General features: G+C 35.3%; 59 protein-coding genes, 1 other RNA gene and 1 pseudogene (2 of these 61 cut by a window edge). 27 read left to right on the top strand and 34 right to left on the bottom strand.

All coding sequences use genetic code 11. The features are described from left to right. From ACFTQ7_RS16235 to ACFTQ7_RS16225, 3 genes are all read right to left on the bottom strand, one after another. Positions 1-499, bottom strand: the 5' portion of a protein-coding gene (locus ACFTQ7_RS16235) for an ABC-2 transporter permease (protein WP_386829942.1). It extends 146 nt beyond the left edge of the window; the window shows 499 of its 645 coding nt (coding positions 1-499); its start codon is at positions 497-499; the stop codon falls past the left edge of the window. After that, positions 500-1351 carry an ABC transporter ATP-binding protein gene (locus ACFTQ7_RS16230; protein ID WP_386829941.1) on the bottom strand — a complete coding sequence of 284 codons (852 nt, stop codon included), beginning with the start codon at positions 1349-1351 and terminating at the stop codon, positions 500-502. It lies immediately after the preceding gene. Positions 1352-1860: 509 nt separating this feature from the next. Next, positions 1861-2124, bottom strand: a complete 264-nt coding sequence (locus ACFTQ7_RS16225) for a hypothetical protein (protein WP_386829940.1) — start codon at positions 2122-2124, stop codon at positions 1861-1863. A 153-nt stretch (positions 2125-2277) separates the two neighbouring features. Here ACFTQ7_RS16225 and ACFTQ7_RS16220 point away from each other — a divergent pair, with 153 nt between their 5' ends. The 4 genes from ACFTQ7_RS16220 to ACFTQ7_RS16205 all read left to right on the top strand — a co-directional run bounded on the left by ACFTQ7_RS16220 (position 2278) and on the right by ACFTQ7_RS16205 (position 7711). Next, on the top strand, positions 2278-3564 hold the full coding sequence (locus ACFTQ7_RS16220; protein ID WP_386829939.1) for a tetratricopeptide repeat protein: 1287 nt from the start codon (positions 2278-2280) through the stop codon (positions 3562-3564). Between the two features lie 789 nt (positions 3565-4353). Further along, positions 4354-5637: an EF-P 5-aminopentanol modification-associated protein YfmF gene (gene yfmF / locus ACFTQ7_RS16215; protein ID WP_386829938.1), complete on the top strand. Its 1284-nt coding sequence runs from the start codon at positions 4354-4356 to the stop codon at positions 5635-5637. Next, entirely contained in the window at positions 5634-6917 is a 1284-nt protein-coding gene (yfmH, locus tag ACFTQ7_RS16210) for an EF-P 5-aminopentanol modification-associated protein YfmH (protein WP_386829937.1), read from the top strand. The genes yfmF and yfmH overlap by 4 nt, the downstream gene beginning before the upstream one ends. A 422-nt stretch (positions 6918-7339) precedes the next feature. Continuing rightward, positions 7340-7711, top strand: a complete 372-nt coding sequence (locus ACFTQ7_RS16205; protein WP_386829936.1) for a GntR family transcriptional regulator — start codon at positions 7340-7342, stop codon at positions 7709-7711. A 443-nt stretch (positions 7712-8154) separates the two neighbouring features. Here the strand turns inward: ACFTQ7_RS16205 and ACFTQ7_RS16200 are convergent, their stop codons facing one another. Both ACFTQ7_RS16200 and ACFTQ7_RS16195 read right to left on the bottom strand, forming a co-directional pair. Then, positions 8155-8835, bottom strand: coding sequence for a GNAT family N-acetyltransferase (locus ACFTQ7_RS16200; protein ID WP_386829935.1), 681 nt, complete (start codon positions 8833-8835; stop codon positions 8155-8157). Positions 8836-8847: 12 nt separating this feature from the next. Further along, complete coding sequence (locus ACFTQ7_RS16195) at positions 8848-9960, bottom strand: mandelate racemase/muconate lactonizing enzyme family protein (protein ID WP_386829934.1); 1113 nt, start codon at positions 9958-9960, stop codon at positions 8848-8850. A gap of 276 nt (positions 9961-10236) precedes the next feature. On the opposite strand from ACFTQ7_RS16195, the gene ACFTQ7_RS16190 reads away from it, so the two are divergent. Beyond that, a complete protein-coding gene (locus ACFTQ7_RS16190; RefSeq protein ID WP_386829933.1) occupies positions 10237-11478 on the top strand; it encodes a hypothetical protein in 1242 nt (413 codons plus the stop codon). Positions 11479-11556: 78 nt separating this feature from the next. Here the strand turns inward: ACFTQ7_RS16190 and nhaC are convergent, their stop codons facing one another. From nhaC to ACFTQ7_RS16160, 6 genes and pseudogenes are all read right to left on the bottom strand, one after another. Beyond that, positions 11557-13002, bottom strand: a complete 1446-nt coding sequence (nhaC, locus tag ACFTQ7_RS16185) for a Na+/H+ antiporter NhaC (protein WP_386829932.1) — start codon at positions 13000-13002, stop codon at positions 11557-11559. 265 nt (positions 13003-13267) lie between these two features. Further along, the gene (locus ACFTQ7_RS16180) at positions 13268-14380 is read right to left on the bottom strand and encodes an amidohydrolase (protein WP_386829931.1); all 1113 of its coding nucleotides are present in this window, start codon (positions 14378-14380) and stop codon (positions 13268-13270) included. Between the two features lie 489 nt (positions 14381-14869). Next, on the bottom strand, positions 14870-15013 hold the full coding sequence (locus ACFTQ7_RS16175; protein ID WP_349661810.1) for a hypothetical protein: 144 nt from the start codon (positions 15011-15013) through the stop codon (positions 14870-14872). Positions 15014-15254: 241 nt separating this feature from the next. After that, positions 15255-16193 (bottom strand): annotated as a pseudogene (locus ACFTQ7_RS16170) (TRAP transporter permease); the annotation flags it as partial. A gap of 490 nt (positions 16194-16683) precedes the next feature. Beyond that, positions 16684-17235, bottom strand: a complete 552-nt coding sequence (locus tag ACFTQ7_RS16165) for a superoxide dismutase family protein (protein ID WP_386829930.1) — start codon at positions 17233-17235, stop codon at positions 16684-16686. A 156-nt stretch (positions 17236-17391) separates the two neighbouring features. Further along, positions 17392-18201, bottom strand: coding sequence for a 3D domain-containing protein (locus ACFTQ7_RS16160; protein WP_386829929.1), 810 nt, complete (start codon positions 18199-18201; stop codon positions 17392-17394). 269 nt (positions 18202-18470) lie between these two features. Here ACFTQ7_RS16160 and ACFTQ7_RS16155 point away from each other — a divergent pair, with 269 nt between their 5' ends. From ACFTQ7_RS16155 to ACFTQ7_RS16125, 7 genes are all read left to right on the top strand, one after another. Then, positions 18471-18593 carry a hypothetical protein gene (locus ACFTQ7_RS16155; protein WP_386829928.1) on the top strand — a complete coding sequence of 41 codons (123 nt, stop codon included), beginning with the start codon at positions 18471-18473 and terminating at the stop codon, positions 18591-18593. Between the two features lie 89 nt (positions 18594-18682). Then, a complete protein-coding gene (locus ACFTQ7_RS16150) occupies positions 18683-19810 on the top strand; it encodes a response regulator (RefSeq protein ID WP_386829927.1) in 1128 nt (375 codons plus the stop codon). A gap of 371 nt (positions 19811-20181) precedes the next feature. Then, entirely contained in the window at positions 20182-23223 is a 3042-nt protein-coding gene (locus tag ACFTQ7_RS16145) for a hybrid sensor histidine kinase/response regulator (RefSeq protein WP_386829926.1), read from the top strand. Between the two features lie 347 nt (positions 23224-23570). Continuing rightward, complete coding sequence (locus tag ACFTQ7_RS16140) at positions 23571-24260, top strand: response regulator (protein WP_386829925.1); 690 nt, start codon at positions 23571-23573, stop codon at positions 24258-24260. Then, a complete protein-coding gene (locus tag ACFTQ7_RS16135; RefSeq protein ID WP_386829924.1) occupies positions 24257-25237 on the top strand; it encodes a sensor histidine kinase in 981 nt (326 codons plus the stop codon). Before ACFTQ7_RS16140 ends, ACFTQ7_RS16135 begins: the two co-directional genes overlap by 4 nt. Before the next feature lie 113 nt (positions 25238-25350). Next, positions 25351-26112, top strand: coding sequence for an ABC transporter ATP-binding protein (locus ACFTQ7_RS16130; RefSeq protein ID WP_386829923.1), 762 nt, complete (start codon positions 25351-25353; stop codon positions 26110-26112). Then, complete coding sequence (locus ACFTQ7_RS16125; RefSeq protein ID WP_386829922.1) at positions 26102-27946, top strand: FtsX-like permease family protein; 1845 nt, start codon at positions 26102-26104, stop codon at positions 27944-27946. The genes ACFTQ7_RS16130 and ACFTQ7_RS16125 overlap by 11 nt, the downstream gene beginning before the upstream one ends. Positions 27947-28133: 187 nt before the next feature. On the opposite strand, the gene ACFTQ7_RS16120 is transcribed toward ACFTQ7_RS16125, so the two are convergent. Further along, entirely contained in the window at positions 28134-28574 is a 441-nt protein-coding gene (locus tag ACFTQ7_RS16120) for a hypothetical protein (protein WP_386829921.1), read from the bottom strand. 245 nt (positions 28575-28819) lie between these two features. Here ACFTQ7_RS16120 and ACFTQ7_RS16115 point away from each other — a divergent pair, with 245 nt between their 5' ends. Next, a complete protein-coding gene (locus ACFTQ7_RS16115; RefSeq protein ID WP_386829920.1) occupies positions 28820-29458 on the top strand; it encodes a YfbR-like 5'-deoxynucleotidase in 639 nt (212 codons plus the stop codon). A gap of 103 nt (positions 29459-29561) precedes the next feature. Continuing rightward, a complete protein-coding gene (locus ACFTQ7_RS16110; RefSeq protein WP_386829919.1) occupies positions 29562-30074 on the top strand; it encodes a zf-HC2 domain-containing protein in 513 nt (170 codons plus the stop codon). Positions 30075-30127: 53 nt separating this feature from the next. On the opposite strand, the gene ACFTQ7_RS16105 is transcribed toward ACFTQ7_RS16110, so the two are convergent. The 3 genes from ACFTQ7_RS16105 to ACFTQ7_RS16095 form a co-directional block, all read right to left on the bottom strand. Next, complete coding sequence (locus ACFTQ7_RS16105; protein ID WP_386829918.1) at positions 30128-30346, bottom strand: anti sigma factor C-terminal domain-containing protein; 219 nt, start codon at positions 30344-30346, stop codon at positions 30128-30130. 34 nt (positions 30347-30380) lie between these two features. Next, positions 30381-30713 carry a sigma-70 family RNA polymerase sigma factor gene (locus ACFTQ7_RS16100; protein ID WP_386829917.1) on the bottom strand — a complete coding sequence of 111 codons (333 nt, stop codon included), beginning with the start codon at positions 30711-30713 and terminating at the stop codon, positions 30381-30383. Positions 30714-30951: 238 nt separating this feature from the next. Next, positions 30952-31290 (bottom strand): zinc ribbon domain-containing protein YjdM, encoded by a 339-nt coding sequence (locus ACFTQ7_RS16095; protein WP_079563050.1) that lies wholly within the window; start codon positions 31288-31290, stop codon positions 30952-30954. 246 nt (positions 31291-31536) lie between these two features. On the opposite strand from ACFTQ7_RS16095, the gene ssrS reads away from it, so the two are divergent. Together ssrS and ACFTQ7_RS16085 are read left to right on the top strand one after the other, a co-directional pair. Then, a non-coding RNA gene (gene ssrS, locus ACFTQ7_RS16090) (6S RNA) lies at positions 31537-31729 on the top strand. 407 nt (positions 31730-32136) lie between these two features. Then, positions 32137-32475 carry a hypothetical protein gene (locus ACFTQ7_RS16085; RefSeq protein ID WP_386829916.1) on the top strand — a complete coding sequence of 113 codons (339 nt, stop codon included), beginning with the start codon at positions 32137-32139 and terminating at the stop codon, positions 32473-32475. A gap of 367 nt (positions 32476-32842) precedes the next feature. Here the strand turns inward: ACFTQ7_RS16085 and ACFTQ7_RS16080 are convergent, their stop codons facing one another. Next, on the bottom strand, positions 32843-34024 hold the full coding sequence (locus tag ACFTQ7_RS16080; RefSeq protein WP_349661828.1) for a NupC/NupG family nucleoside CNT transporter: 1182 nt from the start codon (positions 34022-34024) through the stop codon (positions 32843-32845). 399 nt (positions 34025-34423) lie between these two features. Continuing rightward, positions 34424-34987, bottom strand: a complete 564-nt coding sequence (locus ACFTQ7_RS16075; RefSeq protein WP_386829915.1) for a hypothetical protein — start codon at positions 34985-34987, stop codon at positions 34424-34426. Between the two features lie 156 nt (positions 34988-35143). On the opposite strand from ACFTQ7_RS16075, the gene ACFTQ7_RS16070 reads away from it, so the two are divergent. Continuing rightward, positions 35144-35605, top strand: coding sequence for a hypothetical protein (locus tag ACFTQ7_RS16070; RefSeq protein WP_349661830.1), 462 nt, complete (start codon positions 35144-35146; stop codon positions 35603-35605). Between the two features lie 214 nt (positions 35606-35819). On the opposite strand, the gene ACFTQ7_RS16065 is transcribed toward ACFTQ7_RS16070, so the two are convergent. The 5 genes from ACFTQ7_RS16065 to ACFTQ7_RS16045 form a co-directional block, all read right to left on the bottom strand. Next, a complete protein-coding gene (locus tag ACFTQ7_RS16065; RefSeq protein WP_386829914.1) occupies positions 35820-36233 on the bottom strand; it encodes a VOC family protein in 414 nt (137 codons plus the stop codon). A 204-nt stretch (positions 36234-36437) separates the two neighbouring features. Next, on the bottom strand, positions 36438-37064 hold the full coding sequence (locus ACFTQ7_RS16060) for a nucleoside/nucleotide kinase family protein (RefSeq protein WP_386829913.1): 627 nt from the start codon (positions 37062-37064) through the stop codon (positions 36438-36440). 346 nt (positions 37065-37410) lie between these two features. Beyond that, on the bottom strand, positions 37411-38076 hold the full coding sequence (locus ACFTQ7_RS16055) for a 3-oxoacid CoA-transferase subunit B (RefSeq protein WP_386829912.1): 666 nt from the start codon (positions 38074-38076) through the stop codon (positions 37411-37413). Continuing rightward, complete coding sequence (locus ACFTQ7_RS16050) at positions 38076-38783, bottom strand: CoA transferase subunit A (RefSeq protein WP_386829911.1); 708 nt, start codon at positions 38781-38783, stop codon at positions 38076-38078. The genes ACFTQ7_RS16055 and ACFTQ7_RS16050 overlap by 1 nt, the downstream gene beginning before the upstream one ends. A gap of 107 nt (positions 38784-38890) precedes the next feature. Further along, positions 38891-39769, bottom strand: coding sequence for a LysR family transcriptional regulator (locus ACFTQ7_RS16045; protein ID WP_386829910.1), 879 nt, complete (start codon positions 39767-39769; stop codon positions 38891-38893). A 316-nt stretch (positions 39770-40085) separates the two neighbouring features. Between ACFTQ7_RS16045 and ACFTQ7_RS16040 the strand changes: the two genes are divergently transcribed. Further along, the gene (locus ACFTQ7_RS16040) at positions 40086-40298 is read left to right on the top strand and encodes a transcription initiation factor TFIIIB (protein WP_386829909.1); all 213 of its coding nucleotides are present in this window, start codon (positions 40086-40088) and stop codon (positions 40296-40298) included. Positions 40299-40434: 136 nt separating this feature from the next. On the opposite strand, the gene ACFTQ7_RS16035 is transcribed toward ACFTQ7_RS16040, so the two are convergent. Continuing rightward, complete coding sequence (locus ACFTQ7_RS16035; RefSeq protein ID WP_386829908.1) at positions 40435-41073, bottom strand: LysE family translocator; 639 nt, start codon at positions 41071-41073, stop codon at positions 40435-40437. Positions 41074-41253: 180 nt separating this feature from the next. On the opposite strand from ACFTQ7_RS16035, the gene ACFTQ7_RS16030 reads away from it, so the two are divergent. Continuing rightward, complete coding sequence (locus ACFTQ7_RS16030) at positions 41254-41679, top strand: SRPBCC family protein (protein ID WP_079563037.1); 426 nt, start codon at positions 41254-41256, stop codon at positions 41677-41679. Then, the gene (locus ACFTQ7_RS16025; protein WP_386829907.1) at positions 41676-41996 is read left to right on the top strand and encodes an ArsR/SmtB family transcription factor; all 321 of its coding nucleotides are present in this window, start codon (positions 41676-41678) and stop codon (positions 41994-41996) included. The genes ACFTQ7_RS16030 and ACFTQ7_RS16025 overlap by 4 nt, the downstream gene beginning before the upstream one ends. Positions 41997-42036: 40 nt before the next feature. On the opposite strand, the gene ACFTQ7_RS16020 is transcribed toward ACFTQ7_RS16025, so the two are convergent. Both ACFTQ7_RS16020 and ACFTQ7_RS16015 read right to left on the bottom strand, forming a co-directional pair. Continuing rightward, positions 42037-42816, bottom strand: a complete 780-nt coding sequence (locus ACFTQ7_RS16020; RefSeq protein WP_386829906.1) for a YqhG family protein — start codon at positions 42814-42816, stop codon at positions 42037-42039. Positions 42817-42833: 17 nt separating this feature from the next. Then, a complete protein-coding gene (locus ACFTQ7_RS16015) occupies positions 42834-44348 on the bottom strand; it encodes a DEAD/DEAH box helicase (RefSeq protein WP_386829905.1) in 1515 nt (504 codons plus the stop codon). An 804-nt stretch (positions 44349-45152) separates the two neighbouring features. On the opposite strand from ACFTQ7_RS16015, the gene ACFTQ7_RS16010 reads away from it, so the two are divergent. The 5 genes from ACFTQ7_RS16010 to ACFTQ7_RS15990 all read left to right on the top strand — a co-directional run bounded on the left by ACFTQ7_RS16010 (position 45153) and on the right by ACFTQ7_RS15990 (position 49429). Next, entirely contained in the window at positions 45153-45977 is an 825-nt protein-coding gene (locus ACFTQ7_RS16010; protein WP_386829904.1) for a methyl-accepting chemotaxis protein, read from the top strand. Between the two features lie 166 nt (positions 45978-46143). Beyond that, on the top strand, positions 46144-46782 hold the full coding sequence (locus ACFTQ7_RS16005; protein WP_386829903.1) for a dienelactone hydrolase family protein: 639 nt from the start codon (positions 46144-46146) through the stop codon (positions 46780-46782). After that, positions 46769-47725: a LytTR family transcriptional regulator DNA-binding domain-containing protein gene (locus ACFTQ7_RS16000; RefSeq protein ID WP_386829902.1), complete on the top strand. Its 957-nt coding sequence runs from the start codon at positions 46769-46771 to the stop codon at positions 47723-47725. Before ACFTQ7_RS16005 ends, ACFTQ7_RS16000 begins: the two co-directional genes overlap by 14 nt. 151 nt (positions 47726-47876) lie before the next feature. Then, positions 47877-48725, top strand: coding sequence for an ABC transporter ATP-binding protein (locus ACFTQ7_RS15995; protein ID WP_386829901.1), 849 nt, complete (start codon positions 47877-47879; stop codon positions 48723-48725). Then, positions 48722-49429, top strand: coding sequence for an ABC transporter permease (locus ACFTQ7_RS15990; protein ID WP_386829900.1), 708 nt, complete (start codon positions 48722-48724; stop codon positions 49427-49429). The genes ACFTQ7_RS15995 and ACFTQ7_RS15990 overlap by 4 nt, the downstream gene beginning before the upstream one ends. Positions 49430-49464: 35 nt before the next feature. Here ACFTQ7_RS15990 and ACFTQ7_RS15985 read toward each other — a convergent pair whose 3' ends face one another. Then, on the bottom strand, positions 49465-50058 hold the full coding sequence (locus ACFTQ7_RS15985; RefSeq protein ID WP_386829899.1) for a GNAT family N-acetyltransferase: 594 nt from the start codon (positions 50056-50058) through the stop codon (positions 49465-49467). A gap of 93 nt (positions 50059-50151) precedes the next feature. Here ACFTQ7_RS15985 and pdxR point away from each other — a divergent pair, with 93 nt between their 5' ends. After that, on the top strand, positions 50152-51528 hold the full coding sequence (pdxR, locus tag ACFTQ7_RS15980; protein WP_386829898.1) for a MocR-like pyridoxine biosynthesis transcription factor PdxR: 1377 nt from the start codon (positions 50152-50154) through the stop codon (positions 51526-51528). A 128-nt stretch (positions 51529-51656) separates the two neighbouring features. On the opposite strand, the gene ACFTQ7_RS15975 is transcribed toward pdxR, so the two are convergent. From ACFTQ7_RS15975 to ACFTQ7_RS15945, 7 genes are all read right to left on the bottom strand, one after another. Then, positions 51657-51899: a helix-turn-helix domain-containing protein gene (locus ACFTQ7_RS15975; protein ID WP_386829897.1), complete on the bottom strand. Its 243-nt coding sequence runs from the start codon at positions 51897-51899 to the stop codon at positions 51657-51659. Then, positions 51900-52067 (bottom strand): YvrJ family protein, encoded by a 168-nt coding sequence (locus ACFTQ7_RS15970; RefSeq protein ID WP_386829896.1) that lies wholly within the window; start codon positions 52065-52067, stop codon positions 51900-51902. 26 nt (positions 52068-52093) lie between these two features. Further along, positions 52094-52708 (bottom strand): sigma factor-like helix-turn-helix DNA-binding protein, encoded by a 615-nt coding sequence (locus ACFTQ7_RS15965; protein WP_386829895.1) that lies wholly within the window; start codon positions 52706-52708, stop codon positions 52094-52096. Between the two features lie 121 nt (positions 52709-52829). After that, positions 52830-53984, bottom strand: coding sequence for a S8 family peptidase (locus ACFTQ7_RS15960; RefSeq protein WP_386829894.1), 1155 nt, complete (start codon positions 53982-53984; stop codon positions 52830-52832). Between the two features lie 511 nt (positions 53985-54495). Continuing rightward, positions 54496-55323 carry a hypothetical protein gene (locus tag ACFTQ7_RS15955; RefSeq protein WP_386829893.1) on the bottom strand — a complete coding sequence of 276 codons (828 nt, stop codon included), beginning with the start codon at positions 55321-55323 and terminating at the stop codon, positions 54496-54498. Between the two features lie 87 nt (positions 55324-55410). Then, on the bottom strand, positions 55411-55809 hold the full coding sequence (locus tag ACFTQ7_RS15950) for a hypothetical protein (protein WP_386829892.1): 399 nt from the start codon (positions 55807-55809) through the stop codon (positions 55411-55413). A 21-nt stretch (positions 55810-55830) separates the two neighbouring features. After that, complete coding sequence (locus tag ACFTQ7_RS15945; protein ID WP_386829891.1) at positions 55831-56043, bottom strand: helix-turn-helix transcriptional regulator; 213 nt, start codon at positions 56041-56043, stop codon at positions 55831-55833. Positions 56044-56287: 244 nt separating this feature from the next. Here ACFTQ7_RS15945 and ACFTQ7_RS15940 point away from each other — a divergent pair, with 244 nt between their 5' ends. Beyond that, complete coding sequence (locus tag ACFTQ7_RS15940; protein WP_386829890.1) at positions 56288-57097, top strand: EcsC family protein; 810 nt, start codon at positions 56288-56290, stop codon at positions 57095-57097. A 79-nt stretch (positions 57098-57176) separates the two neighbouring features. Here the strand turns inward: ACFTQ7_RS15940 and ACFTQ7_RS15935 are convergent, their stop codons facing one another. Then, a protein-coding gene (locus ACFTQ7_RS15935; RefSeq protein WP_386829889.1) for a quinone oxidoreductase family protein crosses the window boundary here: on the bottom strand, positions 57177-57671 show its 3' portion. It continues 474 nt past the right edge of the window; only the last 495 of its 969 coding nucleotides appear in the window; the start codon falls outside the window, past its right edge — the gene reads right to left on this strand; the stop codon is at positions 57177-57179.

Genomic DNA, 57671 nt, shown 5'->3' with positions numbered 1-57671 from the left:
TACTTTGTATTCCTAAAGTAGCTATATATCCCCCAATTGCACCTCCGACTGTTATAACATCAGATTTTTCTGACCCTAAAACATATAGTAGTGGAAAAGCAATCGCTCCAGCAAAGAGGACTATGAAAGTACCAAAAGAAACGGTATTATATATGCCATCAATTGGTGTATCAGAAACTAGGCCGTATATATAAAATATGCCACACGATAATAAAGTACCGATTACTACAGTTATGAAATGGAAAAAGTAGTGACTTTGTACAATATTAGTTCTAGTCACCGGTAAAGTAAGTACATACTTATCATAACCAGATTTACCCTCATGTTTTATAACTTCAAGTGCAGGCATCGCCACAAACATAGTTAAGAAAGCAACATAACGGTGTATTGATGTATCACCAAAATAAAAAATTAATCCAGCGCCCAAAAGTGCTACCCCTATGTACACAAAAAGGCTTCGAAAAACTAGGTAATAGTTTGTCAATAATAAACCTCTCACTTATTTATCACTCCTTGTTAAAAAGACACTAAGTTCTTCCATTGAGATGGTTTTAGCAGCAATTTCATCTGGCAATTTCTGTTTATCTGATACAAGTACACTGAAATAAGAGCCATAGTTCCTTTTGGCCACAACTATATCTTTGTTTAGTAACGTTAGTTGTTCCTCGTCAAGATCTACAACAGTATAACTTTCTAAAAGCTTATCCTTCACTTCATTTAATAAAATTTTACCATCTTTTATAAAGACAACATGGCTAGCTATTTTCTCAATATCACTCATAATATGAGATGAAAGTAATATACCGCCGTTACTTTTACTCACAAAGCTTGTTAATTCATCTAACAAATCTTCTCTTGATGAGGGATCAAGTCCTCCAGTCGCCTCATCTAGTATTAATAATTTTGCATTATGCGACAATGCTACAGATAAAGACAGTTTCATTGACATCCCACGTGAGAGATTTTTTACTTTTTTATCTATAGGTAATAAGAAAGTATTAACTAATCGATAAAAATTTTCTTGATCCCAAAATTCATAAAGGTTTTTAAAAACTTTATTTAGCTGTTTTATTGTAAGATTAGCCGGTAGATTCATAGCATCAAACACGACTCCGATTTTTTCCTTAATATTGGCATGTTTATTTATATTTTCTTCACCAAATATTTTTGTTGTACCGCCATCTTTAGAAATTAATCCTAGTGCTGTTTTAAATGTTGTTGATTTACCTGCCCCGTTATCACCAATGAACCCAACAATTGATCCAGCCGGCACATTGAACGTAACATCTTTTAAGACAACTTTATTACCAAATGATTTGCTTATATTTTTAATCTCTAAAAGGTTTGACATCATTTCACTCCTATATTAATAGTTATAAGTTTTCCCAGAAGAAATTCGAGGTAATCCGGATCCTCTATAATCCCCCTCTACTAAATTATCAAGGTTAGCATTTTGACCTCCTCATCTATAAATACGATTGTTCCATTCCTATTTTAACTGTTTATATAAGGAAGTCGAGGTAAAATTTACGAAAACCGATTTGTAAATTTATCTATTGTTCATATTGTCTGGGGCGAGGTCTTCTTAAGGCAACACCGAAACGACAAGATCGTATCAGAACTTTTGAAAGGTCTAACCAACTGATGCAAAGCTAAATGGAAAACTTAAGCACTGAACCATTAATGAAATATGTAAATTGAGATCTCTACTTTAGCTACAAAGTGAAATTGTACTAATTATAACGATTTCCAAGTTATTGATTTTATTTTTTCATAGAGGATTAATTCTAATATTAATGATTTGGTTTATGCTTTTGTATTTTTCAGAAGTTCTACAGAAGCTGTAGGGAAAATCAAATCTTATACTAACGAATCATTACCCGGAGCCGGCCATACTAAATCTTTTGCTAACGAATCATTACCTATAGCTGGCCATACTAAATCTTTTGCTAACGAATCATTACCTATAGCTGGCCATACTAAATCTTTTGCTAACGAATCATACGCTGGGGCTGGCCATACTAAATCTCTTGCTAACATATTAGTATCAACAGCACCTGAAACTCCAAAACTATTTGACGTTAGATAACCAAACAAAGATAATGATAGTAACATCTTTTTCATTTTACGATACCTCCTAAATGATAATTTTATTAACTTTTCGCTAATTACTAACATTATCTATTTATTTTTTGGGGATGTCAACGGATTTTTGGTTTTTTTATGGATACTATTGAATAATTTTACATTTTTAACACGATTTTTAGGAGGATAACTATGGATATTGGTCATAAAATTAAACTTCGTAGAAAGGAATTAGGCTTAAGGCAGTCTGATTTAGCCGAACCTGAATTTACACGAGGGTTTATTAGTCAAATTGAGAATGGTATTACAAAGCCGCCGCTTAAAACATTAGAAATTATTGCGACAAAGCTTGCTGTCTCAATCAACTATCTTATTGAGGAAGAAAGTAAAGACTCTGTAGATTTTACTACGCCGCATAAAGTATCAGAAAAGATTAAGATTGCAAAAAGGCTCATTAACCTCAAAAAATATGAAGATGCTTCTTCAATCATCGAAACAATCGAGAAAATGAGCAATCCAGATTTTATGGGAGATGTTTTAGCATTAAAGGGCGAGATTTTCTATGAACAACAACAATACCAGGATGCGATTACCTTACTGGAACAGTCGTTAATTTATCTTCATCCAAAGGACCCAATCGCTAACATCGACATTTATGTAAAGCTTGCTGACAGTTATATGAATGGCCAAAAATATGATAAAGCGATCGACCATGGCTTTTATGGCCTATCGATTATTCAAAGCAATCATTATGAGAATCAATTATTCGAATTAAAGCTTCTCTATATACTAGGCTATTGTCATTGTCGAAGAAGTGAGTATAAGCAAGGAATCCGTTATGTAGAGGAAGCACTTTCTCTTTCAGATGTACTCCAAATTCATTACAATTACGGTTCACTAAAAATGTTACGTGGCATTGCGCATACGTATTTGAAGGATTATGAGAAAGGGATTCGCTATACAAAAGAAGCACTTCTTTTTTTCAAAAGTATAAACGCTATCCCAGAAGTTGTCGGTTGCTTAACTAATTTAGGCATCCTTTATAGATTTACGTATGATTACGAGCAAGCGATCCATTTCTTAAAAGAAAGTTTAACCGTAGCAGAAGAAGCACAATTACACTACCATAAGCAAAATAGCTTATATGAACTTGCCGAAACACATCTAGTAGCTCATCAATATAAAGAAGCCCTTTATCTTGCAGAAGAGAGTCTACAGCTTATTCGAGAGAAAAGGTTACGCGGTAAGATTTTCTATATTTTAGCTTCCACGCATGCTTCATTAACAAATTGGGCGGAAGCGATAACTTATACGAAACAAGCGCTTAAATTATTCGAAGAGCAAAACATGAAGCGTTGGCAAGCAAAATCGTTAACGAAATTAGCGGAGATTTATTATTCACAAGGTGAACACCAAGCGTCTCATATTCATTACCAAAAATCCCATGAGGTTTATGAGTCACTGATGGAAGCTGAATAATTCGGTTCTGAGTAAATTTAAAGCAATCGTATAGAAAACAATCACACGGAAACAAAAAACAAAAGCACCCTCCTTTTTTAGAATAATGGTATCAGTATTTAAAGCTTTAAAGGTTAAATGCAATTGTTTTTATGTTTTTGCACCAAAACCTAACTTGTGAAGACTACGATTAAACAAATTTGTGCTTGTAATTTTTTAGAAAGTGGTAGAAGTCATATTGAGACTTCTACCACTTTTTTTTCGTTTATAATAGATATTTTTTAAATTTATTTAGAAAATAGAAGCTTTATTCAGGACTATGCACTACAGTTCCTTTTTTAGATTCATATTTGACTTATCTGAACAATCTAAGTTATCCTAGTTTTGCATAATCGTTACAAATTAATACAAAATTACCCAAATTTATTGTGTAATCTACTTTTATTTTGTTTAATATACCATTCACAGCAGAGAGTATTACATGGATACACTCTATCACTATCTTACTGGATTAACATTTTAATCATTCTCCTTATATTTCCAGAATTTTAAAGGGTTTTATTAGATCGTTTATAAAAGTTATTTAAATACAAATACCTTTTAAAGTTAAATATGTTTCCTAATAAGATTGTATATTGAAACGCAATGAATATACCGAAAATTTAGATTACTACTAATGTATATTTCTTGTTTCAAGAGGAGTATGTAAACAATAAAAGCAGAAATTAGCTTACTATTTTAAGGTTCAACAGAATGGTAGGAAGAATTACCAAAATAGCGTAATTACATCTAAGGAAAGGGAGATAGTAGATGGAAGACATATGTATAAGTTCCAGTGAAAAAAACGGGTTACAGCTTCACCTATGTAATACAGATAAATTTAAGACAATTAGTATAATGTTGACAATGAAGGTACCTCTGCAAGAGGATGGAATTACTGCAAGAGCAATAATTCCCCATATTTTGAATGGAGGAACAACAAATTACCCGAATCGTAAGTTATTAAAGCAAAAACTTGATGAGATGTATGGAGCAAATCTCTCCGCAGATGCACTGAAAAAGGGCGAAGATCATATTATTACTTTTAGAATGGAGATCCCTGCAGATCGATATCTTAATGTATCTAATTCATTACTGAAATCATCTCTTGATTTATTGCACGAAGTTGTTTACAGTCCAATACTTGAAAATGGAGTATTTAATACTACAATTGTCGAACAAGAAAAACGCGCCTTAAAGCAACGACTTACTGCAATATATAATGATAAAATGCTATACGCTCATGTTCGTTTGATAGAAGAGATGTATAAAGGTGAACCGTATCAGCTTTCTGCATTCGGGAGAGAGGAAGATCTCACTTCTATTAATGCTGCATCTATTTATCAAGTATATGAAGAACTACTTCAAAACGCTCGCTTTGATTTATTCATCGTTGGTGCCTTTGATCAGAGTGAGGTTGAATCAATGGTACAAGATGTATTTTCTGAACAACATAACAACAAACCTATAAAGATGATTTCTTCAGATAGAAAAGATGTAAATAGTGTTAAGGTTATTCAAGATAAAATGGATGTAAAGCAAGGAAAGCTTTTTTTAGGCTATAAAACTTTCTCAACAATACAAGATGAGGATTATGAAGCTACAAGGGTGGCAAATGCGATTTTCGGGAGGTTCCCCTCTTCTAAATTATTTATTAATGTACGTGAAAAGGAAAGCCTAGCTTATTTTGCTCTTTCGCATTTAGAAAGCAATATAGGATTGTTAATGACAATGGCCGGAATTGAATTTGCTAACTACGAACGTGCAGTCGAAATTATAAGAGAACAAGAGTATGCAATGAAAGTTGGTGACTTTACTGAGACCGAAATTGAACAAAGTAAAGCAATGTTAATTAATCAATTAATAGAAGCATATGATACTCCTCTAGGAATTATGGATATATCTATTCAAGCTGTTGATAGTGGATTATCTAACAATATAAATGATCAGATTAAAAGAATTAGTATGGTATCAAAAAGCGATGTCATTCGTGCTGCTAATAAGTGGGAGCTCGATACAATCTACTTCTTAAATAGAAAGGAGGAAATAAAATGAAGTCAGTAGTTTATAAAAAGTTGGGAGAGACAATATATTATGAAAAGCTTGCCAATGGTCTTGAAGTTTTCGTACTTCCTAAGAATGGATTTCAAAAAACAATTGCGACATTCACAACAAAATACGGTTCAGTAGATAACAACTTCTCACCTCTTGGAAAAGATTGTTCTACTCAATTTCCAAATGGGATAGCTCATTTTTTAGAACATAAAATGTTTGAATGTGAAAAGGGTGACGTCTTTCGTACATTTGCAGAGCAAGGAGCTTCTGCTAATGCATTTACAAGTTTTACTCGTACGGCATATACAGTATCAGCTACATCTAACATAAACAAAAACCTTATAACTCTTCTGGACTTTGTTCAAGATCCATATTTTACAGATGAAACGGTAGATAAGGAAAAAGGGATAATAGAACAGGAAATAAAAATGTATGATGATAATCCAGACTGGCGTGCACGATTTGGAATTTTAGAAAATATGTATACAAATCATCCAGTGAAAACTGATATAGCAGGAACAATAGCTTCTATTAATCAAATTACCAAAGAGGATTTATACTCTTGTTATAATACTTTCTATCATCCTAACAATATGTTATTTTTTGTTATTGGCCCTGTGGTTCCTGAAGAAATAATAAGTCTCATTCGAAACAATCAAGAGCAAAAAACATTTCGAGAACCTGAAGAGATTAACCGCATATCCCCTGATGAAGATGCTGAAGTGAATAGAAGATCAAGTGTTATGAAATTACCAGTTCAAACACCTAAAGTTTTCATTGGATATAAAGAGCCTAACCCTATAAGACAAGGTAAAGAGCTGCTTAAATATGAGTTATCTCTAAATGTTTTACTTGAGCTAATGTTTGGTAATAGCTCTGAAGCGTACGAAAAAATGTACGATCATGGTTATTTAGATGGGGTGTTTACTTTTGATTATACAAATGAAAAAGGTTTTGGTTTTTCTGTAATTGGTGGGGACAGTCAAGAGCCTGAAGAAATCATAAAAATTGTAAATGAAACTATCGTTAGGTTTAAGAAAGAATCAATAAAGAAAGAAGATGCTCAACGTGCAATTAAGAAAGAAATTGGTAGCTTTTTAAGTGCCATTAACTCGCCTCAGTTTATCGCTAACCAATTTACACGTTATCGTTTTAATGGGATGGAATTATTTGATGTCTTGCCAACACTTGAAAATCTAACTGAAAAAGATCTTGAAGAAGTACTACATTTACACTTTTGTGAAGAATCAAGAACAACACTAATAGTAAAAGGAGAATAAATTAAAATAAAAGATTCCTCTGTCTACACGAGGCATCTTTTTAAAATTCACCTACCTTTTAAATTAGTTATATCCTCCCGAATTTCTCTAACTTTCAAGAAAACCATAGAGCTCTGGCGTGTGGATATATGTACATACTAATATATGAGTATGTACATATATGATTTTCAAAAGTCATCCAAATCCAAGCTATCGCAATATGCCTTAGTTTTCTTGAAAAAATGTTTGCAAATGATATGATAGCACGCATTCAATACTTCTTTTCATTTATAGATCCATTAAAAAATGTGTAAGACTCCATCTTCCCTTGTAAAATTCTTTATTGTTTAATTAATTTTTATTACCGTTGATGGTACTTTCCTGAACCCGTAGACAGGACATTATTTCAAATGTGTTTCTAAAAAATAAAAAGAGGGATTGGCATGCAAATAATTCTTTCCAAAAGTTCAAAGGATCCGATTTATGAACAAATTACGAATCAAATTAGATCGTTTATTTTAGCAGGTGAATTACAGGAGGGAGCAGCATTACCTTCCATGCGTAAACTCGCAAAGGATTTAAAAATTAGTGTAATTACAACGAAACGTGCCTATGAGGAATTAGAGAGGGCAGGTTTTATCTATTCCATTATCGGAAAAGGCTCTTTTGTCGCAGAGCAAAATTTAAAGGTCATAAGCGAGATTAAGCTGAAAGTCATTGAGGAGCAGCTGAGTGTAGTCATAATGAATAGCAAAGAAATCGGGCTGTCACTTGATGAACTACTGCAGTTAATGAAAATTTTATATGAGGAATAAAAAATAGAAAATATGATCGGATAAAAAAATATCACGAAATAATTCAAATATTTTTTAGTAAAAATATTAACTTACAAATAAAGTAGGACTTTGTAGTAATGAGCGATTCTTGTTCAAGCTAGTTGCTTAAAACCACCTCGCTATTACAGAAAAACACATCTTATTTCTGTCGCTACGTTAGCACTGCGCTTTCGCACATAAAAACAGTAGTGTCGAAGTTTCGCTTTATCACTATAAATTAGAGTAACCAGAGGGTACTTATTTAATGAAGTGGTTGATTAGAGTGAAGGCTCGGAACTCCTTGGGGATAAGCGGCTCATCTGGCGCACCCAAGATCGGAACGCCCCCCTCGCTTTGCCTAAGAGCCATATTTTATTTAATAAACATCTACAACATGAAAGCCTTACCCCACAAAAGTAAAAGGTAAGGCTTTCTTCTATTATTTATTTTTCATAAACGACAAACCAATCATTTTGATCCTCATACATAGAAGTACCTGTATACCCCTGCTTTAAAAGCTGTTGCTGACCAACTGTATCCCCCATCGGGATCGACTTCTTTTCTGTAAAGATTGGTAGCTCTTGTCGCAAGTCCTTATAAAAAATATATCGTAGCTTATCTACATACTTAATCTTTAATCCCTTTACGACTAATCCTTGAGAAAATTTATCTTTTAAACTAGGGATATTAAATGGCTTGACCGTTGAGCATACATAATCATATTTTGCTAAATCGATATGACTCATGACAATTTGGGCTAATGTTTTTTGTAGTCCGTAGCCACGGTATGTCAGTGAGACATTCGATATTTCTTGGTATAAAACTTTATAAAATTCATCCTCGCCAATCTCACAGTCATAGCCAAGGTGCTCGTCATCTACAGGTGGGTTCAATAGTGCACGAAAGGCAATTAACTCCTCCCCTACGTAAGCGCCTATCATCATGCCATTGCCGCTTAAAATATAGTCAAATTCCTCCGTGCTTAATGGCTGTAATATACTTTGGTCTGCTAATGATTCATAAACTTCAAGCTGCAATTTTTCAATTTCTTGCATATGTTGAAGGTTTAATGTTGTAACAAAAAACGGCGTTTCCCCAAGCATACCTTCATAAATTTTCTCCATTTCGCCGCCTCCTTAGTCTGTTACAATTGTTGAGAACTTACATAATTCTTTAAGGATTTCTTCATCTACGTCGACACCTAATCCTGGGTTTTCATTTAAACAGATAAATGGAACATCATAGTGTAAGTTTCCGACATCCTTAGAGAACTTTAACGGACCTGTTAATTCTACACTTGTCATTATTTTTTTTGAGAATGCTACGTGGAAGCCAGCTGCTGAACCAACGGATGATTCTACCATTGAACCGATTTGACATTCAATGCCTGCCATTTCAGCCATAACTGCTAGTTTCATAGCAGGATAAATGCCACCGCATTTCATTAATTTAATATTAACTTTATCTGCAGCACGCTTTGCGATAATTTCACGCATTTCACGTACACCGCGAAGTCCTTCATCAATCATTAATGGAACATCAGATTTTGACTTCACCTCTACCATTCCATCAATATCTTCACTATCTACTGGCTGTTCTAACCAATCGATATTCAGATCTTTCAATGCACGTAAACCTTGTAATGTATTTGACGCATTGCCCCACCCTTGGTTTACATCTACACGAATAGCAATGTCCTCACCAACGCGTTCACGCACCGCTTTGATACGAGCAACATCACGAGTTACCTCTGTTCCTACCTTCATTTTAAATGATTGATAGCCCATTTCTACTCGATTAGCCGCCTCTTCTGCCATTGCCTCAGGTGTTCCAATGCTCAATACATGGGTAATCGGGAATTTCTCATGATAACGTCCGCCTAGTAGTTGGTACACTGGAACTTGTAACGCTTTCCCTGCAATATCAAAACAAGCAATGTCAATCGCTGCTTTTGCCGCAGGGACATCTTTCACTACTTTGTTCATTTTATCGTGAAGTTTTTCAAAGGCCATTGGATTTTCTCCAATGATTGCCGGAGCAAGCTGGTTCTTTAATAGCGCGTATGTGCTCTCCCACGTCTCCCCTGTTACGTGTTCATCTGGTACAGCTTCACCGTAGCCTACAATACCTGTGTCTGTCGTAACCTTCAGAATAATAGAAGGCATCGTATCATATGTAGCATAACTGATGATAAATGGATCAATAAGTGGTAAATGGATTGCAAAAATTTCTACTTGTTGGATTTTCATTTTTATCAGTCTCCTGTATAATATAGTTGTCGCTAATACGTCGCTAATTATTAATCAATTATGCCTCGGCATAATTGCGTCTGGAATCGGCTTTGTACTTAGGCCTGCGTGATGCAGGCCAGTTAGCCGTTATCGCATGGATGCGATGATTTTAGGCTAACATCCTTTATTGAACTCTTTTCCGATTCCATGACATCCGCCGGAGGCTTTAATTTATTTCAGCAGATGTTTGAACATCTGCTGAAATAAATTAAAAAATAGAAAAGGAAGTTGCCTATGTCTACTAAAATAGCGGTTATCTGCTCTAAAGCATTTATGAAGCGTATAAATAGTATCGCACAAAACATAGAGAATATTCAAATAGATTTTTATCTTTACAAGCAACCTACAGAGGCACCTGTTTTGTTAAAGGAAATTAAGCCATGTGATGCCCTTTTATTCGGCGGCACGTTGCCCTATTTACATGCCCAGTCCGCATTGTCAGAGCTACCAATACCTTGGAATTATATAAAACAAGATGAGACGGCAATTTCTACAACTTTATTATCGCTTGTAGCGAATCATGCGGTACCTTTAAATAGAATTTCCATCGATGTTATGAATCCAGCTATTGTAAAAAATGTTTTAACAGAAATAGAATATGTTGGTCCAAAACCGTATATACAGGCTATTTCTATCACTAAACTTACTCAATCTATATTGCAGCATCATATCGCTTTATGGGAGGCTAACAGCATTGATTTTGTCATAACAAGTATTCATAGCGTGTTTGATGAATTACAAGCTCTTCAAATACCGGCAATGCGCATGTTAGATGCAACTAACTCCATTATTCAATGCCTAGAAGAAACGAAATCTCAATCACTTCTTACAAAATCTGAATCTGTGAAAGCTGCCGTTGGACTATTAGAGGCTTCTGAAAATAAACCTATAGACGATAACATGCTCACGCAAATCACAGCAATTACGCATTCAACTTATAAAGAAATTTCACCGTATTCTTTTGAACTATATACGACAGCTGGACATTTGCAAAAGGCACTCGAAAAAGAGAACATACAGAACTTATTACAACAAACCGATCAGTCATTTAAGCTAGCATTTGGGTATGGTCACTCAATAGTTGAGGCTAACCATAATGCCAAAAATGCAATAACATTTGCTAAACCTTGTGAAATTTATATACTCGATGAGCATAAAAACTTGTTAGGTCCATTCCCGAAATCAGAACTGAGACTAGCTTTAAAAACAGATGATCCCTACGTTTTACAAATGGCAAAGCAAACAAGCTTAAGTCCATTAAATATTTCTAAGATCATTCATTTTAGCAGGGAGCGCCAATCAGCTCAATTTACATCTCATAACCTTGCAGAACACTTACAAGTTACACGCCGCACAACAGAGCGCATTATTAAAAAATTAGTGGATAACGGCTATGCTAAAGTAGTTGGTGAAGAAATGCCTCACCAACAAGGTCGCCCACGTACAATTTATGAATTGAACTTTGCAGTTTATTGAAAAATGACAAGCTCTCGCAGAAATTTCTTCGTCCGCGAGAGCTTATCATCAGAGAAAAGTGACTTTTAACACTTGGATTTAGTCAGCCATGACCATATTAGTATCGTTTAGTTCTTCCTCTTTTTTGCGCTTCTCTGCCGCTTCCATTTCTTCAGGTGTTAGCTTAACAATCGCAAATCCGATATATGCATAAAAAATTGAAATAATAGGTACTAGGAAGTTAATAATTGCATATGGTGCGTATTCCATTGCCCCTACACCCAACGTCGCTAAAATAAAGACTCCACAAGTATTCCATGGGAAGAATACAGAAGTTAGTGTTCCCCCATCTTCTAACGCGCGAGATAGGTTTTTCGAATGTAAGCCACGCTCTCGATACACATTCGCAAACATACGTGATGGTACAACAATTGAAATATACTGCTCAGAACATGTAGCATTTGTTGTAATACATGCAGCAATCGTTGAAGCAACTAAGCTTCCTGTAGATTTAGCAAATTTCACAATGACATTCATAAGTGCTTTTAACATGCCGGAATATTCTAACACTCCACCGAATGTCATAGCCACAATCGTCATTGAAACCGTATTCATCATTGAATCTAAGCCACCACGGTTAAATAGGTTGTCCACCATTTCATTGCCAGTTGAAATAACAAATCCTTCTTGTAAAGCATGTACAGCCATTGTAGGTGTACCGCCTTGTACGAAGATTTGTAGTAAGAATCCTGAGATAATTCCGACAACTAAAGCTGGAATCGCAGGCACTTTTTTCGCTACCAATACAATTACACCAACTGGTACAAGCAATAACCAAGGAGAAATAACAAAACTTTCCTCCATTACTTTTAATGTTGTTAAAATGCTTTCTGATTGCATTGAAATATCCGCGAAGCTTCTTCCCATAATTCCAAATACAACGATTGCAATGACTAAAGCTGGAATAGTCGTATAAAGCATGTGCTTAATATGATCAAATAAGTCGGTACCTGTTAAACCTGCTGCGAGGTTAGTAGTATCCGATAATGGTGACATCTTATCACCAAAGTATGAACCTGAAATAACCGCTCCGGCAATCATTGCTGCAGGGATTCCCATACTTAAACCAATACCCATTCCAGCAACACCGATTGTAGCCATCGTTGACCATGAGCTACCAATCGCCAATGAAACAATTGAACATAACAGCATGATTGTTACTAAAAACCAAGCTGGAGAAATTAATTTTAAACCAAAATAAATCATTGTCGCTACGACACCGCCGCCAATCCATGCGCCGATTGTCAAACCTACTAAAATAATAATAACAATTGCAGGTAAAGCTAGACGTATCCCCTTATACATCATTTCCTCAATTTCCATCCATTTAAATCCATGCATTTTGGCAACTACTGCTGCTACAGTTGTTCCGATAATAAGTGGTACGTGAGGACTTTGCTCTAACACAACTACTGTAATTAACATAGCTATAATCATTATTACAAAAGGCAGAAGTGCCCAACCAGCATTAATATCTTTTTTCATGAATCCATCCCCTTTTTTGCACCAGTTGCCAAGCTAGTTTGTCAAAGACGCAAATAATTTTTTACGTTTTTTAGCATAATATTCAAAAAATTAAAAGTCAACGCAAAAATTTTATGCTTCTCGAGCAATTTAGACTGTTTTAGCGCAATAAAACGCTTTCAAATAGCTATTTGGAGCAATGCGGAATATTCATATATTTCGATAAAAAAGAAAATAAAAAGGAACTCTATCAAAAGAATTTTGACAGAGCTCACTCTTATAATCATTATTCATATTCAGGTTTTTTTTCTAACACACAAGCAAGTACTTTCGCAGCGTCCATTAATGCACTTCTTTCAAAAGTCATTTTCGGATGATGCAATCCAGGCGTTAAGTTGGCTCCAATACCTATCATCGTTGCTTTTAATTCAGGTTTTTTAACAGTGTAAAAATGAAAATCATCACTTCCAGGTGTTGTGATTTCCCCTGCTAGATGCTCTTCCCCAAGTGTTTCCATAATTGCGTCTTTAGCCATACGTGCGGCAACTGACGAAACCTCAGCACCAGGTGTAAAGTCTATCCATTTCCAGTCTATATCAATCTCAAACTGCTGTTGGATCGATTTTAAGCCAAATTCAATACGACTACGAAGTAACTCTAGTTGATTATTATGTTGCGCTCGAATATCCATCGAGAAGCTCGCAGTGCCCGGAATAATATTCGTACTACCACCATCCGCAACAATCTTCGTTAGCTTTGCAGAATGAGGCTCGAAAGGTGATAAATGTATGCTATTGAGCATTTGTTGTATGGCCATAATCACATCGATTGCATTTTTCCCTTGGTGAGGCCTAGCACCATGGGCATCTGTACCTCGAATAGTTCCTTCTAAAAAATAGGCTGCCCCATGATGAATCGCAGGCGATACCTTACCAAGTGGTAGTTCTTCAATTGGTCTTAAATGAACACCAAATAAATGCGATACACGATCAACCGCTCCTCGCTCAAAGGCAGCACAAGCTCCATTCCCAAGTTCTTCAGCAGGCTGGAAAATAAAACGAACACGATGTTGCAATGGTCGATCTTTCAGCAGTAATAAAGCCCCAAGTACCATCGTTATATTGGCATCATGACCACATGAGTGATTCGCTTGCCATTTCCCATCCACTTCCTGCCATAATGCGTCTATATCTGCACGTACAGCAACAATTTCATCACCTGTACCAATTTCAGCAATTAGCCCTGGAACATCTCCTAACAACCGATAAGATACGCTTAACTCATCTAAAATCGACGCGATTTTTTTTGTCGTCTCGAATTCCTTCCAACTGACCTCTGGGTATTTATGAAAATGTTCAAACCATTGGTAAATTGTTTCCTCTAACACTGCATTTGACATAACCACACCTCTATATGCATTTTTGTTTCCCATTATACATGAAACGAATTCTTAAAAGTACATATGGATTTAGACCTATGTATATGAAAAATAAGGATATTTTATTAATATGACTCCATACAGTCGAAATAAATCAAGTATAAAAATGAGGTTAATTACCAAAAGTTGTGTATGACATTTACTAAAACATATGCCATATATAAGCTGATTGGAGTGGAGACTGGGCGACTCCTTGGGGATTAGCGATAGTGGAACGAAGGCTAAGAGCATCACATCCTGTGATAACGCCTTCGTGACCAACATCCTGTTGGCCCGAGACCCTGCAGCGAAAGCGAAGCGGCTCATCGGACGCCCCCGGGAAAGCGCCCAGTCGGAACGGAAATCAACCACATGCTATGGTGATGATCCAAAAATGATTAATATATGTAAAAAAACAAAGGACTGTGTTAAAAGTAATTTCTACCTTTAGCACAGTCCCTCAAATAAATATTATAAACTTGTAAAAAACCCTTCTGGATATTCTTCATAATGTACCATTGTTAGTTGCTCCTCATTTTTTTCCTCTTCGATATTTAGCTCCAATTCCTGATCCATTAAATACGTTTCAAATTTCGAGTTAAAAATTTTGTCCATTTAAACACCTCCTCGATTCATTTAATTGAATTTTCTGATAAAAGAATTATACAATGACCTTTGCAGAAAAAGCAATAAACGATGCTCATTATGCATAAAAAATATAAAAACAATCTACTTTTTAGATTGAATTTCAAGAAAAAAAGAGATGTATCAAAATCCGATACATCTCTTTTGGTAATATTTACAAAATAATAAAATTCTTATTTGCCAATTCGAGCCGAAGCCCTTTACTTTTTACTTAAGCTGTAACACTCGTTTTACTATTTCGATTGTCGTCATCGTTACCTTTATGCTGTGTTACGTATTGGATAACAAACATTGCAATAAAGATGGCTTAACCTGCCCAATCTGAAAACTTTTCTGGATAGATAAGAAGCAAACCAGCTGCAATCGCAATAATACGTTCAAACCAAAGCATTTTGCGATACCAGTAACCGATTACTCCCGCACCAATAGCTACCATTCCCGTGATAGCCGTGAATACTACCCATATAATTTGAGGTATAGTTGTATCTATCATTAACAACGCAGGTGAGAATACAATCATATATGGAATAATAAACGCTGCAATAGCAAGCTTCGCTGAGTTTACACCTATTTTTATCGGATCTCCCCCAGAGATTCCCGAAGCCGCAAAAGCAGCAAGTGCAACAGGCGGTGTTATATCAGCGATAATCCCAAAGTAGAATACAAAGAAGTGTGCCGATAATAAAACAACTATTGGTACTAATTCCTGCGGTGTATTCGGTGATAATAACGCTACGATTGCCGGAGCAGCAATCGTTGATGTAATGACATAGTTTGCTGTTGTAGGAGCCCCCATCCCAAGAATTAGGGAAGCTATCATGACAAAAATTAGCGTTAAAATAATACTACCACCCGCTAATTCTACTAAACTATTCGCTAAGCTTAAGCCTAGACCCGTTTTCACAACAACACCTACGATAATACCCGCGCAAGCCGTTGCCGCTACGACACCAAGTGCTGTACGTGCACCTTCAACTAATGCCTCAATAATATCTTTTGGTTTTAAACGTGTTTCCTTATTAAACATCGCGACACCAATAGAAATAATAATACCGTAAAGTGCTGCATACATTACCGGCGTACCAGTTAACATTAAAACGATAATTGCTACTATCGGTAATAGAAGATAAATTTTCTTAAATACTTCTCGACTGAGTGACCAACATCATGTTCATTGCTGTAGGTTTCTTAATTTATGCATATTTCGGGCCGTATTTCCCAGCTTTTATGGCACATACTACTTAAAATTATCAAATTTAGTATATTAATGTCAATTAATTTATTGTAAATTCAGTCTTTTATAATTATACCATTTTCCTCAAATACCTAATATTCCCTTGTTAAATTAATTACTTCTTCGCACCTATTTTATCTATATTAAACGTTAAATTCTTTTTTCAAGAAAATAATTTTAATTTCTGTATGTATAAAAAATGCATACTCATTATCGAAGTAATCTTTACTTTCTTCTTCAGCAACAAAGCGCACAGTCAGAACGGAAATCAACCTCACGCTATGGTGATGAAAGTAATGAACTAAAAGTTATGATTTCTGGCTTTCATTTGTTGTCGATTTTTACCCTTAAAACAAAAAAACTGTATCTAAAGTGATTTTCTTTAGATACAGTCGATTCATTGTCCTTATTGAATAATGCCACAAGCAATTCTAGCACCAGAATTACCCGCAGGATCCGTTTTATAATCATCCTCTGATTCATGAATGATTAATGTAGTGCCCCCCTCACGTAACAATGAGTTGGCAGCATTTTTTTCTAATGTTAGCCCTTCAGCTAAAAAGTTTAGATCTACTTTACCATCTTCTCCAACTTCTAAATTTGGAAGATCTCCTAAATGATATCCTTTAGGGTTATCCTTCCCATGCTCTTTACTCGTTGGATTAAAATGAGGACCTGCTGATTCAAATGTCGGTGGTTCACACTTCCCAACGGAGTGAATATGAATGCCATGTTTTCCTGCTGGCAGCCCTGATAGTGCGAGTGTCATCTTAACCCCATTATCCTCTTCCTCAAAATATGCATTGCCATAGCTTTCATTATTTTTACCAATTACTTTCGCGGTTGCAGTTAGCCCTGAATTTGCGTTTACTGCCACTTTTTGCTCCTTCTTTTCAAATAAACTACAACCACCGACAAATACTAATAAAGAAATTATTATTAAGCTCATTTTTTTCATAAAAATCCCTCCTCTTTTTGATGGTTTCCAACAATCCTTCCACTTATGCAAGTTCAATAGGAATTTTGCGAATCATTGATTAAGGAGTAAATTTTGTAAACTTTAAACACTATAAAAAGGATATCTCCAATTCAAGGAGACACCCTCGCAATTACATTAATTTAAAATTTTTACTATTACATTTTTGACGCCCCACTGACGAGCTTGTCCCTCGGTAGGAATAAATACATCAATTTTATTACCTTTTATCGCTCCACCAGTATCTGCTGCAATTGCTTCACCATAACCTTCAACCCAAACCCTTGTTCCAAGAGGGATTACTCGTGGATCTACAGCAATTACTTTTAAGTTTGGATTCGATCTTATATCTGTTCCATTCGCTGTAATTCCCGAACATCCTTCGCAATACGCTGTATAGGCTGTTGCTCGCATTGTGAACGTTTTGCCCGTAGTTGTCGGAGCACTCACTGATTTTGTACTAGCTGTCGCAACTGTATTATTACTTGAAGTTGTCGCTTGCTTTTTACTTGATGTCGTTGCTACCGTTGTAGGTCTGCTTTCAGACGTTTTAGATTTTGCTGCCGAAGCTTTGATAGCCAATGATTCACCTACATAAATTAGATCAGAAGATGCAAGATTATTCCATTCTTGCAATTCTTCCACTGACACATCATTCACACGCGCAATTGTAAATAAAGTATCTCCAGCCTCAACAAAATGTTGGTCTTTCGGCGAATTATCATTTTTCTTTTCGGCTATATTTAAATTTTGCTCTGGATAAAACCATCTTGCGTCTGAGTCGATCATTGGCTCGTAATCTTCTAAAGATAAATTGTAAATTTTCGAGATTCCCCACAATGCATCGAATGGCATAAAAGAAAGTTTGTCCTTTGCAGATGACGGGCTGGCAAATAAACTTAATCCCAAGGTTAATGTTACTGCTAAAGCTAAAGCTTGTTTTTTCATATTTTGTAACCTCCACATTTTATTATTTCGCAGTCTTCTGCTAGCACACTAGATTTAGGCTCTTAATGCTAGAGAATACATGCAATCATTCAGGACAACAGACCTGATATTACGAATTATTGCTAAAAATTCGGAAAAATATACAAGAACGAATGTATTTTTGGTAAATAAACAATTTTATGGAGGTCATATTAGAACTCTACTTGCAATCTTTATATGTTGGAAAATAAGTGTTTTTATACGATAATATGGTAAAGTAGGAGTGCAGGTTGGAAGTTACTACAGTAATGTCTTCTCAACTGATGAAGCTACAACATACTGTGCAAATGGGTGTTATACAAAATGCGGTCAATCTAAATATTGCAGCAGCAAGCGACCATACACCCGTATAAAGGGTCAGTCATTGATATTTTAAATTAACCTACTTCACTAAGGTATAATTGATATCAGGTTAATAAAAATTAGAAAGTTGGTGGCTTTTTTGATTCGAGCGATAGTAATGGATGATGAGCCATTAGCGCTTATAAATATGGAGAAAAAGTTAAAGGAATTTAATTCAATAGAGGTCGTTAGATCTTTTACTACTGTAAAAGATTTGCTTGCAGTGGGACCAACCTTGGATTTCCAAGTGGCATTTTTAGATATTGAAATGCCTGGCATGAACGGTTTAGAGATTGCACAGCTTTTAAAAGAATGGGACAAAAATATTTATATCGTATTTGTCACTGCGTATCGAGACTATGCAGTACAAGCATTTGAAATTCACTCCCTTGACTATTTATTAAAGCCTATTTCAAAAGCTCGTTTAGAGACAACTATTAATAGAATCCAAGAACTCCTTCACCTAGAAAATAAACCGAATCCTATAGAAGTACGAAATAAACCCGCACTTACGATCCAATGCTTTGGAGGATTCGTTGTTTTACATAATGACAAAGCGGTCCATTGGAGAACGCTTAAAACAAAAGAATTATTTGCCTTTCTTCTTTCCAATCTTAATAGTCATGTGCCTCGCGATATAATCATCGAAGCTTTATGGGCAGATACGGAATGTAAAAAGGCACGAGTGCAGTTACATACAACAGTTTCCTATCTACGCACCACGCTTTCAACATTGGGTTATTCAGAAGTCATACAGTATGCTAACGGCTGCTATATTTTGCAATTAGAGGATTTTCAATGTGATGCCCATGACTTGGAGCATATTTTAAATGGTAAAACGGAGACTGGCAAGATTGATGTAGAGCGAGCTGAGGCGCTCGTGCAAAATTACCAAGGTGAGTTTATGACCTCATTAGATTATCCCTGGATTACTAGTAAAGCAAGTTTTATGAACAACAAATTTACTCTTTTACTTCATGATTTAGTAGAGCACTATACAGCAATAGATGATGTGGAAAAACGAGAGCATATATTACTATTAACAGTAGAACATACCCCCTATTCCGATAAAATTATCCAACAGCTAATGAGGCACTATATAGAAGTTGATCATCGAGCAGGTGCAGTAAAGGTTTACAACACCTTTAAAAGTATATTGATGACGGATCTCGGTATTTTACCAAAGCTAGAAACAACTGAGTTGTTTAACGCTATATCTGTTGAATAATTCTAGGCATCGAGAAAAATACGCTCGATGCCTAAGCTTATTGGTAAACAGGTATTATCAATATGCCTTTTGCATAATCGTGGAGGCTTTAACTTGAATTTACCTATACCAGATTATTTCTCCCCTTGAAATTATACTCACACCCCTTAACGAAAACTAATTCACAAAAAAATATAATTGACACATACAATAGGCAGGAGCTAAGATCTCACGCTACTCTCGCCTGAAAGCGAGTAGCCCGAAGCGGAAACCAACTCTTTCTGATTAGTCTGAAAGTAACTTTTTTATAAATTTCTTATTCCCATTTTCTAAATTTCATGGCATGGTGAATATAGGCCTTTTAATACATTCAGGAAATTCCGGAGGTTCTTATGTCACTGTTAAAAAAAGCGACAATACGACATTCGCTTTTCATCATTTTAATTTTTATAGTTCTTACTACACTTCGTATACTATGGCTTGCCTATTTTTCCCCTTCCAGTGAACAACCGATTGCCCGGGAAGGTGTATTTGATCTACGGGATCATCAGCTATCCGATAAAGAAGTTCTTTACTTAGATGGGGAATGGCTCTACTATCCCGGATTATTAATAGATCCATTAAATATTGATCATAACAAGTCTCTCCAATCATTTGAACAAGCTACCCGGGTGATTCCTATGCAAGAACCTGAGGCAACCGCAGAACGATACGGTACATATCGTTTAAAAATCTTACTCAATGACAATGCTCCCAAAGATAATCGTTATGCCATTCGGATTCCAGCAGTGTCAACTGCCTCAGCATTGTATCTTAACGGGAAGTTAGTTGAACAGTCAGGAAAAGTAGCTACTGATTCACATAGTCATCACGGTCAAGTCGCTACTTATACGCATTACTTTACAAATGAGCAACCTGAACTTGACATAATTTTACATATATCTAATTTCGATACTGCAATAAGCCCTACTATTAATAAAAAAATCTGGTTTACCTCCGCCTCAGCTATGGCGCACCAACAAATTATTAATAATTTATCTTTTGCTACAATTTCAATAACGCTCTTGTTGTTTGCACTTTTTAGTAGCCTTGTGTTCTTGTTTATTTATCCAAAACCAATTGTTTTACTGTTCACAATAGGCTTTCTTTTACCTTTAGCAGATGAGTTAATTTCACATGATCCATCTATACTCAACTGGTTACATCTTGATTATGTATGGTCTTTTAAGTTATCTTCAATTATTTTTCTAGGATCTTCTTTTTTCTTTGTTCAATTTATGCGTGTTTTACTAGTCAAATATCGTCATGCTAAAAGCTTTCAGTGGCTCTTTGCTTTCTACGCCCTTTCAGCATTTTTCACTATCTTCTTACCGATTAATTGGTTAAACACAATAAACTCTCTTTACTTTATACTATATGTCATTTCATTTTTATCTGTAGTAGTACTCGCTTTAAGAGAGTATCTTGAAAATCAAACACAAAGCACTGCTTTTATTGCATTGGCGGCTCTCGGAACATTAAACGGCATCATATGGGCGTATATCAAATCCAACTATTCTTTTGATATACCAATGTATCCATTCGATTATTTGTTTATGATGCTCGGTTTCTCAGGCTATTGGTTTAAACGTTTTTTTGAAAATAAAGAGCAGATTCATCAATTGATTGCTAAATTACAAAAAGACGATGCTTTGAAGGATGAATTTTTATCTAGTAGCTCAAAAAAGCTATGGGATCCTATGAATAAAATGATTACGTTAGGGCAATCCATTTACGATAATCCAAACAATAAGCTTATGGCTGATGATAAACAAAACCTAAAACATCTTATTGATATCGGGAGAAGCATGTCATTTTCATTAAATGACATATTAGACTTTACTCGTTTAAAAGAAGGTAATTTGCATCTCCATAAACAAAACGTCAGCATTCAAGGTACAGTTTATGGCGTTTTTGATTTGTTACGTTTTATAACAATCGGTAAACAGATTCAAATGAGTTCAACAATCCCTAGGTCATTCCCTAATGTGGTGGCAGATGAAAATCGATTGATTCAAATTCTTTTTAATCTCCTACACAATGCCATTAAATATACGAGTGCAGGATCTATAAAAATCAGCGCCCAAATCGAAAATAATATGGCTGTTATCCATATTCGTGATACTGGGTTAGGAATGGATGATGCTATCCAAAGTCGTCTATTTTCCCCTTACGAACAAGGAAATGATAATAATGATGGAATCGGCCTTGGATTATTAATTTCAAAGAGGCTAATCGAATTACATGGAGGAACTTTACAAATACACTCTATTCCTAACAAAGGATCGGATGTCTTTTTCACCTTACCATTAGCAGATGAAAACGTTAATGAGGAGCAATCCTATATCGAGGAAGAGGACACGCATCTTCTTGTTGAAGAAAAAAATTCATCATCTATAACGGAAAAGCAATTCAACATTTTAATGATCGATGATGATCCTGTTAACTTAACAATTATGCGTAGCTTATTTGCAACTCCAGAATATGCTGTTACTACAGTTACTAGCAGTGAGAAGGCATTAGAATTGCTACAGCGAGAAGAATGGGATCTAGTCATTATTGATGCGATGTTACCTTATATATCAGGCTATGCATTAACTGAAATTATTCGAGAGCATTACTCATTGCTTGAGTTACCTGTCTTAATATTAACGGCTCGAAATTATCCCGCGGATGTTTATACCGGTTTCGCCCATGGTGCAAATGACTATGTGACAAAGCCCATTAATTCTTTAGAGTTAAAGGTAAGGAGTAGAGCCTTAATCGATTTAAAATATAGCATCAATCAACGGCTACATTTAGAAACAGCTTGGCTTCAGGCCCAAATACAGCCTCATTTTTTATTTAATACATTAAACTCAATTGCATCACTTAGTACGATCGATACAGACCGAATGATTGACTTAATGCATCATTTTGGTGAATATCTACACGCCAGCTTCGATGCGCGAAATTTACAGCGAGTAGTGTCACTTAAGGATGAGTTAGACCTAGTACGGTCATATCTCTATATTAGTCAGCAGCGTTTTGGGGACTTACTAAATATCGAATGGGATATTGATGACAATATTAATATTGATATCCCCCCTATCTCCTTACAAACTTTAGTGGAAAATGCAATTTGTCATGGTGTATTAAAACAAGAAGAAGGCGGTACAGTTTGTATTCGTATAAAAGATTGTCCGAATCATGTTGCAGTAAGTGTTATAGATAATGGGGTCGGGATTGATTCAAGTCTATTAGATTTACTACAATCGGGTAGCTATTCGCCAAACTCTGGTGTAGGGCTACGTAATACGGATTTACGTCTTAAAAGGATTTACGGACAGAGGTTACAAATTAATAGCACGTTAAATGAAGGAACAACTATCTCCTTCCACATTCCAAAAAAATAAACGAAAGAGGTCATCACATTCCCAATTGGGTTTGTGGTGGCTCTTTTTTATAATTTCAAGTTACAATTACTTTATTCAATGGAGAATATTAATGGATTTTTTAAAATCAGGGTACATTAAAAATATATAAATAGGAAGGCTACTCAGCATAACGTGGGGTTGATTTCCGTTCCGACTGGGCGCTTTGTTGTTGCTGTCGCTTCGCTTTCGCGCAGAGCAAAGCTTCCTGGGGGCGTCCGATGAGCCGCCCAGTCTCCACTCCAATCAACTTATTTACATGACATACGTTTTAAACAAATGTTATTCCCAACTTTCGGTGATGAGCAAAAAAAAGAAAGGTTGATACTATGTACAAAATTTACATAATAGAGGACGATATCAATATTTCAAAAATCATTGAGGAGCATTTATCAAAATATCAATTTGAATGCTATACCGTTCAACAATTTAATCAAATAGTAGAAGAATTTCAAGCAATTCAACCCCATCTTGTTATTATGGACATTAACCTACCAACCTATGATGGGTACTTTTGGTCGCGCAAAATCCGCCAGCTATCCAACTGCCCTATTATAATTGTATCTGCTCGTGTTAATGATATCGATCAAGTATATGGGATTGAAAATGGTGCGGATGATTTTATTACGAAGCCCTTCTCGCTAGATGTGCTTATGGCAAAGGTGAATGGTCTTATTCGCCGTACATACGGAGAATATGCTTCCTCCGATTCTAATTCGATCTCCATTGCAAATACAACATTAAATGCTAATACAGTTCGTCTTTACACCGAAAAGCATGAGAGCCTACTAACATTAAAAGAGATGCAGCTTAGCACATTATTATTTGAAGCTTATCCTAATGTTGTTCCTCGTCAAAAATTGTTAAGTGCCATTTGGGATGATGAAGCCTTCGTTGAGGAAAACACTTTATCTGTTAATATTGGCCGATTACGCAAAAAGTTCGATGCGATTCAATCTAGACTAGAAATTAAAACAATTCGCGGACTCGGTTATCAATTAGTGGAGGCCGAAGAATGAAGCTCTTCTTTCGAGATCATGTAAGTGTAATTATTCTTTATTGTGTAAGCTTTCTATTATTACCCTGGATTATTCATTCCCTGGATGATTTAGCTTCGCACTATCTTTACTTTATCTTTCTCGTGAGCTTCCTATTTATCGTTTGGCTGATTGGACGTTATTTTCGAAGAAGAAAGCTCTATACTCATTTACAGAAGAGCACATTAACAGGCGATGACCTCCACCTGTATGAACCACAGGCGATGATGGAGCAAGCCTATAGCCAAAAACTACGACAAATGCAATATCTATACTTAACACAGCAGCAATATTTAGAGGAGCAAGGGAAAGAAAAGCAGCTTGTACTTTCACATTTTGCCCATCAAATGAAAACGCCATTGTCGGTTATTCAACTGATGATCCAATCTAATGCAACTAACCAATCAGAGCACTTGCAAACAATTAATCAGGAATGTGATAAGCTGACGTTTACCTTGAATCAGCTACTAACTTATGAACGCACGTCCAATCTAGTGGCTGATTTAAAAATAGAAGCACTTTCATTAAAGGAGCTTACGAAGGAAGTTGTTCATGATTTAAAAGATTATTTCATCGCCAAAGAAATTTTTCCAAAAGTGACGATTGATGAACATACAATTATTTATTCAGATCGTAAATGGTTAAAGATTGTGCTTTATCAAATTATCAATAACGCCATTAAATATGCCGAGGCTGAAAGCTCTATTCAAATTATTTATGACGAAGCTACTTTACGAATTAAAAACTGTGGAGAATCAATTCCGGATAGTGAAATATCACGTGTCTTTGATTTATTTTATACAGGCATGAAAGGTAGAACAAGCGGTGAAGCAACAGGTATAGGCTTGTATTTAGTGAAAAAGATTTTGACTGTATTAGAGCACCCTTTTTCTTTACAATCCTATGAGCACGTCACTACCTTTTCGATAGACTTTTCAAATAGCGTGAAAAAATCATGATTTAAGCCTAATATGACAACTTTGTCATATTGACGTCATTTAACCAAATAGGTAAAATGCTGCTCCTTCTTTATACTTAAGCTATTCAATCGAAGTAAGGGAGTTGTTCAAAAATGGGAAGCTCAATCCTACAAGTGACCAATTTGCAGAAAGAATATATCGGGGAAATCACATACAAGGCGTTGAATGGCATAGATTTTCAGCTTAGTGAGAATGCATTCGTAGCCGTTATGGGGCCTTCAGGTAGTGGGAAAACTACTTTTTTAAATAGCGTATCAACAATCGATCGCCCTACTGCTGGCGCAATTCTTATAAATAATAGAAATCCTTATTCTTTAGATGATGAGGAACTTGCAAAGTTCCGTCGTTCGGAATTAGGTTTTGTCTTTCAAGATTTTAATCTTGTCCACACGCTAACGGTGAAAGAAAATATTTTATTACCGTTAACTTTAGATAGTTTACCTGCCGATAAAATGCAGCAACGACTTCAACATGTATCTCAATTTCTTGGAATTGAAGAGCTTCTGCCAAAACGAATATATGAAATTTCTGGTGGGCAAAAACAACGTGTAGCTATTGCTCGTGCGGTTATTCATGAGCCAAGTTTATTGTTGGCAGATGAACCTACAGGGAATCTCGATTCAAAAGCAGTAAACGATGTCATGCACTTATTTAGTTCGATTCATACGGAACTGAAAACTTCTATTTTAATGGTGACACATGATCCTTATGTAGCAAGCTTCGCCAATCGTATTATATTTATTAAAGATGGTAAATTATATAACGAAATTCATCGCGGTCATAATCGTAAACAATTTTACCAGGAAATCATGGACACACTTGCTTTTTTAGGTGGTGGACAGCATGAGCTTTAATCATATCGTTGTACAAAACATTTTACGTGATAAATGGACTTATGTTTCGTATTTCCTTAGCAGTATGTTTTCTATCATTATTTTCTTTTTATTTACAGTCATTGCTTTTCACCCAAGTCTTAATAGTTTAGCTCCAGATTCAACACTTGGCATTTCATTAATGTTAGCAAGTATGCTCGTCTATTTATTTTCATTTATCTTCATTGCGTACTCGATTATGTCGTTTTTGAAAAAGAAAACAAAAACACTAGGCATCTTTATGATTACTGGTGCATCCATGAAACAAATTCGTACACTAGTATTTCGAGAAAATATTCTTATTGGTGTAATGGCAATTATTACTGCAATTGTTCTTGGGCTTGTCATTGCACCGCTCTTCTTAATGGGCACCAAGGTTGTTTTAAAAGCAGAAACTTTCGGTATGTATATTCCGATTAAAGCAATCGTTTTAACTATTGGTTTATTCCTTGTATTATTTGTTGTTATCTCAAAAATAATGACAAGATTTATTAATAAAGAAGCATCAATTCAGCTTTTAAAAAGTGATACTATCATCGAAAAGCCGATAAAATCACTTTATCTTTTATTATTCATTAGCATTATGTTTTCCGTTGGTTTAGGCTATTTTTTAAAAATAGAACATGACATCGTAGGTAGTCTCGGTCTTCTTTTCTATGGAGCGTTTTTCGTGAGTGCTCTTTCTACAATTTATCTAATCATCTCACAAGGAATGCGCTTCCTGCTAAAAGCTTTTGAGAGGTCGTCAGCCTATATGAAACAAACGAATATGTTACTGGCTTCCAATCTCAATGCAAAAATGAAATCACATGCAAATATACTATTTTTAATCACTATTTTATTAAGCGGTGTATTTTTATGTACAAGCATTTTATTTAGTTCTTACTATAATGTTGAAAAAGATAGTGAGGCGAATTATCCATACAGTTTTCAGTATATCGCCCCTCCTAAGGCTGATCCAAGTAAGGTAGCAGCGGATATTGAAAGTATTGAAAAACAATTATCTACAGTGGATTCACAAAAATTTTTTATTGAGTTTAAATCGATTGAAAACCAACGACTCGGTTATATGTCAGTTTCCGATTATAACTTATTACACAATGAAAAGATTAGCTTAGGTGCAAATGAATTTATAGCAGTTGCTGGTAATCGTCAAACATATCCTATTACTAATAGGAGTGATGACAAATATCTAAAGCAATTTAAGCTTGTATCTGTAAATGAAAAAAATCTATTATCAACAGGTTTCCAACAAACGTATTTTATTGTGCCTGATGAAATTTATAACAGCATCGAATATCCTGTCTACAAAACCTATTTATTTGAGCTAGACAATTGGACAGCACATACAGAGCTGGCGAAAAAAATTATTGAGGATTTCCCACATATATTTGAGGAACGTTATGTAACGTCAAAAATCGAATTGTATGACGCAGAGATGTTTACAAAAAGTGTTATGTTCTTTATCGGCTCTATGTTGAGTTTGATTTTCTTAAGTGCAGCTATGAGCATACTCTACTTTTATTTACAAACGACACTTCTGCAGGAAAAAGAAAAGTATATAGGCATACGGAAACTTGGTCTATCTAAAAAAGAGTTATTCACTGTGGTGTCTAAAGAGCTGGCAATCCTTATATTTGTACCATTCGCGATAGCCATTACGATGTTATTCGCTACCCTTTTTGCCATGCGAGCAATGGTTTCAACAGCATTTTTACAAGTCTCTATAGTAAGCTCTATATGCTACTTTGCCCTGTTCTTCGGTAGTTATATATTTATTCGGAAAAGTTATTTCAAACGCTTGCTTAGCAATTGATGAAAAAAATTCGCACTCCTCTCAGGGTGCGAATTTTTCATATTGTTGAAAAACAATTTGGGTCAATGAAATAAAGGATGGCACTTCTGCAAAACGAAACTTCAGCCAACAGATGTTTTTTGCGCGAAAGCGCAGTGAAACGTAGCGGCAGCAACATTAAAAAAACTTATGGTGCGATTTTTATTCTTTACCAAAGCACAGGTTTTGCTACCATTAGCCATAGCATAATTAGCAATAACAAAATGTACATCCATGCTTTGCGATGTAGTAATGAAGCAAATTTTTGTTGTTCATAGGCAGGTGTATTGAATGTCTGTAATGTTGGTTTGAACGCTCTTGCTAAAAAAACAATGGAGGCAAACATCACGAGGAATGTAAGAACAATCCACGAGGTACTCCAATGATAGCCGGCATGCCACATTAATAAAATACCGGATGCAACAAGAACATGCCCCGAATGCTTGACGATCGTAATTGCTCCTTTAAATGCCTCAATATAAGGTGACATTTCAACATGAGACGCTGTACGCATTTTCTTAACAATTGTTAGAACAACGAACAAAGGCCCAATCGAAAGAACAGCACTTAAAATATGTATGTAAAGAAGAATTGTATAAATTGAAATCATGTTGCGTACTCCCCTTTTCACGGAATCGAAAAGGATTTCCTTGTGCTAGCACAAAGCCGATTCCGGACGCAATTATGCGGACACATAATTGATTCATTCCCCCTCATTATAGCATTCAACACAAGTGCGCTTTATCGCCAATTGTGAATCCTTTGTAAACGCAAATTGAATCATTGTAAAGTTGTTTGAAATTTGCACAAAGAGGGTATGGATTATAGTAACATGCACATATAGAACAAAAAGGAGTGATTTTTATAGGTATTCATCAATTTTTTACAAGTCTTAATGATTTAGAGCGTATTATTCGATGCCCTGGACGCTTCAAATTTGAAGAGCACAATGTGGCTGCTCACTCTTGGAAGGTATCACAGTATGCGATGTTCTTTGCCACTCTTGAGGAAATGAACGGAGCTGCCATTAATTGGAAATCACTATATGAAAAAACCATCAATCACGACTTTGCTGAAGTATTTATCGGCGATATTAAAACTCCGGTAAAGCACGCAAGCCCCGAGCTAAAAAAAATGCTTGCACATGTGGAAGAAAAAATGATGGAAAAATTCATTATTGACGAGATTCCGCAAGAGTTTCAAGCTGTCTTTATTGAGCGCATGAAAGAAGGTAAAGACGGCACTATAGAAGGTCGCCTCCTCGAGTTTGCTGATAAGCTTGACCAATTTTATGAAGCCTTTGCGGAGCTAAAACGCGGAAACACAGATAAAGAATTTGTGTATATGTATCAATCCGCTCTTTCCAAGCTTTTAGCTATTCCACTCGAAGCTACGGTTCACTATTTCCGTACTGAGATCCTGAAGGATGCTGTGAAAGAAAAAACACATATTGATATTCAAGCTTTGACAAATGAAGTGTTAACATCAAATTAAATAGGTGCATGTACAAGTTTTCCGAACGAATGAACTCGCGGAAGGCTTTTTTTATTTCCTCCAAAAAGTCGTATAATAGAAAGGAGCGATTGGAGGGAAGCTTTTGTCACAGGAATGTTCAATTGTAGAGGATTTATTACCTTTGTATAAAAAACAAGCGATCCAAGCAACTACTATTCAATTTGTCGAACACCATTTAGCTAATTGTGAGCATTGTCGGCAGCTAGCTACTTCAAAGCAAGCACTAGGAAATCCTTTACTTATGAAAAAAACAGTAACATTTTTCCATCTTGTTTTTATCGTACTATCCTTTATGTTTGCCATTAACTCTTCCTTACTTGGCAATCAAACAAGCTTTGTTGTATCATACGCAATTTTCGGCTGTCTAACTTATTTCTTTTACAAAAATATTTGGATTGTTTTTGCCATCAGCTCTGTACCTGTTTTTGTATGGGCTATTATTGACAATATCAATAACCCACTCTATGTCACCTACTACTCTTTTGCAGAAATCGGTACACTGTTGATTGGAGCTAGCTATATAGCACTTTTACATACTATTTTCGCACTAATCGGTGCTGCTTTTGCTATTTTATTTCGGAAGTTTAAAAGATAATGTTCCACCTTACAGAAAGAAGTTGTCTCAAGTATTTGAGACAACTTCTTTCATCACCAATTATACCCGTTCATAAGTTCAACATCCCCTAGCATTACATTAGAAATACCTTCTAAATCTTGAAGCATCCATAGTTGCTTTGTCGGCCCTGTTACAACAGCGCCATAAGCTTGAAATCCATTCTTTTTTATATAATCATAGCGTTCTTGTAAATGACTTAAACCTAGAAATCCTTCGTAATAGCTTTTCTTTTCATTTAAAAGTTTTTCCATATTCCCTAGCATCCAACGTTGGCTTTCCTTCACATTATTTGTTATTTCCTCTGCTTGCGATATATGTTGGTAACCCATATGGACTTAGCATTTCATCTTTCCAAAATAAGTGTGCGAACGGAATTGTCCTTCGTCTCTTTTGCTTGCGCCATTCATCTAGGTACGTGTTCCGTGCTACTTTGAATAACCATGCTCTCACATCCTCTTCTTTATAAAACGACAACGATACCGTGGCTCGCACAAATGTTTCTTGAACTAAATCTTCCGCTATATGTACTGATCCAGACATCTTCAGCAGAAAATAATATAACGATTTCGCGTATTTCTCATAAAGTTGCTCTAGCTCGTTTTTCCGCTGTCTGTCCATGCCCTCTCCCCTCATTTCGTTTTTCCCAAGCAAAACGTATATCTTTCCTAAATGTTACAGTAATTACCGATTTTTATTAAAATTAATTTTACCTTGTTGTAATTGCGTCTGGATTATGAATTGTGCCCACACAATTGATATTTAGACACTTACTGAATAAAAATAAAAAAGAGTCGATTTAGAATGGCCTTCCAACATTAAGTTGGAACGCTTCATTTCACGACTCTTTTTTCAGTAATTATGCTTTTTTTACAAACTCTGACTTTAATTTCATTGCACCAAAGCCATCGATTTTACAATCAATATTGTGATCGCCTTCAACGAGACGAATGCTTTTCACCTTTGTCCCAATTTTTAATGTTGAAGAACTACCCTTAACCTTTAAATCCTTAATAACTGTAACTGAATCGCCGTCCGCAAGTAGATTGCCATTAGCATCCTTTACGATTAGCGTATCTGCCTCCTGCTCCGTTCCATCAGTACTCCACTCATGTGCGCATTCTGGACATACAAAGTTCGTTCCATCCTCATATGTGTATTCAGAATTACATTTCGGACAATTTGGATAAGCTGCCATTTCTGCTTCCTCCCTATACTTTTTTCTAGGTAAACCCTATATATGCCCCTTTATCTTACATACTCCGCCCTACTAAGTAAAGGTTGTTCGTATTTTTCGTTCGCATTTGTGAATAAAGTATGAATCGGTTTCATGTTTTTGGAGATATATCATTTTGAAAACGTTTGAATTGGGACACTCGCCCATTGACTTTTTTGTACAAACCATCTTACTTGCAAGTTTGTTTAACATGCCTTATTATATCCTTAAAGGCTGCATTGTTCGTACAATATTAAGTTTTAACCTTTAAGCTGTAAAAGGGAGTTTTATTATTGGAGTTGGAATGACGGGCCTCACACCATGGTGCATGAGGATAAGCAGGAAAGCTTCTGCGAACACCCACTTTGAGGAGTGGTGGTTTAAAACTTTCTATAATAACTACGGCATACGCGGCTTTTTAATTTAATCATACAGCCACAAGGCTTTTGAACGAATCACCCTTCTTCATAGGAGGGTGATTTTTTTATGTGATTTTCATTCGTGTGCAAAAAATTAAAATGAGATTAACTTGGAACAAAATACACCTTAATTTAAGGTGATGGGCCAGTTGGTCTACCTTCGTTAATCCGCTGAATTCTCTCTTAGAATTGCCCTGAATATGGTTGTTCTATTATTCCAGCTTTGGTTATCAATCCGTTTATCCTCCAAATTAAGTATGGATTATCCCTTATTCATTTTGACTGTCCTTTTTTACAATAGCAATCTTGAGGTCACTTCTAAGGGTATGTTATATTTTGGTTTACTGGCAAGGTCTAATGGAATAGTATAATTAAGCGTAATTTAACTTATTTCATAGAGGTGCCTAGTATGTATAAAAAGAAAAGAAGAAAAGTACGAAAAGTAGAGAAAAAGGAAAAAACCCTTTATATATTGGCGGCTTTTATATACTGTATAGCGGGACTAGCCATTGAAATAGGTAAAGTCGAAGGAGCGAACATCGTTTCCTATATCGCGTGTGCCGTGTTATTTATTGGCGGGGTGCTTATGATGACCAGAGGTTACAAAGAGTTCAAAAAAGGATCCTATGAGTTAAGAGAGTTCAACAGAATGTTAATGTTCTTAGGTATTGGTGTTATATTTTATGCAGCTACTTCTTTTTCACATTTACTCCAAATAAACATTTTTCATTTTATCTTAATGATCTAACTATCTCCAAGAGGGTGTTAAACGGTCAAAGTCACTAAGACAATAAACAGTAGACTTGAATAGGCGTTGTTATGCCCAACTACGTTATTCATCTCTCTCAGGTATAACTAAGATACTTAGCACTTTATCACCGTAGTCCCACATTTTAACCCAAGAATACGTATCTTCTGGTAAATGGAATGTACATATCTCTAACGGCCGAATAACCTCTTTATCAGATTTACAGCAGTACTCGTAATGGCAGAAATTAAAATACCTCATGTTGTTGGACCGATCTTCCACGATTGCAATAATCACGCACTTTAATCATTAAAAAAACTGCCCCCCAATAGATGTGTCTATCCATTGGAGTGCAGTTCAACTTTTATTAAATTACGAAACCTACAATTGTAGCCGTTAAAATACTAACGAGTGTTGCTCCATACAACAACTTTAAACCAAAACGAGCAACTATATCCCCTTGTCTTACGTTCAAACCTTTTACCGCTCCAGCAATAATACCGATAGATGCAAAGTTTGCAAAGGATACAAGGAAGACTGAAATAATACCTACTGTATGTGCACTCATAGACTTCGCTGCTTCTCCAAGGCTTGTCATTGCAACAAATTCATTCGTTACTAATTTAGTCGCCATAATTCCTCCGGCAGTAATAGCCTCCGCCCAAGGTACACCCATTAGGAAAGCAATTGGTGCAAAGATATAACCTAAAATGTCTTGGAAGGATATACCTAAAATCATATCAAATAGTGAATTGATTAAATCCATTAATGCTACGAAACCGATTAGCATAGCTCCAACAATGATAGCTACTTTAAAGCCATCCATGATATATTCTCCAAGCATTTGGAAGAAAGTTTGCTTATGCTCATTTTCAATTTTTAAAATATCTTCGCTTTCTTCTACTGTATACGGATTAATAATTGAAACAATAATAAATCCGCCAAACAAGTTCAATACGATTGCCGTTACAACATATTTCGGTTCAATCATCGTCATATATGCACCAACAACAGACATAGAAACGGTCGACATTGCCGATGCGCATAATGTATACATACGCTGTGGATTAATTTTATCTAATTGCTTTTTTACAGTAATGAATACTTCAGATTGACCTACCATTGCAGACGCAACAGCATTATATGATTCCAATTTCCCCATGCCATTTACTTTACTTAAAAGTAAACCTATCCATTTCATGAAGAAAGGAAGAATTTTAAAATGCTGTAAGATCCCTATCAATGCAGATATAAATACAATTGGTAATAACACATTTAAGAAGAAAGAATACTCCCCTTCATTTGCTAAACCACCAAAAACAAAAGTTATGCCCGTACTTGCGTAAGACAATAATTGATCAAATACTTTTGTAAATCCTTTAATTAGAACATAACCAAACTTTGTATTTAACAGTAATGCTGCAAATAAAAATTGGATGATCAACATAATAATTATGTTTTTATATTTTATTTCTTTTCTGTTTTTACTCATTAACAGAGCTAAAACAAAAACAAGTAGCAATCCACAAATGGATATTAAGTAATTCATGAGTTCCTCCAATATTGATAATTTTTAGGATTTAGATATCCGAAACTACAAAGACATTTTTTGCTCATTATGCTCCGTTATTGACACTTAAATAACAGCCATAAATGTTAAACTGAAAGTATGTAGTTAGACGTCAGACAAATAACTTCACTATACCATTGTTTTTAGTAGCAATTCAATAGTTAAAAGAAAAAAACTCTACGAAAAGTGTATACGCTTACACGATTGCTTTATAAATAAAGACCATCATGTCTGATGGTCTCCGCTTACTACAAGGTTTTGTAAAATTAATGCAAATTATACTGATTTAAATGAACTTATGAAGATAAATTATCACTCATAAATCCTTCAATTTATTTTATAAAAATATGTGATCTTTTACGGCAGATACTTAGTTGTTCATTTTTTTATAAAATTCAATGCTTGTCGGGTAGATTTAATAAGTGATACATCACCTTTAAATTCTCTTAACTTTAATGTTTCTTTAAAGCATTTTTCTGCCTCTGCAATTTCTCCTAATTCTAACAAACACTTTCCTCTATGTTGCATGGCAAAGTCCACATATAACAAATTATTGTTTGCCTTACATTTATCTAAAACATCGTTGAAGATTTCTAATGCTTCCATTGGATTACCATTAAATTTAATTGCCTCCCCTAGGCGTATTAATGACACGATTTCTCGATTGCTATCGTTCTGGTCGCAGGCAATTATAATGCATTCCGATAAAATATTAATGGCTTTTTGTGGTTCTCCGTAAATTCTATATAAATTCCCCAGCGTTCCCATTAGAAAATATTTCTCATCTTCACTCTTTGTATTTACAAGTAAATTTTCAGCAATGTCTATCATTTCTTTTAATCTAAACGGATTAGAAGTTTTTTCACGAAGATACTCATTGTGATCAAAATAAATGATTTCGCTTATTGTCAAAAGACAGTTTTTAAACTCTGAAAAGTTCATTTTTGAATACCTCCAATTGTTTTTTCTGACCTTTATCGTGAACCGCACTTAAAACGAGGATGTAACTCCATGTTAATCTTGAAAAAAGCTATCTTCTTTTTGTATAATTCCCCTCCATTTTGCGCATATATGGTAGTAACAAGGGAGGTTATTACATTGAAAAAGTTATTTTATTTATTTTTACTAGCCACACTTTTATTATCAGCTTGCGGGAAAAATACTGCTCCAAAGGAAGTTGCTGTCGATAAAGATAAAAATACTTCAGTTGAAGATATAGTAGGAGCTATCGTTAAAAATAAATTCACTGTGGAAGAAAAGAATGGCACCGTATCAATCTCTATACAGGATACTGATGTAAAAAAAGGTATGAAAAATCAAATGCTAAAGGATTCCACTAAAATATTTGCAGAGCTGTCTAAGCTACCTAGTGTTAAAACTCCATCTATTAGTTGGTCTGCTCCATTAACAGAACCAAATGGGAACAAATCTATGAATGAACTATTAAATATTTACTTTAGTGAGGAAGATTTTAAAAAGACTAATTGGGCAAACTATACCCAGCTAGATATTGAATCTACTGCTACTCATTATCATCAAGAGGCTTCTTTAGGACAATAGAGCATTTCAATGACAAGATACCCCCTCACGTATACACAAGGGGGTATCTTTTTAATTGCTTCAACTAAAGGTTTTTGTAATAAATTTCCTATCAAACGCCTATTCTTTCCTTCCCTATTAAAGGCAACATTTTAATACCACACAGGGTATGCAAGGTGAAACATTTGTACCTGCCGCTTTGCTTTCGGTACTTAAAACATTTGCTGAAAAGAATTTACATCCCCTCTGTGCTCATTAATACTAGACGCCAGCCATCGGGATCTTCAATTGTGACGCCTTTTTCAGCCCAATATGTATTTTCTGGCTCCACCTCAGGATAGCCCATTTGCAATAAGCGTTCGGCGATACGCTGTATGGTTGCACGCTTTGGAATATACAGTACGAGCAAATTATCCTTTGTTGGTGCTGGGCAAGGGCTCCCTTCAATATGCTCTATAAATTCTAAATGATAGCTAGCATTCGGAAGACCAATCATGATGCCAGTGTAGCCTCGATGTCCTGAAAAAGAGCCTATTTTTTCTAATCCTACGCCTTCGCAATAAAATTTTTCAATTTCCTTTATTTTATCAGTCGGTCTTGCTACACGTACCTGCGCCACCTGTAATTCATCTGACCATTGTTGTCTCATAGTTAATTTTCTCCTTTTCCATCATTGTATACTAGCAAAATAGAGCTAGAGAACAGCCAATAGTCTGAAAAATCAAAATCAACGTTCATGCTCTTCAGAAATACCCGCGCTTGAAGGCAAAATACCCGCGAAGTTGATTGAATTACCCGCGAATTGGAGACAAATACCCGCGAAATCCATGTAAATACCCGCGAAGCGAAAATTCTACTTTAACGAATCACAAATTTTATCTGCAGCTGCTAATGGATTTTCTTTTTCTAAATAATATTCCTCAGCTGGCCAATATCTTCTTTGATACTTATTTAGTCGTTCTTGAAAATCGCCAAGATAGGTATCCCTTTGTAACACTCTTTCCTCTCGAACTGTTCGAGGGATGTCTAGAAATAAACGATAATCATAAAAGTTCTTCCATTCATGTCTTAAAAGGAATACTCCCTCAATCATAAGAATACTATTCGTTTCTAACTTTATTTTTCTATCGTTAACGGTATCTGATGATTGATTATAAAATGGGAGTTGGAATTGTAACTTGTTTTTATGCAAAGGTAACAACATACTATTTTTAATTAATTCAACATCCCATTGTAAATAATAGTATTCATACCATTCTGCATGGCCAGTATCATAACGTTTACTGCTTTCTACGATGTAATTATCGATATGGATTAATTCTACAGCACAAATCGATTGTAGCTCCTCCGCCAGTTTGTTAGCTACAGTGGACTTGCCTGCACCACCTAATCCATCAATCGCAACAATGAACGGTCTCTCTTTTATAGACCTATCTCTAAATCGCTTTTTAATATCGCGCTCCAGCTCATGTATATCCATTTATTGTTACTCCTAATAAAAAAATAACCAGCTCTATCAAAGAACTGGTTTCATTTAATTTATGATGATCAATTATGCCTTGGCATAATTGCGTCTGGAATCGGCTTTGTGCTTAGGCCTGCACGAGGGCCGACACGATGTCGGTCATTTCGGTAATGCCACAGGACGTGGCGTTTTTACCGATGCAGGTCAGTTCGCCGTTATCGCATGGATGCGATGATCTTAGGCTAACATCCCCTAAGCACTCCTTTCCGATTCCGTGACATCTGCCGGAGGCTTTAACTTCTTTCAGCGGGTGTTTGGACATCTACCGAAAAGTAGCTTAAATCCGCATTCATCTCACCATCTATAGAGGTGGGAGACATTTGCTGAAAGAAGTTAAAGCAACACTAAAAGAAGCAGCGGTCTTCTCTTTTACTTCCTCTAACGCGACACCCTCTGCTAGTTCTATAAGCTGCATCCCTTCATCTGTAAAATCGAAAACAGCCAAATCTGTAATTAATCTATGCACAACGCCTTTTCCGGTTAACGGTAGCTCACATTGTTTTTTTATTTTTGACTCACCGTTTTTATTGACATGCTCCATCACGACGACTACTCTTTTCGCCCCGACTACAAGGTCCATGGCGCCTCCCATACCTTTCACCATTTTCCCTGGAATCATCCAGTTCGCAAGGTCCCCCGTTTCAGATACTTCCATGCCACCTAAAATAGCCAGATCGATATGGCCTCCACGAATCATGGCAAATGATTCGGCACTGTCGAAGAAGGAGGCACCTGGAACTGCAGTGACCGTTTCTTTACCTGCATTAATTAAATCAGGATCGACCACGTCTTCTGCTGGATATGGACCAATGCCAAGAAGCCCGTTTTCTGATTGTAAAAGGACGTCATAATCAGATGGAATTGCATTGGCTACTAGCGTTGGAATACCAATACCTAAATTGACGTTCATGCCATTCTGTATTTCTTTTACTGCTCTATTTACTATTCTTTGTCTTGTATCAACCATCACGAATCCCCCCTTTTTACCGTCAAACGCTCAATACGCTTCTCATAATTGCCACCTAGTAAAACTCGCTGCACGAACACACCAGGTGTATGAATATGATCTGGATCTAGCTCTCCAACTTCAACAATTTCTTCTACTTCTGCAATCGTAATTTTTCCTGCCATTGCAGCTAGTGGATTGAAGTTACGTGATGTTTTTCTGAAAACTAAATTGCCAAGCTTGTCCGCCTTCCATGCTTTGACTAGTGCAAAGTCTGCGACAATACCTTTTTCTAAAATATATTCCTTGCCATCAAAAACCTTTACTTCTTTCCCCTCAGCGATTGGTGTTCCGACTCCAGTAGCTGTGTAAAAACCCGGAATCCCAGCTCCGCCAGCTCGCATGCGCTCCGCTAACGTACCTTGTGGTGTCAATTCTACTTCAAGCTCCCCGCTTAAAAATTGCTGCTCAAAAATTTTATTTTCACCTACATAGGATGCAATCATTTTTTTGATTTGTTTATTTGCTAATAAAAGACCTAAACCCCAATCATCCACACCGCAGTTATTGCTTATGACCGTTAAGTCCTTTGTTCCCTTTTGGACTAGCGATGCAATAGATTTTTCAGGGATTCCACATAGCCCGAAGCCCCCTACTGCTAACGTATCTCCATCTTTAATATCGACGATGGCCTCCTCAAACGAATCCCACACTTTCCCCTTCCCCATATCGAAACCCCCTAAAATTTCTCGTTTATTAAGAAAAATTCTACCTTACTATCGTTTTATAAGTAAAGGAATAAATTAGAATACTATTTATTCTAAAAGTGCATAAATCAATTTTCAGAACGTATTGTATGGAGTAGTTGCTTTAATGCAAAGGATTGATAAGTATTTTTCTTCGTAATAACGCCTAAACGCCATGGCATGTCAAAGTTAAGTAACGGAACAATTTTTACATTTCTGTTCGTCTGCTTTGCGGCAATTGAATATGGTAAAAGTGTCACTCCTAAGTTCGAGGATACTAGCTCCACTATTAAATCCCACTGTGAGCTTTTATAGCCGATTATTGGTGTAAACCCTACACTTTTACATGATTTAATAACATAATCATGTAATGTGAATTCCTCTGTAAAGATAATGAATGTTTCATTTTTTAAATCTTGTAATCGAATATGTTCTTGCTGAGCTAGAGGATGGGACTCATTGATAAAGACAAAAAATTGGTCTTCCACAAATGATTGGACAGAAAATTTCCTTTCATCTGTAGGTATAACGACAATTCCCATATCAACATCACCATTCTCTACTAACGTTCCGATCATTTTAGCTCCCCGTTCCACAAGCTCTAAATGCACCTTAGGATATTGCTTATGAAACTTTCGAGCAATTTCAGGGAAAAATAGTGTGCCGATTAGCGGCGGAATTCCTAATTTAATCGTACCTGTTTTGATGTTCGATAAATCATCCAATAATATATGTAAATCGTGTACAGAACGTATTATTTTTTGTCCTTGTTTATAAACAATACTACCAGCGTCTGTTAATTCTATATTACGTGTAGATCGGTTTAACAACTCTACATGAAGAGCATTCTCCAACTTTTTAATGCTTTTGCTTAATGAAGGCTGTGATATAAAGCATTCATTAGCTGCCTTTGAAAAACTCCCATGTTCAACAACGGTCATAAAAGCTTTTAAATCTCGCAACTCCACATAGATACCCCCTATTTATTCTAATTTGTTATAAAAAATATTCCAAAATTCCCTATTTAGTAATAGATTCTCCTCATTTTCTACTTATCCTCCTTCTTAAAAACATGTGGACCAAACACAATGGAAAAATTGAAGTAGAACAGGACACTTCACGCTTTGAAGAAGAGGAATGGCTTGTACAAGCAATGTAACGTTATCGAAATAGAAAGGGATAAATATTTATTTAACGGAACTAATATACATACTATTCACAATAATAGATAATGGATATATCAGGAAAATAGTTGGCTTACATATATAAGAGGAGGGTTTCAAGTTGAAGAATTCTACGAAAGTAATAGAATGTCCAAAATGTGGTGGGAAGGAGTTAGGGAAAGGTAAGCAAACTGGGTCTGCAGTTATGTACCCAGATAATAAGCCTAGTATAGGTTCAGTTGTTGAATACATTATTTGCACAGACTGTGGATTTATTATAGAAAGCTATGTAAAAAAGCCAGAGAAATTTAAGGATACACTTTATTGGAAATAAGAATAAGAAATTAATTTTTTTTAGTTCGGTTTAAACAACTATATTTTTAACCCCGTCCTAAATTTAGAACGGGGTTGTAAAATTAAAAAAGCTTTATCCTCTCGTACTTTAGTATATAGATTTTTCAATAAAAATCTTAATGGGCTTTTTCTAATGCCAATTTAATGCCAAAGCCAATTAACACTGCACCTGTCAATCCTTCGATTACAGCTTTCGTCCTTGGCTTTTTCATAAATGCGCTAATTTTATCCAATAAGTAAACATAAAACACAAACCAAAATCCTGTTAACGCAGTATAAATAAGTCCCATAATAAGAAACGGTATAAATGTACCGCTCTTGCCATCTACAAACTGAGGTAAAAATGTGAGAAAAAATACAGCCACCTTCGGGTTTGTTACGTTCGTTAAAAAGCCTTGCTTAAAGCATGATTGCTGCGAATATTTATGATCAATTTGGGTCTCGTCTTGCACTACAGGAGGCTGCGAACGTATTGTTCGTAATGCCCATAAAGTTTTGATTCCTAAATAACATAAATAGACCGCTCCGACGTATTTTAAAATGGCAAATACATATGCTGACTTTACAATAATCGCGGAAAGTCCAATAACCGCTGCAAATGTATGAATCAATAATCCACAGCACGAACCGAGTAAAGTCTGTAAGCCCCCTTTTCTACTTACGGTAAGTGTATTTTTTGTTGCAATCGCCGTATCCGGACCAGGCAAAATAATTAATAAAATACACATTAATAAAAAGACAGACATGTTCACCACTTTAAATACCCTCCCTTTTAATCAGAAAATTATAAAAATAATTTTAACATATGTACAATTACACCAAAAGACGTGATGTGAAAATTTATCCAAAGTAATTATAATTGACATGCAACCATAAGGTGTTATATATTCATAACACCTTATGGTTATATTTTTTTATAAAGGAGTTCATTTCAAATGACTGAAAAACTAGAGAACATCGTTAAAACAGTTACACTCAATGCACCGATTGAAAAAGTGTGGGAAACAGTAACAGACGCTGAAAAGATTGCTTCTTGGCTTATGCCAAACAATTTTAAGCCAGTTGAAGGGCATGAATTTACAATACAATCACCGTTTGGTCCTTCACCATGTCGAGTAGAACAAGTAGATGCTCCACATTTTGTTCGTTTTGCGTGGGATACAGATGGATGGTTTGTCACTTTTGAACTGAAGGAAATTGGTGAGCAAACAGAATTTACATTAACTCATGGTGGCTGGAAAGAAGCTTCACATATCATTCCTAAAGCTAACATGCCTGCTGAAGCTATTCGTACAACAATGGATGGTGGCTGGACAATGCTTATCGGCAAAAAATTAAAAGAAGTTGTGGAATCACAATGACACCGCTTGCTGTAAAGTATGATGTTTTTCAAGCAATTGCTGATCCAACAAGACGTCATGTCCTACAGCTACTTGCCTCAAGTGATAAACCGATCTCACTTATTTCTGAGAATTTTTCTATTAGCCGAACTGCTGTCGTAAAGCATTTAAAAATTTTAGAACAAGCTGAGCTAGTCTCTGCCCAAAAAAAGGGACGAGAAAAAATATACACATTACGTGCCGAAAAACTAAAAGAAATTAAAGACTGGCTACAGTACTTTGATTTATTTTGGGATAATAAATTGGCGCAACTACAAAGTATTTTCGGAGAAGATTAAATGACAAGGAGCTGTCCCTCCTAATAGGACAGCTCCTCGTTTAATAAAGATAAAATATTCCACCATTAATAATTTCTATTTTAATTTTTGTATCGTATTGTTCCTCTAATGCCTTCTTTTCAACATCATAGCATTCGGGTTTGTCATCTTCCTCTTCATAAAAATAATCGAGTACTCGCTGATCACGTTGCCATCGTTTTTTGGCTTCAGTAGCCCATGAATGATCATCTTGTTCAATGATTTTTTCAATAGTAGCATTTAATCTTTCAAGTGCTCTAAGGGGCTTTATAATAAATTGTACATGAAAAGCATTATCTGCTGGAACAGTGTCAAAATCGGATGTACATATCGTTTCTTGAAAATCCTCTTTTATGACCCCAGTTAGCAAGTTTATACCAAATGAATAAAGCATTTCTTTCGTTTGGTCGCAGCAATACGACACTTTAAAATTAACACCTAACCATGGCGTAAGGATAACTTGCCCTATTGCGGTATCCACCTTCTCAAAAAGCTGAACATAAGCTCCTAGCTCCCTCGTTGCTTGAAAAAGTTGGTTCATTCTCGGAGAACCGAAATGAATAGCTTCGCCATAAAGGCTCCCAGCTGATGCCGTTTGATCTGTAATGAAAGTTACTTGGGCTGGATTTGCCTCAGTATTTGTAGCTTCTACGTATTGCCAATAAAAAGGGCGATTCATTATTCTTTTATCAATATCAACAGTTAATTGTACCGTGAGATAATGCTGATCTTCCCTTAAAATAGGGCAATCATTTTCATTAAAAAATTCTCGTAAATAACTATGAACTTGCTGTGGATACATAGTCCTTCTCCCTTACACTATACAGATTCTTTAAAGTTAGATAGAATCGCATCTAAGTCGCCTACTACCTTTTCGAAAACATCAATTTTCGTATGAAGTAATGCTAATATATTCTCTTCAATCGTATTGGCTATAGCGAGATTATAAATATGAACATCATGCTCTTGCCCTAAACGATGCACACGACCAATCCGTTGCTCTAGCTTCATAGGGTTCCAGGGCAAATCATAGTTAATGACATGATGACAAAATTGAAGGTTAATCCCCTCACCGCCTGCCTCTGTTGCAATTAGAACCTGCGCCCGTTCCTTAAAAAGATGCTTCATATAATCACGTTTGCTTTTATTATATTTACCGTTGAACAGAACACTCGTAATACCGTTAGAATGTAAATACCATTGCAAATAAATTTGAGTAGCTCTATACTCTGTAAAAATAATCACTTTATCCTTGGCCTGTTCGACTATTTCAAGTGTCTTTTTCGCCTTTGAATTCACTTCTAATGCCATTAATTTTGCTAGTATATCTTCAATTTCTTGTGATTGTGCATTGTCTTCAAGCATTTTAGATAACGTCAAGGCTGTTGCCTCTTTACTACTACACATTTCCTTCTGCAATGTAATCATTGAAAAAGAGCCTGTATTTTGAAGCGTTCCGAGCAGATTATAAACTTCCTCTTCTTCCTTCGTAAATCGAATAGGGACAATTTGAACACGGCGATTAGTCCACTCAATGCCCGTGTCCTCCCTCCTATTCCTCACCATCACCTGATTCACTAATTCCTTTAAATAATCGTTATGCTCTAAATCATGCTTACTTGCCGAAAATGCAGATTGAAATGTATCATAATTGCCAAGATGACCAGGCTTAAGTAAAGAAATAAGATAAAATAATTCAAAAACATCGTTTTGAATCGGTGTTGCCGTTAATAATAAACAAAACTTTTTCTTTAAGCCTTGTACAAATTCATAAATTTGGGTTTTATGATTTTTTAGTTTATGCGCCTCATCGATAATAATCATGTCGTAATTCTGCTCATAAATGCGCTCTTTGTGAGGACTCTTCTTCGCTGTATCCATACTCATAATAAGGACATCATAGCGCTCAATCGACACATTTTTTTTATAAGCTATTGCTGGAATGTGGAATTTAATATTTAATTCTTCAATCCACTGATTAATAAGAGATGCTGGAGCTAATATTAACACTCTTTTAACGAGTCCTCGAATCAGATATTCCTTTAAAATTAAACCTGCTTCAATTGTTTTACCAAGACCTACCTCATCAGCTAGAATCGCCTTTCCATTCATACGTTCAATGACTGTTTCTGCCGCTTCCAACTGGTGTGTAAGTGGCTTTAAATTCGGTAAATACTTTGTCGCCTGTAAACCTGTGAAATCAGTAATTAACTTCATTTTCACAATGTCATAATTCATCTTGTACAATGTCCAGCTATCCCACTTTTCAAGATGATTTAGTTTATTGATAAAGCCTTCTTCCCACTCGGACGACCTTTCTATTTTCATGATCATCACCTCATGCTATTATTTCTAATTTAGGTTGTCCAAAAAAGAGAAAGCTATGTTAAGCTTTGCGAAAGATTTATCAATTTTATACGTTTTAAAAAAGAACGCTATGGCTTATCACGGATATTTGAACAAATAGACTTTTAACAGTGACGCGAGCGTACCCCTGCTTTCGCAAAAAACATATAGTTTTATTACTATAAATTAGAATGTCTTACCGGAGATATACGCTTGGCGAAGTGATTGATCTTCGTTACGGCTGGGCGACTCCTTGGGGATCAGCGATAGAGGAACGAAGGCTAAAAGCATCACATCCTGTGTTGACGCCTTCGTGACCAACATCCTGTTGCCCCGACGCCCCCAGGAAGCTTTGCTCTGTGCGAAAGCGTAGCGACAGCAACAACAAATGTTTTCTGTAGCGAAAGCAAAGCGGCAGCTACAAATGTTTTCTGTAGCGAAAGCAAAGCGGCAGCTACAAATGTTTTAACTGTGCGAAAGCGAAGCGGCAGCTACAAATGTTTTAACTGTGCGAAAGCGAAGCGGCAGCTACAAAGCGCCCAGCCGGAACGGAAATCAACCCCTCGTTTTGCAAAGAGCACTACGCAAAATCCAAAACTTATTTAAATAAATGAAACATATAAAACCTTAATTTCGTACAATTTAAAAGGATAATGGTATTAAGATAGTCTTTTTATTCTCTTCCTTTTTTCATACAATTAGAGAAGTACTACTTTCCAAAAAATTACGTTTTTAGAAGAACAAAATTATGGGGCTCAATTAATAGGGCTTACATATACTGAGGAGGTTATTATGAATATTATTGAAGCATTATCAGCGTCATTGCCCTACATTCATTTAGCTATGAAGGGCGAGTCCATGATTGGATTAGTAGATAAAGAGAGTGAGAGTATTATTGCTTATTTACCTGGGAAACGGATAGATTCTGGTTATAAAATTGGACAAAAAATTCTCCCAGGTGATGCAATTTTACATCTTCCACTTAAAGGAGAAAGCACTGATGAACCTGTACCAAAAGAATTTTATGGTGTGGAATTTAACGCATTTTCTTTTCCCGTTCGTGAAAATGGACGAATCGTAGGCGCGCTAGCCTTTGGAATACCTATTGACCATTCGCTACAAATGGAGAAATATATTCTTACTATGAATGACATTATCCATAACCTACAGGATAAAGTACATACAATTGCCTCTCATTCGGAGGAGCTAGCTGCAACTAGCGAGGAAATTAATAAGCAAACACAATTTGCTTTAGAGGATGCTGAAAAAACAAATGGTATCACCGATTTAATTAAAAATATTTCTCGTCAAACCAATTTACTCGGATTAAATGCATCGATTGAGGCAGCACGAGCAGGTCAGCATGGTGCCGGATTTAATATAGTCGCACAAGAAGTTCGCAAGCTTTCTACCGAAACAACTACTGCTACTGATAACATTGAATCCTCACTTCGAAGCATCAATCATAATCTTGAAAATTTAAAGCAAAACATGACTCAAATAAACGGTGCCACAAATGAACAGACACAACTTGTTCAGGACTTTAGTGAAATTATTGATGAGCTTACTACGCTTAGTATGGAAATGAAAGGTTTTATGTCTAAAGTTTCAAAATAAAGTCTTATATTAACAAAAAATCCACCCCGGTTTCTGTGGTCAAATCAATAGCCACAAAAGTCTGCGTGGATTTTTTACTTTTTATGTAAGGCAAATTTATCAATCACCAAATAATAATAATAAATTGAATACCAAAATTTTATAAAATATACTATATGATTACTTTTTGATACACTATTTGATAAAACAAAATGAGGTCAAAATGAAAAGGAAAGTATTTATATTACATGAGATTTATGGAGTCAATGATTTTATAAAGATGCAAGCTGAGGCATACAGTAACGCCAACACTACTATTGAGTGCATTCCTTTATATTCAGACAATAGAATATTCCCATACGAACAAGAACAGCAGGCTTATGATTATTTCATAAATGAAATTGGCTTTGATGCTCCACTCGAACAACTAACCGAAAAAGTAATGGAGGCAAGATCATATTATGACGAAGTGCTGTTAATCGGATTTAGCGTAGGTGCAACATTAGCTTGGAGATTATCAACATTACCATTACAAGGGATCGTTTGCGTTTATGGGTCACGCATTCGACAATACCTGGATGTAATCCCCTCTTGCTCGACACTCGTCATTTTTCCAAGAGATGAGAAAAGTTTTAATGTCCATGAATTAAAAGAAACACTCGAAACATTACCACTTGTTCATACGAGTCAATATCTAGGTCTGCATGGTTTTATGGACTGCAATAATCCAAACTACTGTTATAAAAGTTATCTACAGGCACAGGCTGAAATCTCACAATTTTTCGAAATTAAACATCGAGGAGGACTACACGATGGACCAAAATGAAAGCATAATTATTGACCCTTATATAGAAGGAGGAAATGTAATTTATCCAAACTTTCACCTATCTATGCAGCCTGGTATTATTATTGGCATCTATACGGATGTGTCGAAAATACATACATTAATCCAGTGGTTTGCGAAGCAAAGTAATACATATACACATTTTCGTGAAAATGCCTTGTATGAGCGATTGACGGTTCGAGAATACATCAACTTTTGCTTAAAGCTTTTCAATGCTTCTTCTGAAAACATGGAGGATCTATTAGCATTGTTCGCTTTAATGGAGCAAAAAAGCATGAAAATTAGCAAGCTTTCAAATAGCGAAAAGCAACGCTTAAAATTAATGCATACATATCTTAATCAGGCACCGATACAAGTTTTAGAAGAGCCTTTCCAAAATCTAGATGAGTTTTCCAAACAAAAAGCCATTCAGTTATTGGCTGTCCTTCAAAAGCAAAATAAAGCAGTCGTTTTACTATCTAACAATTTCGAGGATTTAATCGTTTCGAGTACAGAAATACATAGATTGGATGCAATGGGCTTACATGCATTAGATGTGAAAGAAGATGAGACAGAACCAGCTTCTCCCTCTTTTGAAAGTGCACCGATTCGACTTGATAAAATACCTACAAAGAAGAACGATAAAATCATTTTATTTAATCCTCCCGAAATCGATTATATTGAAAGTGTTGAAGGTGTTGTTTCACTATATGTTGCAGGTGAAACTTATCCATGTACATTATCATTAAACGACCTTGAGCAAAAATTGACACCGTTCGGCTTCTTTAGGAGTCATCGCTCTTATATCGTTAACTTACAAAAGGTACGGGAAATCATTACGTGGACTCGCAATAGCTACAGCCTAGCCCTAAACAGCAATGAAAAGACCATAGTACCTTTGTCGAAAAATAAACTCGCAGATTTAAAGGAAATACTCGGAATTTAGTAGATTTCCCAGGAAATAAACGACTCCTGTCAGCTGAAATATTTCTCCGCTACTGGTCATTTTACTGCCTTTCACCTGTAATTTAATGTTGTTATCTTCATTGTCCCTTATAGTTGAGACAACAACAACAACAACACAGGGAGGTTTTCAAATGAACGCAGTGATCGATGTTCAGCATTTGAAAAAAACATTTAATAAGGAAGCAGCATTAAAGGATGTTTCATTTACCATTCAAAAAGGAGAAATATTCGGCTTTCTTGGACCTAGTGGTTCTGGAAAAACGACTACTATTAAAATATTAACAGCACAAACTGAAAAAACTGCAGGCAATGTTTTACTATTTGGTCGCCCAGCAAGTGAGATGAAACAAAGTAACAATCGTAAACGCTTCGGTATTTTAACAGATAATAGTGGACTATATACGCGACTTTCAATCGAGGAGAATTTAATACTATATAGTAATTTATATCAATTACCTAAATCAGCTGTAAAAGAGGCATTGGATTTTGTTAATTTATACGGTGATCGTAAAAAGAAAATTAGTCAGCTTTCTAAAGGAATGATGCAACGAGTTACGCTTGCTCGTGCCATCATGCATAAACCAGAATTATTATTTTTAGATGAACCGACTTCTGCACTCGACCCTGTTAATACACAGCATATTTATAATGGCTTGCGTAAATTAAACGAGATGGGTACGACAATATTTTTAACAACACATGATATGAGTGAAGCCGAAATACTTTGTGATCGTGTAGCCTTCTTACATCAAGGTAAAATTCGAGCAATTGGTGCGCCAAAGGATTTGAAAAAAGAGTTTGGTGATGAGTCTATTACAGTTGAACTTAAAAATGGTGCCAGTGAAGTCATTCAAACTGGAGAACAGGATGCTGAAAAACTGTTTCATTGGATGCAATCGAACGAAGTTTCTCGCATTTATACAAACGAGCCAACACTAGGTAATATTTTTATGCAAATAACAGGGAGTGATTTAGTATGAACCTTTCAATGACACGTATTCAAGCTATTTTAATGAAGGATTATAAGGAATTTTCTCGTAACTATGCGGTATCCATTATGGTACTTATGCCACTTGCTTTGGCATTTTTATATAATAAATCAGGTGCTAATACTATCAACACCTATTTCCTTGCAATTAATATGGCATTTACTCTGGTGACTGCCTATGTACAATGCTGTCTAATTGCAGAGGAGAAAGAAAAAAACACGCTTCGTAGTCTAATGCTTTCCCCTGCTTCACTTGGCGATATATTAATTGGTAAAAGCTTGTTCGTCTTTATCCTTACAATGGTAATTGTAGCATTGAGTATTTTCATTGTTGGCTATAGCCCAGCTAATCTTTTCATCTTAGCTATTGCTTTAATAGTTTCGACTGTGTTCTATATTGCAATAGGAACATTGTGTGGATTATTCGCCAAAACAGTTATGGAAGGATCTCTTATCATTCTACCTGTTATCCTTATTTTCGGGTTTGGCTCTTTTGCCCTAGCATTATCTTCTTCCTTTCCTATTTTAAAAATCGCAGAGTGGTTACCAAGTTCTCAATTAGCGCTATTAGCAGAGGCTCTAGAAGGCACATACACAACAATGGACGTCATTATTCCAATATCTACTATCATCGCATGGTCAATAGTAACTTGGATTGTAGTAGGATATATTTATAAAAAAAGAATGGTCGACTAATGACCATTCTTTTTTTAGTATAATAATTTCTTTATCTAAAATTTCTCGGTAGCGTCCATTAGCAATTGCTGCAAATGCTTTTTCACTTGTGTCCACTCTTGTAGCGTAATGCTATACATCACAGTATGACGAGTTGTACCATCCTTACGCACCATATGATTACGTAAGATCCCCTCTTTTGTTGCTCCTAGACGCTCAATTGCCCTTTGTGAACGCACATTTTCATGATCAGTTTTAATTTGTACACGCTGTAGATTTAATATCTCAAAGCAGTATTGTAATAATAAATATTTGCAATTCGTATTAATAGCCGTACGCCAAAAAGCAGGTGAAATCCATGTAGTTCCTATTTCAAGCCGTTTATGCGTATCATCAATGTCCATAAATCGAGTCGAACCGATGATTTGTTCAGATTTTTTATCCACAACTACGAATGGGAACTCGGTTTTTTCTCGTTTTGTTAGTAATGCCTTATCCACAAATTTATTCACATCGTCCATTTTTTCTATAGTTGTGGACATATGTGACCAAATCTCTGGATAACTTGCAGCCTCTAATAACCCTTGCATATCCTCATGTTCTAACGGCTTAAGCAATACAACCTCATTTTCTAGTGCTATAAAATTCATTTTCTTCACTCCTTTTCAATATTTAACGATAATTTTGATATGATAGATAGAACCAATTTTCAAAAAACACACCATACCAGGAGGTGCAACATTTTGGATTTATCGATTTCTTTTACTGGAGATTCACCGAAGTACATGCTAATTTACGAAGAAATAAAACAAGCAATTTTAAACAAAAAACTGATGGCCGATGAGCAATTACCTTCTAAACGGACTCTTGCAATAACGCTTGACGTTAGTGTCCATACAATTAAAGAAGCTTATGAGCAATTACTAGCTGAAGGCTATATCTATAGTAAGGAACGCTCTGGCTATTTTATAGCGCCCTTTGAATTTGAATGGGAACAGCAGCAAAAACATCACATATCCACAGCTAAAGCATCAGCTACATATACTATAAAATTTGATTTTAATAACGGACATGTGGATAAGAAGGCTTTTCCATTCTCCAGCTGGCATAAGCTGTTGAAAAAGCACTTCAATGTGGATAATTTAACGACAAGTCCTTGGCAAGGAGAAGCAATATTGCGGACAGAAATCGCTCGTTATGTTGAACGATCCAGAGGGGTTACTTGTGAGGCATCACAAGTGTTTATTTATAGTGGTACACAAAATCAGCTTCAAGCTCTATGTCACTTTGTCGGCCCAAAAGCACAAGTTGGCTTAGAGGATCCTGGCTTTAAAAGAGTACATGCAACCTTACAACAATGTGGACTAACAACTCATGCAATTCCTGTTGATAACTCAGGAGTTACTATACCGAAAAAATCAATCCACATGTTATACACAACACCCGCACACCAGTTTCCACTAGGCATGGTTATGCCTGTTGAACGGCGTGCAGCACTTCTGCAATGGGCTACTACTGAAAAAGCATATATTATTGAAGATGACTATGATTCAGAATTTCGTTATAAGGGGCTCCCTATCCCCTCTTTAGCAAAAATGGATCAACTTCAACGCGTAATTTATTTCGGAACATTTTCCAAAACTCTTATCCCATCGCTGCGCATAAGTTACATGATTTTGCCTAAATCGTTAGTCGAAGCTTTTACTCATTTTAATCAAGAACAAAAATCTGTTGTTTCCAAAATAGATCAGCTTGTGTTAGCCGATTTTATTGCTCAAGGTTTATTCGATAAGCATTTAGCCAAAATGCGCACTGTTTATCGTAAAAAGCAACAGACTTTACTTGAAGCTATTAACACCCAATTTTCGATTGAATTCGAAGTAATTGGTGAAAAATCCGGACTACACATCGTTATGAAGTTACCAAAAAGACTTTCTGAACAAGAGGCGATTAGGCTTGCGCAGAAGAAAGGTATCCAAGTTTACCCATGTTCAACCTCCTATCAGCACAACTCTGAACATGCTATGGTCATTATAGGCTATGGTGGGCTTACCCTTGAGCAAATCCAAGAAGGTATAGCGTTACTTGCAACAGTTTGGCAATCATCTACATCAGCTTAATTTCAAGATTTATAAAAACGATCGAAACCTTTTTTTAAATCTTCTCGTATTTAAACTAACAACCTGTTAAAACTAAAACGATCAAAAGTCTTAACCTTTTGGTCGTTTTAGTTTTAATTGTATTTATCCTAGTTTCGTTGATCACTATAGCGTTTTTTCAATTCCCAGAAACCTGGAACAGAATTAACATCATAATTTCTTATAGTAATAATTAGTTTAATAAGCAATTCTTGACGTAAATCTTCTCTATAGTGTAGATGTGTTTGATAGAGGTAATGTTTCAATTTAGATTCAAAAAAACTTAATACAATTAATAAAGATTTATCATCATATTTTGATTTTTCTACAAGGGCAATGAATTCTTGTGGCATTTATTTGCACCCCCTTCCTAAAGTTTTTATAACTTCAGATAAGTAATTAATACTTTGTTCAAGATTTTCTATTTTCTTTTCGAATCTAATAAATAGATATATTGTTATTGCAATTGGAAATCCTAAATTTCCTATTATCATAATCCATTCAGATGTTTCTGTTAACATCACTAATCCACCCTTTTTTCTTATACTTAACAGTCTTTTCTCTTATGGTTTTCAACGTAATTTAGCATACTTTCCAAAGCTTTCTTATGAGTTTTAGAGATCGCTTGCTGTGTTTTATTCAATTTCAGTCCTATTTCTGTATCGCTTAATCCTTCTACATAAGCAAAATTTATAATTTCTTTTTGCTTTTTGGTTAAGAGATTTAAAGCATCATACAATATTGGACAGGTTACATGTTCATCTAGGTGATCGTTGTTAACGATCTCACCGAAAAGGTTATATGCTTGTTCGTCAGGTAATAAATCGAGAAATGTTTCTTCGCCTCCATTAGAATTAATTGAGGCATCTAAAGTAGAGGTAAATCTCGATTGTAAAAGTCGCAATCGGTTGTCGTAATTGATAGAATTAAATTTAAGTGTTGTAGAAATATGGGAAATGAAACGAACTTTAAAATAAAAATGTTTAAATAATATATCTAATTTTTTCATATTCTCAGGAGTAGGGTTTGATATCGTTTTCATATACATATTTTTGTTAGTTGGTATTTTCAAAAAGGAAATCACCAAATTATTACTTAATAATTTCTGATTTTCCCCTTCAAATTTTCTGATTCTTTCTTCATCCCATTCATTTTTCATCATCCAAAACACCCTCCTAAAAGGAAATGTACGTTCTTTTTAATTTTAAAAAAGAGAGAGTATGTTCATAATCATTAAAATTAATTTTAAATTAACCTATTTTTATTCATTTATTATTATGTTTTTATTTAATTGGCTGATATAAGTCTTTTATATACTTTGCAGTTGAGACGGATTCTTGAATCAAAGATATTAATAATTCACGCTCATTTTCTGTTGAATATTCGTTCAAACATTGTGTAAAGAAAGCTTGTGATTTTCGAGCCTCACAAAAACATTTAAGTAGTAATGATTTATCTAGTATAATTTCGGGTTGTTCATTAGAATCAACTTCTATACTAACGTCTTTCGATAAATTAATAATAGAGATTGTTTCTCCGTAATCCCCCATTCGTACATTGTCTGTGTGCTGCATTAAATACTTAAACAATTGCGGTTCTGTAGGCTTAGATTTTGTTAAGTTTTCATATTTATTGATTAATAATGATAATGCCCCACTTACATGCGGAACAGCCATGGAAGTCCCTGATAAATCGACATAATTTGTATTTAGATATGTTGATTTAATATCAACCCCTGGAGCATAGATATCTACTTCTTTATTAGTACTAGTAAAATTGGCCACTTCATTATTATTATCCGTAGCACCAACAGCTATCACTTCTTCATACCCAGCTGGATAAGAGTATTCATCAGTTGATAAATCTCCATCACCCTCGTTACCAGATGCTACAACAACTGCAATATTATTAGAAATTGCTTGTTTTATGGCATTATGAAGAATTTCTATAGAAGACGATAAACCTAATGATAAAGATAGAATGTTAACTCTTTCATTATTTGGACCTGTCCAGTTTATAGCATATTCAATAGCTTTAACTACTGAATCAACGGTACCACTCCCTCTATAATCTAAGACTTTTAAAATAAGTAAACTAGCTTCAGGTGCTACGCCTACTATCCCAAAATTATTATATGAGGCTGCTATTGTTCCTCCTACATGTGTACCATGACCATTTAAATCCTTAAAAATAGTTACGTCTCCATCTGATTCTTTTGTAAAATTATACCCACCAATAATGCGATCCTGTAAGTCTATGTGAAAATAGTTGCAACCAGTATCTAATATAGCTACGACAACACCTCTGCCTTTATATCCTTGATCCCAAAGGTATTTAGCACCAATACTCGAGATATTATTAGTTACTTCATCTTTTAACTTCTCCTTATCAAAAGAATGTGATTCTACTATTAATTTAACTTGAGTATCCTTCATCATCCTCGAACACCCCCAATAATATTTGTATGGTATATATAGAATAAGGAAACTCAAATATCACAACCTTTTTTGAAAGATATTCTATAAACGATTTATTATTTGTTAAAGAGTCACCAAAGTTAGACACGTTTTTTGTTAGGCAGCTTGAGTAAAATGAACTCGGAATTCTACTGAATTCAACATTTAATTTTTCCTACCTCTTGTTCAATTTAAATCCGTTATATCTGTTTCTCTTTCCTTATTTTGTTTTATATTTCAGTTTGACGACTTATATCAAGAAAAAATTGCAGAACCTTTCGCAGACAAGTTTAGCCTTTCTTTTATGATATAAAGCAGGCAAACTTAATTACTGACAATATATCTCTATTCTTAAACAAAAAAGTTGAAACTAGTCAAAACCACAAAAAGCACGAGAAATCAATTTTAGAAATGTTGATTTCTCGCGCTTTTTTGATTTGAAATTTTTAATTTTTGCTTTAAGATATACTTATGTTCAACCACTCATTTTTTTCTATTTCACTGGACATTCATTTGGCCGTGACGCGTTAGAAACGCACATGCGACAAGTCCATGCAGCTTTAGCTAACTTAACCCCACATGAAATGCACCCTATACAAATCAACGGGTTAGCGCATGAACAGCACATACTAATACAAGAACTACCCCAAATTAAACAGTCAACAATGCCATAACATAATTCTTGATCCATACACTTCGCCCATTTTAGTGAACATGTATTTGCCTGTATTGTTACAATCTCATTATCTTCATTGATAAAGGTTCTTTCCTGATCAATAAATGCCACGGGAATATTGCTGCCTTCATCAATGGCAAGTAATCCGATCTCAACTTCTTTTTTGTAAATAGGCAAAATAAATAATTTTGTTGATTCTGAATAAGTTTCAACTTCTTTTTCAAAGGCAGTTTTCTCATTTTGAATAACATACTCTTCTTCTTTTTTAATTGAATAACCCTGAGCTTTTATATGATTAACAATTCGCTCGAGTTTTTCATTATTAGTAATAGTACTCTGTCTTAGTGTTTTTACTAGAGTAGTATTTTTTGTTTTAGTTGCTACATTATAAAAATAGCTATTTTTTAACTCTACATATTGCACATCCCCATCTAGTCCTTCAAATGTCCTAATTGGAACAGTAAATTGACTTCCAATCAATTTTTCTTTAGCTTGAACTTCTCCAGGTGTGAAATCAACTTTACTTGCATTTAGTTTAGAGAAATCGGCTGCAAAATTAAACTTAGATATTACTCGATCCTTAATTTTATCCACTACTATCTGTTGTTCTCGAGTGTTTAAAGATAATGCGCTCATAATTGTCATAAAAAAATTCCTCCCTAATATATGGTGTTTTATTGTACGTACACCATATATAGAAGAATTAAAATGAAAATTAACAACCTTGAAGCGTTAATTTATAAATTGTTGTACTACTTGAGAAATCATAAATACCAAAAGACTAAATATAATACCCGCAACTATCGTATCAAAAGCTTCAAATATAAAGAAACCTTGTTGAATTCCATACGCTCCAGTTATCAAAAAAATTATAATAAATACATAAGATATGGCCAACGACAGTTTAATTTTCCCTAAAATTCGATGATCCGCAACTACATAACTAGTGTTCCAACCATCCTTCTTTTTATCAATTAAGAATCGGACGACTTGATAACCTAAACCTATAGATGATATCCCCCAAACAATCCAAAGTTTATCACCTCTACTATACGTAGAATAGGTTAAATATCCAACCGATAAGAATAAGTATGTGTAAAAAATTAAGACCATCCATTTTTTTGAACGCATATTAATTTCCTCCTTAATTCTTTAGTCCTCGTGGAAAAAAAATAATTTTTCTATTGGTTCCTTCAATACCAAAGAAATCATTAATACTACACCAATTGATGGCTCATATTTTTGTTTCTCAATTGCTATAACTGTTTGTCTGTGTACACCAATCTTTTCAGCAAATTCTTCTTGTGTTAGATCGATCAATCGTCGATAATAGCGTACATTATTATTTACTTTGCCTTTTTTCAATTTTTCCACCTCTGAATGTAGAGTATCATATACAAAATGTATTGCAAATCATACATTATTGAATAATCAGAAAATATAAGACGTTATTATAATTAAAAAGGACACTAGCTATAATTAACTAGTGAACCTCTCATACCACATATCCCTCTTAAGGTTTACTCCTTAAATTTATAAAAACGATCGAAACCTTTTTAAAAATCTTTTCGTATTTATACTAAATGCACATATAAGGGGAAAAGACAAAATGGAGAATCTCGAGCAATTAGAAAAGCATTTGCAAGAAGTTCAAGCGTGGGAGAAAGATCAAAAGGACTTATGGTTTTGGGAGAAATTAGGTCGCATTCCGTTTAAAATCTTAGATAAGATGACACCTGCCTTTCTTCAAAATAAGATAGCATTACTAGTTGATGAATTAGGGAGCTATATTCAATCAGGTGGGCAATACTTAATTAATGAACAGGCTATGCTGCAGAAAATACGCAACAATTCTTCATTTCATAAAATTTTTGCTATATCTGATATAGGACAAATTCCTTTGGAGGATATGATTGCTCTAAGTGACAAACTTCAAAATGAACGCGTAAAGTTAGCAACAGTACAAGGTGCTTCTACCGGCTTTGGTGGTATCTTTACACTAGCTATAGACATTCCTTTTATTTTAGGAATGGCTTTAAAAACATTGCAGGAGATTGCGATCATTCACGGCTATAATCCAAACGATAAAATGGAACGAATTTTCATCGTTAAATGTCTCCAATTCTCCTCTGCTGATATTGTCGGCAAAGAAGCTATATTGAAAGAGCTTTCTTCTATGCATACGACGAATCATGCAGCGGAGGATATGATTTCACAACTGCAAGGTTGGCAGGAAGTATTTTTTACGTATCGCGATCAATTCGGCTGGAAAAAGCTGTTTCAAATGATTCCGGTAGCTGGGATGATTTTCGGTGCCTATGCAAATAAAGGAATGATTCAAGATGTTGCTGAAGCAGGAATTATGCTCTATCGCAAACGACGTATATATGAAAAAATCAATGAACTAGACAAGCAATAACACTAACTATGCCGATATAAAAGATGACTCTACAATATCAGAGTCATCTTTTTTATATCTACACTAGGATTTGATTACTTTATATTTTAATTAATATTTTGAATTGATGCTGGCGACTTTCCATCAAATCATGGGCTTTCTGCATGTCCTCTAATTTAAAGATTTTCGCAATAGGTACTTGGAAGCTCTCTTCCTTCAGCAATGCAAACATCTCCTGGGTAACTTGTTGGAGCATTTCTGGCTTGGAAGCTCGAGTCGTTCCTAGACTAAAACCTTTCACATTACGGCAGCTATTATGTAAATCAGATGTTTTTATATTACCTGCTTTACCACTACTATTTCCAAATTGCACTAGCGTACCATACGGAGCTAAACAGTGAAAGCTCTCTTCTGTAATATTTCCAGCGATAGAGTCAAAAATGATGTTTACACCTTGACCATCCGTATATTCATTGACTTGCGCACTAAAATTATCGTATGTCAGTACATGGTGGGCACCTAGCTCATAGGCAATTGTCGCTTTTTTCATATCACTGACTGTGCCAATAATATTTTTAGCACCTAGCTTTTTCGC

The organism is Lysinibacillus sp. NPDC056959, from assembly GCF_042674095.1.
GTDB classification, from domain to species: Bacteria; Bacillota; Bacilli; order Bacillales_A; family Planococcaceae; genus Lysinibacillus; species Lysinibacillus zambalensis.
This window is presented reverse-complemented; position numbering and strand designations above follow the sequence as displayed.

Excerpts from the sequence above, each read along its gene's own strand:
- ACFTQ7_RS16230 (WP_386829941.1), bottom strand. The coding sequence starts at position 1,351 with ATGTCAAACCTTTTAGAGATTAAAAATATAAGCAAATCATTTGGTAAT.
- ACFTQ7_RS16225 (WP_386829940.1), bottom strand. The coding sequence starts at position 2,124 with ATGAAAAAGATGTTACTATCATTATCTTTGTTTGGTTATCTAACGTCA.
- ACFTQ7_RS16220 (WP_386829939.1), top strand. The coding sequence starts at position 2,278 with ATGGATATTGGTCATAAAATTAAACTTCGTAGAAAGGAATTAGGCTTA.
- yfmF (WP_386829938.1), top strand. The coding sequence starts at position 4,354 with ATGGAAGACATATGTATAAGTTCCAGTGAAAAAAACGGGTTACAGCTT.
- yfmH (WP_386829937.1), top strand. The coding sequence starts at position 5,634 with ATGAAGTCAGTAGTTTATAAAAAGTTGGGAGAGACAATATATTATGAA.
- ACFTQ7_RS16205 (WP_386829936.1), top strand. The coding sequence starts at position 7,340 with ATGCAAATAATTCTTTCCAAAAGTTCAAAGGATCCGATTTATGAACAA.
- ACFTQ7_RS16200 (WP_386829935.1), bottom strand. The coding sequence starts at position 8,835 with ATGGAGAAAATTTATGAAGGTATGCTTGGGGAAACGCCGTTTTTTGTT.
- ACFTQ7_RS16195 (WP_386829934.1), bottom strand. The coding sequence starts at position 9,960 with ATGAAAATCCAACAAGTAGAAATTTTTGCAATCCATTTACCACTTATT.
- ACFTQ7_RS16190 (WP_386829933.1), top strand. The coding sequence starts at position 10,237 with ATGTCTACTAAAATAGCGGTTATCTGCTCTAAAGCATTTATGAAGCGT.
- nhaC (WP_386829932.1), bottom strand. The coding sequence starts at position 13,002 with ATGAAAAAAGATATTAATGCTGGTTGGGCACTTCTGCCTTTTGTAATA.
- ACFTQ7_RS16180 (WP_386829931.1), bottom strand. The coding sequence starts at position 14,380 with ATGTCAAATGCAGTGTTAGAGGAAACAATTTACCAATGGTTTGAACAT.
- ACFTQ7_RS16175 (WP_349661810.1), bottom strand. The coding sequence starts at position 15,013 with ATGGACAAAATTTTTAACTCGAAATTTGAAACGTATTTAATGGATCAG.
- ACFTQ7_RS16165 (WP_386829930.1), bottom strand. The coding sequence starts at position 17,235 with ATGAAAAAAATGAGCTTAATAATAATTTCTTTATTAGTATTTGTCGGT.
- ACFTQ7_RS16160 (WP_386829929.1), bottom strand. The coding sequence starts at position 18,201 with ATGAAAAAACAAGCTTTAGCTTTAGCAGTAACATTAACCTTGGGATTA.
- ACFTQ7_RS16145 (WP_386829926.1), top strand. The coding sequence starts at position 20,182 with ATGTCACTGTTAAAAAAAGCGACAATACGACATTCGCTTTTCATCATT.
- ACFTQ7_RS16140 (WP_386829925.1), top strand. The coding sequence starts at position 23,571 with ATGTACAAAATTTACATAATAGAGGACGATATCAATATTTCAAAAATC.
- ACFTQ7_RS16135 (WP_386829924.1), top strand. The coding sequence starts at position 24,257 with ATGAAGCTCTTCTTTCGAGATCATGTAAGTGTAATTATTCTTTATTGT.
- ACFTQ7_RS16130 (WP_386829923.1), top strand. The coding sequence starts at position 25,351 with ATGGGAAGCTCAATCCTACAAGTGACCAATTTGCAGAAAGAATATATC.
- ACFTQ7_RS16125 (WP_386829922.1), top strand. The coding sequence starts at position 26,102 with ATGAGCTTTAATCATATCGTTGTACAAAACATTTTACGTGATAAATGG.
- ACFTQ7_RS16120 (WP_386829921.1), bottom strand. The coding sequence starts at position 28,574 with ATGATTTCAATTTATACAATTCTTCTTTACATACATATTTTAAGTGCT.
- ACFTQ7_RS16105 (WP_386829918.1), bottom strand. The coding sequence starts at position 30,346 with ATGGAAAAACTTTTAAATGAAAAGAAAAGCTATTACGAAGGATTTCTA.
- ACFTQ7_RS16100 (WP_386829917.1), bottom strand. The coding sequence starts at position 30,713 with ATGGACAGACAGCGGAAAAACGAGCTAGAGCAACTTTATGAGAAATAC.
- ACFTQ7_RS16095 (WP_079563050.1), bottom strand. The coding sequence starts at position 31,290 with ATGGCAGCTTATCCAAATTGTCCGAAATGTAATTCTGAATACACATAT.
- ACFTQ7_RS16085 (WP_386829916.1), top strand. The coding sequence starts at position 32,137 with ATGTATAAAAAGAAAAGAAGAAAAGTACGAAAAGTAGAGAAAAAGGAA.
- ACFTQ7_RS16080 (WP_349661828.1), bottom strand. The coding sequence starts at position 34,024 with ATGAATTACTTAATATCCATTTGTGGATTGCTACTTGTTTTTGTTTTA.
- ACFTQ7_RS16075 (WP_386829915.1), bottom strand. The coding sequence starts at position 34,987 with ATGAACTTTTCAGAGTTTAAAAACTGTCTTTTGACAATAAGCGAAATC.
- ACFTQ7_RS16065 (WP_386829914.1), bottom strand. The coding sequence starts at position 36,233 with ATGAGACAACAATGGTCAGATGAATTACAGGTGGCGCAGGTACGTGTA.
- ACFTQ7_RS16060 (WP_386829913.1), bottom strand. The coding sequence starts at position 37,064 with ATGGATATACATGAGCTGGAGCGCGATATTAAAAAGCGATTTAGAGAT.
- ACFTQ7_RS16055 (WP_386829912.1), bottom strand. The coding sequence starts at position 38,076 with ATGGTTGATACAAGACAAAGAATAGTAAATAGAGCAGTAAAAGAAATA.
- ACFTQ7_RS16050 (WP_386829911.1), bottom strand. The coding sequence starts at position 38,783 with ATGGGGAAGGGGAAAGTGTGGGATTCGTTTGAGGAGGCCATCGTCGAT.
- ACFTQ7_RS16030 (WP_079563037.1), top strand. The coding sequence starts at position 41,254 with ATGACTGAAAAACTAGAGAACATCGTTAAAACAGTTACACTCAATGCA.
- ACFTQ7_RS16025 (WP_386829907.1), top strand. The coding sequence starts at position 41,676 with ATGACACCGCTTGCTGTAAAGTATGATGTTTTTCAAGCAATTGCTGAT.
- ACFTQ7_RS16020 (WP_386829906.1), bottom strand. The coding sequence starts at position 42,816 with ATGTATCCACAGCAAGTTCATAGTTATTTACGAGAATTTTTTAATGAA.
- ACFTQ7_RS16015 (WP_386829905.1), bottom strand. The coding sequence starts at position 44,348 with ATGATCATGAAAATAGAAAGGTCGTCCGAGTGGGAAGAAGGCTTTATC.
- ACFTQ7_RS16010 (WP_386829904.1), top strand. The coding sequence starts at position 45,153 with ATGAATATTATTGAAGCATTATCAGCGTCATTGCCCTACATTCATTTA.
- ACFTQ7_RS16000 (WP_386829902.1), top strand. The coding sequence starts at position 46,769 with ATGGACCAAAATGAAAGCATAATTATTGACCCTTATATAGAAGGAGGA.
- ACFTQ7_RS15995 (WP_386829901.1), top strand. The coding sequence starts at position 47,877 with ATGAACGCAGTGATCGATGTTCAGCATTTGAAAAAAACATTTAATAAG.
- ACFTQ7_RS15990 (WP_386829900.1), top strand. The coding sequence starts at position 48,722 with ATGAACCTTTCAATGACACGTATTCAAGCTATTTTAATGAAGGATTAT.
- ACFTQ7_RS15985 (WP_386829899.1), bottom strand. The coding sequence starts at position 50,058 with ATGAATTTTATAGCACTAGAAAATGAGGTTGTATTGCTTAAGCCGTTA.
- ACFTQ7_RS15975 (WP_386829897.1), bottom strand. The coding sequence starts at position 51,899 with ATGCCACAAGAATTCATTGCCCTTGTAGAAAAATCAAAATATGATGAT.
- ACFTQ7_RS15970 (WP_386829896.1), bottom strand. The coding sequence starts at position 52,067 with ATGTTAACAGAAACATCTGAATGGATTATGATAATAGGAAATTTAGGA.
- ACFTQ7_RS15965 (WP_386829895.1), bottom strand. The coding sequence starts at position 52,708 with ATGATGAAAAATGAATGGGATGAAGAAAGAATCAGAAAATTTGAAGGG.
- ACFTQ7_RS15960 (WP_386829894.1), bottom strand. The coding sequence starts at position 53,984 with ATGATGAAGGATACTCAAGTTAAATTAATAGTAGAATCACATTCTTTT.
- ACFTQ7_RS15955 (WP_386829893.1), bottom strand. The coding sequence starts at position 55,323 with ATGACAATTATGAGCGCATTATCTTTAAACACTCGAGAACAACAGATA.
- ACFTQ7_RS15950 (WP_386829892.1), bottom strand. The coding sequence starts at position 55,809 with ATGCGTTCAAAAAAATGGATGGTCTTAATTTTTTACACATACTTATTC.
- ACFTQ7_RS15940 (WP_386829890.1), top strand. The coding sequence starts at position 56,288 with ATGGAGAATCTCGAGCAATTAGAAAAGCATTTGCAAGAAGTTCAAGCG.